Consider the following 57671-nt stretch of genomic DNA (forward strand, 5'->3'; position numbering starts at 1 on the left):
AAACGGCTTGGCTCCGTTAGAATACAGAGCGCAAGCCGTTTAAGTGATTTTTATTATTTATCCTGTCTACTTGACGGGGAGCAGTTCAGATTGCCGCGTCTCCTTCTTTTATTATTCAGGAAATATGAAGTCGGATGACCTCGTCATGCAGTTCCACCTGACCACCGATCGGGAATGTGAATAAAGGACTCGTATGTCCGAAGTCGACATTCGCAAGCACTGGTACATGCTCTAGGAATGGATAGAGCGAAATCAGATATCGCAGATGCTCTTCCGTCATCTTCGTTGCGAGTTGGAAGCGCCCGAAGACGATCCCGCGAACCGTCTCCGCACCTGGTTGCGCCATCAACGAGGCGAAATCACGGGCAAACGTCGCTGGATGGACTTCGTAATCGTCTTCAAGGAATAAGATCGCATCCCGTAAATCAGGGAAGTGCGGTGTGCCTTGCAGAAGGTTCAACGTACAAAGGTTTCCACCAAGCAGTCGACCGCTCGCTTGTCCCGGCGATAAGAGAAGTGGACCTTTATTCGGTAACGTGATGACGTGTCCACGATCAGAATCCCGCCAATGGACAGAGGGCTTAATCGTAACGGGTTCTGTTCCAAACAATACTTGCTTGAAGTAATCGATCGTATAGGCGTCGCGATCACGGAAAGCCCGTAACATTGGTCCCGAGTACGTCACTAAGCCGGTATTCGTTAGAATGGCGTGACTGAGTGCTGTGATATCGGAGAAGCCACAAAGGATTTTCGGATGTGTCCGAATCAATTCGTAGTCGAGTAAGTCGACAAGTTCATTCGTACTGAACCCACCACGAACGCACAGAATCGCATCAACGTTCGGATCAGCGAACGCGGCATGGAGGTCTGCGACGCGTAACTCCGGATCACTGGAACCGAACGGATTGACGGCACGCGCATGTTGACTGATCGAAACACGTAATCCAAGTGATTCGAGGGTCTGGATCGCACCATCGATGATCTTCATCTCGACCGTCGAGAGGCTTGAGGCTGGTGCGATTAAGCGGACATGAGAACCATCCGTCAACTTCTTCGGCGTTAACGTCGGCAGGTGGGCAGCGATGATCTCCAAACGATTACCGAAGGGATCAGCTGTGAAGAAACGACGACGTGGCGCAAGGCGTGTGTCATGCTCAACCGGATAACCGGCAGCTTGAAGAGCATCGCTCAACGCTTCGAACGCAGCGACGGTTAATCCAGGATGCGCTTTTTTAGCAGGGGAGAATGGCTCCTCGATGCCGAGATGAAGTGCTGCACCATGATCTTCGAACCAGACACCACCACTGGCTTGAACACCAGCCGGTTTTTCGACTTCCTTCATATGTAAAAGCCCGGCATAAAATGCACGGGCGCGATCTTCTTCGTTTTTCGGCATAGCGAGCTGGACATGATCTAACATGAAGACACTTCCTTTACGAATGAGATTCAAGCAACGAACTGGGTGATCCGTTTTAGTTCACGTTCGACGAGGTTCAAGTAGAAAACACCTTCGATTCGGCGATCGAGAGACTGTGCAGTCTCATAGAGATTCGTCCGAAGCGCTGCGAGATACGACGCTTCCTCACCAAGTGATTGACGATGGGCGAACGCATAGTGAGCGAGTAGGAACTGAAGATATCCACGATCAGTCAAGAACGGGATCAATTGTTTTTTCTCTTCCATCGACCAAGTATAATTCGTATCATAATACATCTTCGCATACAGGTGATACGGTTCGTCACCGCCTGTAAAGAGGGTTTCACCCCGTTTGACTTCTTCGATCAAGCGTTCGCTCCAATCGAAGCGTTCTTTTTTGCGACTGAGGAACAACGGTAGGATGTATGGATGAGCCTGATCCGGCATCCGCGAGCAACCGCGTTCATGCCGCAGTGCTGCATAAAGTAGCAAGGCACGATCTTCGAAGCCACGATCAATCGCATACGTCATCCGGCTGAATGCTTCACAGGACGGGCAATCACTGAGTTCGTCACTTGGCGCGTCAACCCATTCCGATAGATAATGATCGGCCTGTTCCTCGTCACCGAGTTTGCTGTAGACCATGAAGCTGATATAGTCACGTGTTCGAATAAAGCCATGCGCGTCACAGAAGTCGATGAAACGGTCGAGGTCTTCTTCGAGAAGCGAGACCGTCACATCTTCTTGTTCTGCCATATAGATCAAGTAGGACTTGTAGTTCCAGTACAAATCAAGTTCTTGTTTGGGAGTCAGTGTCATCTCATCTTTTCGGATCCATTCCATCAAGAGCGTGAAGGACACGAGAAACGACCGGAAATGTCCTAAATCAAATTGATTTTGTGAAAATGCCCATAAGGAGAGGAAGCGGAGTGAATCATCAGCTGTTTCCTCAAAGATGGCCCATAAGGCCTCACCGCGTGCAACGGAGGGTTCTTCTTCCTTTAAGCGAAGATATAAGAGATGGAGTTCTTCTTGAGGGTTCATCTGTACCCCTCCTTTCTTATATAAGTATACCACGAGCGTTTTGAGAAATCGCAATTGAGCGAGGATGGAATAAAAAAAGATTCCGAACCGGCTCAATCGCGGTTCGGAATCATTTCAAGTATTTGTGGATGAGTATCAGCTGTCGGATGTAGCAAATTATGTACCGTGTAACTATTGAGTACTTGATGGAACGCCGCAATGGCATCATCGAAGGCATCACGTGCCGGATTGAGCGAAGGGACCTCGTGAATGCCTTCTTGCGGATCGAGAAAATGAACGGTTGGTTCAAACAGTTGTACGACGTCACCGATATGAATTGCATCTGGAGGACCTGCTAAGCGGAAACCACCTCCACGACCACGGACAGAATCAATCAGACCACTCTGCCCTAAACGATAGACTACTTTCATTAAATGATTCTTAGAAATGTCGTAACAATCCGCTACTTCCTGGATTCGGACTAAACGATCGGGGTGAGCTGCTGCGAACAGCAGGGACCGAATCGCGTAATCCGTATAACGTGTCATGCGCATTTTCATCACCTACTTAACACACATACTAGGGGGCGACGCAAGCATTATCAACTCTCAATGTGCAAAAAATAAGATGCATTTTACAGATTGTTTTTATGAGGCGATTATCGCATAATGGACGGTGAAAGGTAGGTTAAATTATGCATTTCGATCAGGCATTACACCTTTTGCAACAGCTCGGTCCATCGATGGAGCAAAAGGGATTGCGGATCGCGACGCGCTTCTATGACTCGCTCGAGGCGACGTATGAAGAAGAATTGCGCGCGCTTCGAGAAGCGGGGGCTCAGGACGGAACTCGCGCATTACGGATTTTACGCCTGAGTCAATTATTGAATCAGATTACTAACCAACATGAATCGAGTGAACTGTTTAAATTGATTTTATTGAACGAAATCAATCAGACGAAATCGTTTCTGCTGACATACCCGGACATCATCAGTCATGAAATTCTAAAAGCCATCCAGATTGAATATGCGCTAGCGGAAGATGCGCCGTTGCTTCAAGCATGGGCAATTGTTCACCATCAACTCGTCGATACGTGTCGGCATTTTTGTAAATACCGCCATGCCGAGAACTGGCGCCAACAAGATATCTTGTTGATTGCGGAAGATCATCACCTCGGGTCCGTCATCGATGAAGCCCGGCATGCGCTCCTGAGTGGTCGAAAAACGACATTGTTACATGTCTCAGCTGAGGAACTGGCAGAACGCATGTTAGCGAATGTCGTATCCTTGACGATGAAAGGCATGGTCGTTCACCACATTCGTCGAGAAGGATGGGAACAACAGATGCACGAATTCTTGACGATGATCACGGCGAATGATCCGATCGTCTTCGTCAGTGGATCGACGAATTTTATTGAAGAAATCCAGCAACGACTCGATCCGTTACCGGTCCTGTTCGGTCCGTTCGTAGCGGCCAATCAATTACCCTCTTAACGAGAAAAGCGATGTGTAACGCTCTGACAAAAGTCGGAGCATGACACATCGCTTTTTTAGCTTTAAGCTGATTTCGTTAAACGCTTCGCGCGTTGGATCGATCGGTCGAGTGCGAGATAGATACCACCGGAGACACAGCAGAGCAGTCCGATGAATGCTAGGGCAAAGTCACCTTTTCCGGAATCAAGGAACAACGATCCGAGAAGCGGTGCGGTGACGCCGCCAATCAACCACTGGAGACTCGCAGCACCATTGTACGTTCCGCGGAGATGTTCCGGGGCGATCAAAGCGATGAACGTCATCTGCACAGGAGACATGATCATCTCACCGAGCGTATAGAATGCATAGATTGCAAGCAGGATCGTCACGAGCACGACATAGTCCGTTCCAAGAGAGAACAGGTAAGACGGCACGAATGCGAGGAAAATCATGCCGATTCCAAAGATCGATGCGCCGAGCAACATGACTTTTCCGAATGCTTTGCCGGACAAGCGAGCAGCGATCGGGAACTGGAACAAGACAACCATGATTCCGTTTAATGCCATCAAGTAAGGGAACGGATTTTGTTTCGTCGGTAAACCTGGTAGTGCTTCCTTCAAGAAGACCGGTAACATACTCTCAACGAGGGCAAATCCCATCGAGATGAAGACACCCGCACCGATGAAGATTAAAAAGACATGGTCCTTCCGTAACACGGTGAGTGGGGACACTTTGACTTCGTCTGTCTTTTCAATATACTCCGGTTTCGTTTCTTCGATGAAGAAGTAGAGAACGAGTCCGTACAGGAAAAAGACGAAAGCGGCAGAGTAGAAGATGAGTGAACGGTCAACGAACAGGACGGCACTTCCGAGCAGTGGACCGAATGCTGCCCCGACGTTATGTCCCATCCGCAGCAGACCGAACGATTCGTTCAGGCGTTCTGGTGGCGTGACGTCAGCGACCATCGCGCTTGCCGCCGGATGGAACAGTGAACTGGATAAACCGAGCAGCGCGTTCAAAGCGAGAAGCGGTCCGAATGAATCGGCGAACGAGAAGCCGATTAGCGCAATGACATCCCCGATGATCGAGAGGACCATCAGTGGTTTTCGACCGAATTTATCAGCGAAATGACCACCGAGGACGGCGCCGACGAGTGACATGATCGGTCCGGTCGCCATGATGACACCGACCAAAAAGTAGGAATCGAGACGATCCGCATAATACAGAACTAAAAATGGTGCAATCATGAACATCATGATTCCCGTGATCGTTTCCCCGACGAACCGGATCCAGATGTTGCGATCAAGCTGTTTGAGTGCGTTAAACATAGTGAAAACCCCTTATATTCCGTTTTTAGACAATAGAAAAGACGGATACGCACAAATATGGGCATACCCGTCCTAATATAAGAGGGCAGCATGTACGTATACGCATACGCACACCCTGCTTAATTAAAAATTAAACGATTGGGTGACGTACAGTTGTAGCCGATACAAAGACAGTGTGGACAGATGTCCGGGCTTGATGGAATACCATTGTACGTCTCCTCCTTCTGTAATAGTGAACTTCCTAGTCATCGTAAAGAAGAAGTAGAAGAACTGTCAACTTTAAATCTGAAAATTAAGTCAATGAAGTGAAATGGACGAGACCTTGAAAATTCGGTATGATAGACTAGTTGCGAAAAAGATTGATCGGACTTTTGAATATATCGGTGAAAGGAACTACCATACATGACAAACATTCTACAAACGGAAGTCGAAAAGCGTCGGATTTTCGGCATCATTTCCCACCCGGATGCGGGTAAGACGACATTAACTGAAAAATTCCTCCTACACGGAGGGGCAATCCGTGAGGCAGGTTCTGTCAAGGCACGGAAAAACTCGAAATTCGCGAAATCGGACTGGATGGAAATCGAAAAACAACGCGGAATCTCTGTTACGTCTTCGGTCATGCAATTCGAATACGATAAAAAAATCGTTTCGATCATGGATACACCAGGTCACTCCGACTTCGGTGAAGATACGTACCGGATCCTGACAGCTGTTGACTCAGCAATCATGGTCATCGATGCAGCGAAAGGGATCGAGTCGCAAACGAAGAAACTGTTCCAAGTTTGTCGGATGCGCGGGATTCCAATCTTTACGTTCATCAACAAGATGGACCGTCAAGCACGTGATCCACTCGAATTGATGGAAGAACTTGAAGAAGTACTCGGCATTCCGTCGGTTGCTGTGACGTGGCCAGCTGGGTCGGGTCAACAGTTCGAAGGGGTCTACGACCGCGTCAAAGGACAATTCCATTGTTTCAAGAACGATCGTAGGTCGATCGAACTCGGTGAGGAAGGTCTCGCGAACGAAGAACTCGCGACGACGATCAACTCGGAAATGTACGAGACGTTGATGGATGAAGTCGACTTACTCGACGGCGCAGGTAACGAATACAATGAAGAATTGATTGCAAAAGGCGAATTGACTCCGGTCTTCTTCGGATCAGCACTCGTTGATTTCGGTGTCACACCACTTCTTGAACATTACTTGAACCTGTCTCCTTCACCGACACCACGTGAGTCGAACAAAGGGAAGGTCGAACCGGCGCAAGACTTCTTCAGTGGTTTCGTCTTCAAGATTCAAGCAAACATGAACCCGAACCACCGTGACCGGATCGCGTTCGTCCGTATTTGTACGGGTAAGTTTGATCGTGGAATGGACGTCGTCCTGACACGGACAGGGAAAAAGATGAAGCTGTCGCAATCGACACAATTCATGGCAGATGAGCGTGAAACGGTTAACGAAGCGTTCGCGGGAGACGTCATCGGGCTATACGATTCAGGCAACTATCAAATCGGCGATACGATCACGAATGGTGATCCATCACTCCAATATGAAGCACTCCCAACGTTCGCACCGGAACTCTTCTTGAAGGTCTATACGAAAAACGCCTTGAAGTCGAAACAGTTCCAAAAAGGTGTCGAGCAGCTCGCGCAAGAAGGCGCGATCCAAGTCTACAAGACGGAATACAACGAAATCATTCTCGGAGCAATCGGACAACTCCAATTCGAAGTCTTCGAGCACCGGCTCAAAGGTGAGTATGGCGTTGATATCTTGAAGGATGCTGCGAACTTCCAAGTCGCGAAGTGGATCAAGCCGGCTGAAGTTGCTGCTGTCAAACAATTGACGGATTCACGGACGGTGCTCGTCTACGACCGCTGGGAAAATGCTGTATTGCTGTTTGCGAACGATTTCGTTTACGAGCGATTCGTTCAGAAAAACGAAGGAACGATCACATTGGTCGATTCACCGCAACAACTCTAAGTTTTTTAACGGACTACTTTCCGAAGTGGTCCGTTTTTTCGTTCCTGAAATCTCGTTTGAGGCCAAGCGAACAAGGGTAAAAATAGAGCGTGTTTGAATTCATATGAAAAAGGACGGTGTCATGTGATGGCGAAACGGTTTGTTGGGATCTATCAGGATCAATCGAGTCTGGAACGAAAAATCGAGGAATTGAAACACCAAGGACATCATGATTCAGATTTTTCTGTCGTGGGTCGTGATGACGCGGCAGACGAAGCATCAGGTGCGAGTTGGATTGATCAAGTCAAATCAACGTTTTCTAAAGAACCACCGCTCCGTGAGACATTAAAACGTGTCGGACATTCGGATGATGAGGCAGAACGGCACTACGCGGAAGTCGAGCGCGGCGGTCTTGCATTGTTCGTCAAGGATCGAGATCACGACCATGATCATGACCACGATCACCATCATGACCACGATCACCATCATGACCATGACCACGACCATCGGCACGATGATAACAAGGTCGAAAATCCGGGGAACAATGCCTACGAGAGCAATCACCGTGAAGATGGTGAGAAGAGCGACCGGGCGAAATGGAAAGCAGACGATCTCGACTAATACCTAGAAGTGAAGGCACCGATGACGGTGATCTTCACTTTTTTTCTCGCGTCCGGAGTCGCAAAGCGAGATGTCTGAGGAATCGAGGTGCTATACTGAGAGCATCGAAGAGGTGATAAGACATGAAAAAAATAGTGACAGCTTTAGCAGGAATTGGTCTTGCGAGCGCTTGGTTCATCAACCGATACCCGGTGTTCGGGAAACGACCAAGTCGTGCAGAACGGCGAAGTTTCGAACGATCAGACCGTTTTGTCGACGGGAAGTTCAAAAATGAGATGGATTTTCAGTTGAAGATGGAATGGGACTCGATGAAAAGCATTTTAAAGGATTACGGACGAAACATTCCAAATCTGCGTCCTGTCAAAGCGTTACCGACGCTTCCGTATCAGCGACGTCAAGACGATAGTGAAGCACCACGCGTCACATGGTTCGGACATTCGGCATTTTTAATCGAACTCGATGGACAAACGATTTTCTTTGATCCGATGCTCGGGCGCGCACCATCACCGTTCCCCAAACTGGGTGGAGGACGTTTTCAAACGACGCAGACGGTTGATCTCGAACGCTTGCCGTTGATTGATGTCGTCGTCTATTCACATGATCATTATGATCATCTCGATTATCCATCCGTCCTTGCCTTGAAAAATCGAGTCGGTCGTTTCATCGTGCCGCTCGGGGTCGGTAGTCGTCTCCGTGGATGGGGCGTCTCGGCTGAGCGAATCACGGAACTCGACTGGCATGAATCGACGCAGGTCGGCAGTATCAAACTGACAGCCGCTCCGTCTCGTCATTATTCAGGGCGAAATGGTCTCGATCAGTTTTCGACGCTATGGGCGTCATGGGTGATCGAAGGCTCGCAAAAGGTCTTCTTTAGTGGCGACAGTGGTTATGGTCCACACTTCAAAGCAATCGGTGAACAATATGGTCCGTTTGACCTGACGATGATGGAATGTGGGCAGTATGATGTTCGATGGTCCAATTCGCACATGTTACCGGAACAAACCGTTCAAGCACATCGTGATGTCAAAGGACGTGTCCTGATGCCGATACACTGGTCTGCCTTCATCCTTGCGTTTCATGCCTGGTTCGAACCGGTCGAACGGTTGCTCAAGGAAGCGAAACGTGACGAGATTTCGGTTCTGACACCGATGATCGGGGAAAGTGTGACACCCGAGAGCACGACACGAAAATGGTGGCGGGAAGTGCGTTGAGTAAAATAGCTTTTTGATTTTAATTGAATGAAATGATAAAAAAGTAGCCTTTTCGAATCACATCGAAAAGGCTACTTTTTTAGGTGAATAAACGGACGAGATGTTCATCCTCGACCCTTACAGGAAAGCGAGAATGATGACGTCGTCCGGTCGTACAATACCATTTAGCTCGCCAATCGATCTGCTTGTTTCGCATTGCGAGAACGTACTTTTTCGACGATCTCGAAACCGAGCACAAGCATCGTTCCGACGAGCAACCCGTTACTGAGGAATGGGCGAAGCGTCAAAGGTAGAACTTCAGCGATGACGGTCGATTGCAACAAGATACTGATGCCGATGACGGCACTGATCGCAAACGCATGGCGGCGACGGCTGTTCTCCATGTTACTTTCCGCTGACTGCCAGGCAATCAAGAACATGTGCGGCAATGTCGCAAGCAACGCGGCACTCGCGACGCTACGCGGTAATGTCGCGATGATTCCGATCAAGCTTGGGAAGAACCCGATCAGTGCGATGACGAGTGAGGCAATCAAGAACGGGCGACGTTTCCGGCTACCAGTTTGCGCGATGAAACCACTCGTGATGGGTAACGGCACCGGCACAAGCGTCGAGAAAGTAGCAGCGAGTAAATGAATGACGCCTTCGATGGATAATCCTTGGTGCAGACGACCTTGTTTTTGAAGCGTCGCTTCGACGGCACTTAAAGCGGCGATCAAATTGACGACGAGCAAGATCGCGAACGGAATCGCGACAAGGAATGCACTGCCGTCAAACTGCGGCCATCCAAACGGTAACGCTTGCGGTGGTGCAAACAAACTTGACGACGTAGGAAGTGACGGACGGCTGACGAGCCAACCAACGATGATCCCGATCATCAAGGCAAACGGGCGTAAGCGACTCGGTCCGAATTGGCTGAGTCCGAGCACGAGCAAGAACGTGATGATCCCGGCGAGACGTGTTGCTTCGACGGCGAGGACGGCACCAAGCATGACACCTGTCAATTGAATACATAATAAGAGCAAAAATGTTCCGCTGACGAGCGGTGTGAAAACAGGTAATAAGTATTTCGTCCATCCTGTCAAACCAAGGATGATGAGGACAACACCAGCAATGACGACAGCTGCCATCGCAATCGTAAAGGCTGTTTTTGAATCGACCGGTAAGGCGGCGATGACGACGAAAATACTGACCCATGATCCGGCAGGTCCCGATACGATCGGAAGCCGGTGGCCGACAGCGCCATGTAGGAAACAGGCAATCCCGCCTACAAAGAACGACCGTTGGACAAGGGCAGCTGTCTCGACTGAGGAGAGGTCGAACAGACTGGCGACGACGATTGGTAAGGCAATCGTGTTCGCGAGTAAAAAGACGATCCACTGGAAGGTAGAAGTCGTTTGTTTCATGAAAAAGCTCCTTTCTTTAACTTCAGATATTCCTGCATCATAGCATATGATTGATGTTATGATTCATATATCTTTATACATGAAAACATATGAAAGAGATGATGAATGTGGATTTACGTCAGTATCGTTATTTTTGTGCGGTCGTCGAGGAACAATCCGTTACGCGGGCGGCAGAGCGCTTACGGATGGCACAACCTGCCTTAACCCAGCAAATCCGGCGGATGGAAGAAGAACTCGGAGTTCGTCTGATCGAGCGGGCAGGACGTGGGATCAGGATTACCCCAAGCGGCAACCGCTTATATGAACGAGCGGTTTCGTTGTTGCAGTTCGAGCAGGAGACGCGAATGGAAGTGAGCGACATCGAAGCCGGTCGAACGGGGATCTTGCGGATTGGTGTCAACACGTTATCTGCCAGTCGGCTCGTCGAATGGATCGAACAGATGAAACGACGACATCCTGGCATTATCTTACAAGTCCACCAAGGAGAATCGAGTGCGCTCATCGAACGGTTGAAAGAGCGGTCGCTTGACGCAGCGTTCGTCCGTCTGCCGATTGATGCGCAAGGGATCTCGATTGAATGGATAGAGGAAGAACCGTTTCATCAAGTCTGGCACCCCGATCACCCGACTGCGGATCTCATCATTCCGAGTCAAGAAGGACTGGGTGTCTTTCAGACGTTAAGTCAACGACTCGGTGTCGTATCGCAAGAAACATGTTCTGATGTCTTGACGCTAATCGGACTCGTCCGTAGTGGACAGGCGGTGACTGTTTTGCCGGAAAGTACGTTGCGGGAACTGGATATGACAGGACTGCACCAGACATACCTACCAGGTGCCGCGAGTACGACAGCCTTCGTCTGGTTGACGGAGGCCGGACCGACGACACTGACAAAACAATTCATTGAAATCATACAAGAAACAGCAGAATAACCAAATGGATAGGATAGATAGGATGGAAAGGAACGATCGTATGAAAACGATTCAAGGCACGTATGGGGAAGCAAAGATTTTCACGGATAACGTCGACGACCTGACGATTAAGCAAGTCACAGCCATGCTAGAGGAACAATTTGCGACAGGTAGTCGCGTTCGAATCATGCCGGATTGCCATGCTGGAAAAGGATCTGTCATCGGAACGACGATGCATGTGACGGACGAGGTCGTACCGAATCTCGTCGGAGTCGATATTGGTTGTGGGATGTTGTGTACACGACTCGCTGAAAAGGGACCAATCGACTTTGCAGAGCTTGACGCAACGATCCAGCGTCTCGTTCCAAGTGGCATGTCGGTACGTCAAAAAGCCCATCCATTATCAGAACAGGTACCATTTGATCAAGTGCTTGCACCGTTCAACGAGACACGGGCACGATTATCGATCGGTACGCTCGGTGGAGGAAATCACTTCATCGAACTGAACCAGGACGCAGCAGGCGAGCTTTATCTTGTGATTCATTCCGGAAGCCGAAATCTTGGGAAAACGATCGCTGAACATTATCAGGCAGAAGCGGAAACGGCACGCTTCCAATTTGATGCGGATCAAGTCATCGGGGAATTAAAGCAAGCGGGGCGTGAGTCGGAGATTCAAGCGACTTTACAGCAATTGAAAGCAACACGCTCTATGTTTAACAAAGACTTAGCATCTGTTTCCGGAGAAACGATGGAGCGCTACCTGCATGATCTCAAGATTGCGCAACGCTACGCCGCACTGAACCGTCAGGCGATGACTCAAGTTATTTTTGAAGCGATGGGGTGGACGGTTGCGGATCAGTTCGATACGATCCACAACTACATCGATCTTGACGCGATGATTCTACGAAAAGGTGCCATCTCTGCGAAAGCGGGTGAGCAGGCAATCATTCCGATGAACATGCGTGACGGCTCTTTGATCGTCGTCGGAAAAGGAAATCCTGATTGGAACTATTCCGCACCACATGGAGCAGGACGTATCATGTCACGATCAAAAGCATTCAAAACAGTTGAACTGGATGCATTTGAAAAGACGATGACCGATGTCTGGTCAAGTTCTGTCGTCGCATCGACGCGTGACGAATCACCGTTCGTCTACAAACCGATGGACGAAATCATCCGTAACACGAAAGAAACAGTCGATGTCGTTGAGATCATTAAACCGCTGTACAACTTTAAGGCAAAATGATGTGTAAGATACTTTCAATATGGGAGGGTACAGTATGAACTATAAGGGGACTATGTTAATTCTGTTTTCAAGTGTGTTTTTAATTGCTGGATGCACGGATGAGGCGGTCACGACGGAACAGAAAAAAGTAGTCAAAACCACTACGCATACGGATCAGAAGACGAATCAGACGAAACATCCCATCTTAAATCCTGTTCAGTATGAAAAGCTGTTCAAGCATATGGATGAACACTTGAAGATGGATCAGTTTCAGTTGAAGAGAAGCACGATAGGTGCAGACTTTACAGCTGTGGATCAATCCTTGAGTTTTGGGAAGAGACGTTGGTTAACGGTTGACGGAACGATTGATACGTCCTCGACACAGGAGGCACTTTATTTTGAAAACCAAAAACAAGATACGCAATTAGCGATCCATTTTGCGTATACGGATCGATACATAGGCAATGATCTGATTCAATATCAATCAAACGGTGATTACGGTGAGCTCCTCATCATCAGCTACAAAAATATCCTCATATCCGTGCAACACAATGCTTTACAGAAAGTCGATTCAGACACGACGCAGGAAGCAGCAAAACAGGTGATCCACGAATTAAAAAACGTTCCCGTTTAAAACGAGAACGTAAAGGAGACAACTCTGATTTGATTAGACCGTACCATCCGGCAATGTCTCACCTGTCCGGCGAATTGTCGCTCCGAGTTCAGCGGCGATCGCATTGACAGCTTCTGAATCTTCGTTGACCTCACTGATCAAGATGACACCGTAATGGTCAGGATCGATTTGATTCAGCGTCCGGTTGAATAAATCAAACGACTCCCGTTCATTCTTCTCATCCCGGTTCGCTCCGATCAAGTAACCAGCAACGGAACCGACGAGCATACCGAACGGACCACCGACGAGACCAATCGCCATGCCAATCAATGAACCTTTGAAGGATTGGTCCTGTTGTGTGAAGTCGATCGCATCGATGAAAGAGAAGCCCTCTGCTTCGTCACGTTTTGCGAGAACCATCTGATCCATCTCGATTTCCTTGATTGCTTCGAGATCCTTAATCATCGCAAAGCCTGTTTTTGCTTTTTCTAAATCACTAAAAATGATTGTCGTAATGACGTGCGTTGCATCGCTTTTATATTTCGCCATAATAAACGCCTCCACAAGAATCGGATATCGTACTACACTTTTTAAGTACCCTGAACATTCTAAATGGAAACGCGAGACTGGAAATATGAAAAAAACAGGACAACAGAATAATTTTTTAATATCGGCAATAAGTAAAACTTATCGAAAGTCTTTTGTTCTTTCAAATTGTAACGGAATCCATATTATACTATGATAGAACTGTACAAGTAAGCGGTATCAGGGGCTTGATGTCGTGAACACTTAAAGGGGGAATCACCATGAAGCAAACAGATGTGTCGCAAGATGTCTTTGGCGCACGCCGTTCGTTTGAAGCAAACGGTAAGAATTATCAGTACTATAGTCTTGAAAAATTGGAAGAACTCGGATTGACAGAAGTCAAACGTCTTCCATACTCGATTCGTGTCCTACTCGAGTCAGTACTTCGTCAACAAGATGGTCGTTCGATCACACGTGAACACGTCGAGAACTTGGCGAAATGGGGAACAGCTCAAGTTTCGAACGATGTCGATGTTCCGTTCAAACCGTCACGCGTCATCCTTCAGGATTTCACAGGTGTTCCAACGGTCGTTGACCTCGCGTCACTTCGTAAAGCGATGCAAGATCTCGGTGGAGACCCATCGGTCATCAACCCAGAAGTACCAGTCGACCTCGTCGTTGACCACTCGGTTCAAGTCGATGCTTACGGTTTTGCTGGAGCACTTGCAGAAAACATGGATCTCGAATTCGAACGTAACGAAGAGCGTTACAAATTACTTCGCTGGGCGACATCGGCATTCGATAACTACCGTGCCGTACCACCAGCAACAGGAATCGTCCACCAAGTTAACCTCGAGTACTTGGCATCTGTCGTCCTTGAAAAGGAAACAGCTGACGGTACAGTTGATGTGTACCCGGATACACTCGTCGGAACAGACTCACACACGACGATGATCAACGGTCTCGGCGTCCTCGGTTGGGGAGTCGGTGGGATCGAAGCGGAAGCGGGCATGCTCGGACAGCCGTCGTTCTTCCCAGTACCTGAAGTCATCGGTGTACGCATCACAGGTGAGATGCACCCAGGAACGACAGCAACAGACGTTGCCCTTCGCGTAACGGAAATGCTCCGTCAAGAGAACGTCGTCGGTAAATTCGTCGAGTTCTTCGGTCCATCACTCCACTTGATGTCATTATCTGACCGGGCAACAATCGCGAACATGGCGCCAGAATACGGTGCGACATGTGGATTCTTCCCAGTCGACACAGAAACATTGACGTACCTTCGTCTGACAGGTCGCGATGAAGAATTGATCGAAAAAGTCGAGAACTACTCGAAAGCAAACGGTTTGTTCTACACGCCACAAAACGAAGATCCAACATTCACGAAAACAGTCGAACTCGATCTTTCAACGATCGTTCCTGCCCTTGCTGGACCAAAACGTCCACAAGACCGGATCGATTTGACGGATGTTCATACATCATTCAAAAAAGCGTTAACGGCTCCACAAGGAAACGCTGGATTCGGCTTAGCGGAAGAAGAAGCGAACAAAGTCGCTGTCGTTCAATTCGAAGACGAAGCAGTTGAAATGCGTACGGGTGACGTCGCAATCGCTGCGATCACGAGCTGTACGAACACATCCAACCCATACGTCATGATCGGTGCGGGACTCGTCGCGAAAAAAGCGATCGAACTCGGTCTATCGGTTCCGAAATACGTCAAGACATCACTTGCGCCAGGATCGAAGGTCGTTACGGATTACCTCGAGAAATCAGGACTCCAAACGTACCTTGACGAACTCGGCTTCAACACAGTCGGTTACGGCTGTACGACATGTATCGGTAACTCCGGTCCACTCGACCGCGCTGTCGAAGACGCGATCCTCGGTTCAGACTTACTCGTTTCGTCTGTCCTCTCCGGAAACCGTAACTTCGAAGGTCGTGTCCACCCGCTCGTCAAAGCGAACTACTTGGCTTCACCGCCACTCGTCGTCGCGTATGCACTTGCAGGAACAGTCGACGTCGATATCATGAACGCGTCACTCGGAACAGGCAAAGACGGACAAGAAGTCTTCTTTGCTGACATCTGGCCTTCACGTGATGAGATCCAAACGATCATCAACACGGTCGTCACACCAGAAAGCTTCCGTGCAGAATACGATTCAGTCTTCACAGGAAACGAACGTTGGAACAACCTTGACGTGCCAACAGGCGATCAGTACGACTTCGACGGTGAGTCGACGTACATCCAAAACCCACCGTTCTTCGAGAACTTGGCGAAGGAAGCTGGTCAAGTCGAAGCACTCAACGGACTCCGTGTCTTCGGTAAGTTCGCTGATTCAGTCACAACGGACCACATCTCACCAGCGGGTTCATTCTCGAAAACGACACCAGCCGGTCAATACCTCGTCAACAAAGGGGTTGCACCAAAAGACTTCAACTCATACGGTTCACGTCGTGGTAACCACGAAATCATGATGCGCGGAACGTTCGCGAACATCCGCATCCGTAACCAAGTCGCACCAGGTACAGAAGGTGGCTTCACGACGTACTGGCCAACAGGCGAAACGATGGCGATGTACGATGCTGCGATGAAGTACAAAGAAGATGGCACAGGTCTCGTCATCCTAGCTGGTAAAGATTACGGTATGGGTTCTTCGCGTGACTGGGCAGCAAAAGGAACGAACTTGCTCGGCGTCAAAGCTGTCATCGCGGAGAGCTTCGAGCGGATTCACCGTTCAAACCTCGTCATGATGGGTGTTCTTCCACTGCAATACGTGGCAGGCACGACAGCTGAAACACTTGGTTTAACAGGTGAAGAAGCGATCAGCATCGCAATCGATGAGTCTGTTCGTCCACGTGACATCGTTAAAGTCACAGCGACAGCGGCAGACGGAAAAGTCACTGAGTTTGAAGCGATCGCTCGTTTCGATTCAGAAGTCGACATCGATTACTACCGTCACGGCGGGATCCTTCCAATGGTCCTTCGTGAGCGTCTCCAACAAGCATAAGTTGTCTAATCAAAGGTGGGGGAAACCCCACCTTTTTTTGACGAGAGGAGGAAAAAGGTGAATCGATTCAAGAAGTGGTTTCAACCGAAGGACGACCAGCCATTGCCGATGCGTGACGTGACGCTTGATGAAGTCAAACAAGCGACGCATGCCTTTGAATCCGAACTACCGAAAGGGACGAATCGGACAGTGCTTCTAGATAATGAGCAACGCATCGACTTAAAGCAGTTGGAGCCGTATTTAAAGGTTCGTTCGACACAAGTGTTTTACATGTCGCGTGAGACATTCACCATCATGGAAGCAATAGACCGGGAACTCGTCTATGAGATGGATCATGTCCAAGTTGCCGTTGATCGCTATTTTGACCGGGTGAAGAAACTTCCGTTGAAACCGTATAGTAAGACGTTCCAAGTTGACTGTGCGATGTTGTTTCAGGATGGCTATTTGCGTGAAATGCCGCATCATAGCTATTACTTGGTCGATGAGTCGATGATCGTCTCGCTGACGCCAAAGGAAGCATAAACGTAATAAAGGGTGGACCGAATTCATTCGGTTCGCCTTTTTTTGTCGTCCTGACCGTTTTCTGATTTGTTCAAAAGTCTGACGAATTTAGTCAGAAATCGTGAAATCTCGGACAAACCCTTTGTATTCTCCTTATAAAACCGATACGATGATAAAGAATAGAGACTTGAGCTAGGAAGGTGTACATGGCATGACGAAACGAACGAGCACGTGGATTGCAGTAGCAATCGTGGCAATGGCGATCCTCCTTGCCTACAATTTTTATCTCTTGAACAAGACGCAGACCGCAAGCGATGAAAAAGCCGCGACGGTCAAACCGTTTTATACGATGACACGCATTCAATATGTTGAGAAGAAACTCGCGACGAAAAAAGATGAACTTGAATCACGCACGTATGAAGTCGTCTTTAATGACAAAGGTCATTTCCGGACAGAAGTCGTAGACGGTCCGTCAAAAGGATCGCTTGCGATCTGGAACGGGACGATGTTCCGTGAGTATGATGCGACAGGGAAGTTAGTCAATGAGACGAAAGCTGGCAAAAGTGTCAGTGCGCCGCGCCCATTCCTCTCACGTGGCTTCAACGAACAGATCCTCGCTTTCATTAACAAAGGTGACTTTGGACAAGTCGAGGGAGAAGCGGACATCGCCGGAATGGCAGCGGACGTGTATGTGAAAAAAGAACCGTCAAGCACGGTACCAGAAGAATGGATCAAACAATATCCATCGATCTTCGATAAAGAAAACAACCAAGAACAAGCAACGTATTATGTCGCTTCCGACCGTTCGAAAGTACTCGGTGCGGAGTCACGCAATAACGGTAAATTGTTCTACTCTGTCAAAATGAAGAGTTTTGAAACGATCGATACGTTCGATCCGGATTGGTTAAAAGCAAAATAAACAAGAAACGACCGGCGATGACGCTACGAAACGGTAGCGGACAAAGTCGGTTTTTTCGAGACGCAGGAGGTTCAACATGGAAGCATTCTCGAAAGAGGAGATGTTCAATCAAATCAAAGCGTGGGAAGAGGGCGCGAAGGTCGAGGAGGTGCTCGCCTTACGTTATGCCCAAAGTAGCCGGTTGCTTGGCGAAACGGAAGCACTCGTCCGCATCTTGGCATTACTTGTCGAGCATCGCTATATCATGACGGGACGACTGGATGCCTTAGCTGAGAGCTGGATGCAAGAAATCCGTCAGCATGGTCGTTTGCCAGCCCGTCTTGAGCAGCTGTTGACGGAACAACAATTACAAAGTACGTATCAGCGTCTTGTCGCGCATACGTTTCCGACGATTCGCGAGACGGACAATGCGAACGCCAAACGATCAGCGACGAAAGAACTGATCCTCCAAGCAAGCCAAATCGTCGAGGAGACGGAACAAATCGTCGAACTGACGGAGCGGTTGCGTCGATTGGATGCCGGCCGCTGGACGGAACTGTTCGAGGCTGGAACGGCATTACTGCGTTCGAGTGCAACGCTCGAACAGACAGCTCAGACATTCGTCGACAGTTTACAAGAGCGCTTCTATTCCCGGGAAGCGTTCCGCGAGATGACGGAACTGAAAGCGACGACGATCCAGGATCTCAAACGTGTCGTCGCTTTGCTCCCTGTTGAAAGCAAACAAGTCGAACGCTCAGCACTCGAGGAACTCGACGCGATGATTGGTCTCGAAGATATCAAACAACGGGTCCATCATATGTATCGCTTCTTGAAGTATCAACAGAAGCGATCGGAAGATGGCTACCGTTCAAGCGATCAACCATCGCTACACATGATCTTCATGGGGAACCCGGGAACCGGGAAAACGACGCTTGCCCGTCTGATGGCAAAGATCTATCACGAGCTCGGACTACTCGAACGACCGGAAGTCGTTGAGACGGATCGCTCATCGCTTGTCGGTGCGTTCGTCGGTCAGACGGAAGAACAGGTCATGAGTAAAGTCCGTGAAGCCGTCGGAGGGGTGCTCTTCATCGATGAAGCCTATGCCTTAAAACGTGCCGGACAAAGTGGGAACGATTATGGTCAGGCCGCGATTGATACGCTCGTCGCAGCGATGACGAGTGGAGAATATGCAGGGCGATTTGCGGTCGTGCTTGCTGGTTACCCAGAAGAGATGCGTGATTTCCTGAAGGCGAATCCTGGACTTCGGAGTCGTTTCCCGGAATCAAATCATTATCTGCTCGCTGACTATACGGATCAGGAGCTGCTCGCCATCGGACGGTCGATCGCGACCGCGAACGATTACGTCTTGACGGAACAAGCAGAGCGAGCGTTGCTCGGACGGCTTGAGCGAGAACGAGTTGACGCCAGTTTCGGAAATGGACGCGCTGTCCGTAATATCGTGCTTGATGCGATCTTCAAGAAGGGATCAAGCCTTGGAGAGAGTGCCAGTCACGAAGACTTTGCCTTACTCGAACAAGAAGACTTCGAGATGGTGCAAGAACCGGACGCAACCGTTGAGGAGCGGATCGCTTCGCTCGTCGGATTGTCTGATCTCAAAGATGAACTCAAACAGATTGAAGCTCTGTTGTCGATGCAAAAACGTCGCCGGGAAGCCGGCTATAAAGTGTTGCCGGTCGAACTGCATGCGGTCTTTAGCGGCAATAGCGGAACCGGAAAGACGACCGTCGCCCAACTTTATGCCGATGTGTTACGACAATGCGGTTATTTGAAACGGGGACACTTGAAAGTCGTCAGCCGGGCGGATCTCGTCTCCGGTTACGTCGGACAAACAGCGCAAAAGACGCGAGATGCGATTCGCGACGCGCTGGGTGGTGTCTTATTCATCGATGAAGCCTACGCGCTAAACGGTGGAGCGAACGACTTCGGGAAGGAAGCGATTGATACGCTCGTGGATGAGATGACGAAGCACCAAGATAATCTCGTCGTCGTCCTTGCTGGTTACGAGCAACAGATGAACGCTTTGCTCGCGAGTAACCCAGGATTGAAATCCCGCTTCAAGCGATCGTTCCACTTCCCGAATTATTCGCCAGACGAGTTGATTCAAATCATTGAAGGATACGCAGCGCGGTTCGGATACGAGCTGACGGAGGACGCACGGTTGACGCTTACCGAAAAGATTGATGTCGTTCCAAACGGAAACGCACGGGCGGCGATCACGATCGTTGAACAGGCGATTGCCAAACAATCGATGCGATTAATTGACAAAGTTAGCTTGTCCGGTTCAGAATGGTCCTATCTTGAAAAAGAGGATTTTTAAGGGGGAAGCTACATGCACACGATTGAAATACCTGTCCGCTACGCCGAGACAGACATGATGGGCATCGTCTATCATTCGAATTATCTCGTCTATTTGGAACTCGCACGGACAGAATTAATCCAGTCCTTGGGTCTTGACTATAAGGAAATGGAAGATGCGGGGTATGTCTCCCCGGTCACGAATGTCAATCTCGATTACAAACGCTCGTTGACGTACGGTGATACAGCGGTCGTCACAGTCTGGATTGATCATTACGATGGACTACGGACGATTTATGGCTATACGGTCAAACATCCGGACGGGAAGCTTGCGGTATCTGCGAAGACGACACATGTCGTCGTCAAGAAGGAAAACTTCCGGCCGATTCGCTTGCCGAAGGTGTTCCCGAACTGGCACGAAATTTATGAGAAGATGAGCGTGACGGACGCAGCACTCTTAACGGAAGCGTGAAGCGATACAACAAAAGCGGGATCGATTTTTGAATCGGTTCCGCTTTTTTCATTTTTCAGTCTGAACAGTAAAATTTAGCACTTGGTACTAACGACCGATGACAAAGTCAGGATCATTTGCGAAAATAAAGAAGCTGAAGTAAGGTAGGGACTTACTCCATCTGTCGGAAGTAGACTCGACGGATGGAGCGATTAGCGGTAACATAGAGAAGCATAAAAAGAAGAGGGGTCTTACTCATGAAAAAAATCGTAACCGTCAGTACGTTAGCGCTTCTCCTTGCAGGATGTAATCCTGGGGATCAACAAGCGGATGATACAACGAAAACGGAACAGAAATCAGATGAGACAAAACAATCAAACGACGAAACGAAAAAAGAAGACACAGCAAAAGACACGAACAAAGAAGAAACAAACAAAACAGACGAAACAACAAAAGACGATACGTCAGAAGAAGCAAAACAAGAAGACAATTCGTCTGATGCAACGCAAGAAAATCAAGAATCTTCAGATGAAACGAAAAAAGAAGAAGAACAAAAAGACGATACACCAGCTTCAGAGAACAAAACAGAGGACAAAAAAGATGAATCGACGGATAAACCGGACAGTTCGTCTCAGGATCCAGAACAAGAGAAACCGTCGAAACCAGAAGATGAGACACCGGACGTTGATAAATCAGCAGATGCTAAAGCAGATCTATCACTTGGTAATCTCGTCGTCGTCAATAAGAAATACAGCTTACCGATCGACTACAAACCATCGGATCTCGTCGTACCAAACGTCAGCTTCTCATACTCAGGTGTACTTGAGCAGAGCTACATGCGGGCGCCAGCTGCGAAACAGATGGAAAAGATGTTTGCCGCTGCTAAAAAAGAAGGCGTGACATTAAACGCTGTCAGTGGATTCCGTTCAGGCGAACGTCAAAAAGTATTGTATAATAATTATGTCGCACGTGATGGCAAGACAGCTGCTGATCAATATTCAGCACGTCCTGGTCATAGTGAGCACCAGACGGGTCTCACTTTCGATATTTCAGCACCAAGCGTTGGTAACGGATTAACGGCTGCTCTTGGTGATACGAAAGAAGGGAAATGGATTGCGAATAACGCAGCGAAATATGGTTTCATCGTTCGCTACGATCGTGGCTTCCAATCACGGACAGGCTATACGTATGAGCCATGGCACATTCGTTATGTCGGTGTCGATGTCGCGACACAAATTAAAAATAACGGACAGACTCTTGAGGAATATATGAAAGTCGGTCACTAAGAGGTTGGAGGTTGACTATGATTGAAATCATAGGGATTTTAGTTCTTGGCTATCTGCTTGGTTCGATACCGTTCGCACTTCTTGTCGGGAAGTGGGGACACGGGATGGACATTCGCCAACATGGTAGCGGGAATCTCGGAACGACGAATACGTTCCGTGTCTTGGGAAAAAAGGCGGGAATCATCGTATTGATCGGTGATTTCGGAAAAGGAGCCGTCGCAAGTCTCGTTCCCATCTTGATGGGAGCAGATATACATCCGTTGTTTGCTGGACTAGCAGCTGTCATCGGTCACATCTATCCGATCTTCGCGAAGTTCAAAGGTGGAAAAGCAGTTGCAACGTCAGGTGGAATGTTGCTCGTGACGAGCCCTGTTCTGTTCATCTTCCTGCTCGTTTCCTTTTTGACGACACTTCGTCTGAGCCGGATGGTGTCGCTCAGTTCAATCGTGGCAGCAAGTGTCGGAATCGTTGTTTCCATCACGATTGGTGTCTTGACGAACGACTGGATCGTTCCGACGTTCTTTACGGTTCTTGCCATGTTCGTCATCTTCAAGCACCGCGAGAACATCCAACGGATTCGCCAAGGTACAGAGTCTAAGATTCCACTCTTTGCAAAGAAACCGTCTGAATGAGTCATTAAGACGCATCTACATCTCGTTCATTGAGATGCGGATGCGTCTTTTGTTTGTGGAAAAAGTCGGATAACGGACGAATTCAACGACATTTCATAGGAACTACACGTTTATTTACATCGGATTTACAAGACCTTTACAGATGTTCGATACACTAGAACTAGAACTTGTCTGTGAAGGGGGAAGCGCACGTGTCGTTGTTAGGAGAAGAGCGGAAATCACGCATCATGGAATGGCTGGAAGAGGAAGGGAAAGTCATGACGAAGGATTTGATCGAACGTCTCGATGTCTCGGGAGAAACGGTACGACGCTACTTAGAGGAGCTCGAACGGGAACGGCAGTTGAAGCGCGTCTATGGCGGTGCCATCTATCAAGGAGGAAAACGAGAAACACCGATCTCGCGTCGGACGGATCAGTTGTCTCGCCGTTTAGCGCGTTATGCGAAAGGATGGCTCAGCGATTATTCCTGTATCTTTCTTGGTCGAGGCGAGCCGGTCGAGCATCTGTTGCCGTATTTAACGGGGAACGCGACGATCGTCACGAACTCACTAGTGGTCGCTAGTCACTTGGAGCAGTGCCGCAAGACGGGACCGTTCAAAGGTGAAATTCGGTTACTTGGTGGGACGGTCGATGCCTATGGGCAGACGGTCGGAGTCGAAGTCTTGCAGGCGCTCGATGCCTACGCTTTTGATGCCTGTTTTCTATCGTTTGACGGTGCCGAAATCGAGCGTGGCTTCGTCAGCGATGATATTGAATCCTCGCTGATTCAAAAAGCCGTCATCAGTTGTACGAAAGACGTTTATGCCTTCTTGGCGAATGATGAATTCCAGGGCAATCGTAAATATAAGGTGGCAGAGTTCCGACGTGCGAAGATCGTCCTCAGTCCAGCCTCCTATCCACCATCGTGGGAGATGAAACTGTTCAACGAACGCGTGAACTGGATGGTCGTCTCATGATACACTGATGCGGGAGGGATGTATCATGTTAGAAATCATCGCATCGACCGTAGAAGAAGCGGTCGCAGCAGAACAAGCCGGAGCGGACCGGATCGAGCTCGTTTCCGCATTATCCGAAGGTGGGTTGACGCCGAGCTATGGACTGATTCGTCAAGTCGTCTCGACGGTCGAGATTCCAGTTCACGTCCTCGTTCGACCACATAGTAAGTCGTTCGTCTATTCGAAATCAGACGAAGAAACGATCATCACGGATATCGACTTGATCCGAGAACTCGGTGCTGCCGGGATCGTCGTCGGCTCATTGACCGCAGACGGTCGCGTCGACGAAGGCTTCCTTGGTCGAATCATCAAACATAAAGGGGAACTGTCATTGACGTTCCACCGAGCAATCGACAGTAGTCGCGATATTCTCGAAGCGGCAGAAGTGCTCGCTGATTTTCCAGAAGTCGACCGGATCTTGACGTCGGGTGGTCAAGCGACGGCGTTAGAAGGAAAAGAGACAATCGCGCGCTTGATCGAGGACCATCCGGACTTGATTATCTTACCAGGTTCCGGGATTACGCTTGAGAATGCGGAAGCACTTCTTGAGGCGACGAAGGCATCGGAACTACATGTGGGATCCGCTGTCTTACAAGACGGTATCATTCAAAAAGAACGTGTTGAGGCATTGACGCGACTTCTGCGCTAATCCTATACCGCACGAATCCATTTTTCAAATCTTATGAGATGAGAGAAATGGATTTTTTTGTATGTGTTCGTGACGGATTTTCGACGATTCCGTGACGCGTTTGAAAAGCAGAGCGGGATAACTAGGTTTTTCAACGGGACTACGCTAGAATCAAAGATGGAAATAGTGGAAATGAAGGAGTACGACATGAACCCTAAACAATTAAAACAAGACGCCCTTGGTACACTAAAAGGACGTTGGCTGGTCGGGCTAAGCATCTCGATCATCTACTTCCTTATCTTTGCGCTTGCAGCAAGCCGGATGTCCTTTGACCAAGATGACATCGACAGCATGGTCCGTTTCATCGGACTGAACATGGTCGTAACGATCGTGCTTGCTCCGGTGACGGTTGGACGAACGATTGCTTACTTACGCTTCACACGCGGGGAGTCTGCCGGCATCGGAACGTTATTCGAAGGATTTTCTTCGTTTCGACGTGCTTTCCGGACGATTGCCGCTTACGCGATCGTGACGGTATTGGTGTATGTCGGATCATTTTTGATTTTACCGGCATTGTACTTTTATCTAGCGTATCGCCTCGTCCCGTACATTTTGGTCGACCGACCGGAATTGTCGTTTTGGCAAGTGCTCGGTGAGAGTCGTCGGATGATGAAAGGGCATAAGCGTGAACTGATCATGCTTTACTTGAGTTTCATCGGCTGGGGCATCCTCGCACTACTTAGTACTGTCGGTGTCATCTTCTTGACGCCATACTTCGATACGACGATGGCACACTTCTATGAACGCTTGAAACCAACACGTCAATCCTCCATCGAGGGATGAACGAAAAAAGCCTGTACATTACGTCAGTAGACGTAGCGTACAGGCTTTTGCTTATTCCACCGAAGCGCGTGAACGTTCGGCGAGCAACAGATAAAGCGCTTGTGTACCGGAATCGGCGTGACCGAGCTCTGCAAGCTCTTCATATAGATCTTTGACGAGTGCGAGACCAGGTGTCGCGATGCCCATCTCAGCTCCTCGTTCGAGCGCAAGGCGCATATCCTTGATGAAGTGCTTGACGAAGAAACCAGGTGAGTAGTTTTCAGCGATGACGCGCGGAATCAAGTTCTCAAGACTCCAGCTACCGGCAGAACCAGATTTGATCGTCTCGATGAACTGCGTCGGATCAATCCCGGACCGCGTGACGAACAACAGCATCTCCGCTGTTCCGATCATTGAGCCGGCGATTGCGATTTGGTTCGCGAGTTTTGCTGATTGTCCTTTACCAGGACCACCGAAGAGTGAAATCGATTTTCCCATCGCTTCGAATAATGGCTTCGCTTGCGCGAACGCTGCTTCTTCACCACCGACGAGAATAGCGAGTGTCCCGTTCTTCGCACCGAGGTCACCACCTGTGACAGGTGCGTCCAGTGCCTGAAGACCGCGTGTTGCCGCTTCCTGCGCGATGCGTTCTGCAAGAGCTGGACTAGATGTCGTCATATCGACCAGGATCGTTCCGGGTGACGCATAGTCGAGGACTCCGTCTTCGAAGTAGATTTGCTCGACGTCTTGCGGATAACCGACGATCGAGATGACGACGTCGACATCCGTGACAACGTCTTGAATCGTATCGACGATTTCGACACCATCTGCTTCAAGGACAAGTCCTTTTTCTTTCGTACGATTGTATCCTTTGACTGTAAAACCTGCCTTGCGCAGATTGCGGACCATGCCTTGTCCCATGACACCTAATCCGATGAAACCGACTGTCTTCATACATGATTCCCCCTTGCACGTTCCGTGCCGATGAATTGTTGCGTTACGAGCTTATTATACAATGGATTGTCGACGACAAGACGATCATGTGTCCCGATGCCGGAAATCCGACCATCTTCAAGAACGATAATTTGATCGGCATGACGAACTGTCGCGAGACGATGAGCGATGACGAACGTCGTCCGTCCGACCATCAATCGCTCGAGTGCTTCCTGAACGACCCGCTCGGACTCGGAGTCGAGGCTTGACGTGGCTTCATCCAGCAATAGAATTTCCGGATCTCGGAGGAGTGCACGTGCGATCGCAATCCGTTGGCGTTGACCACCAGACAACTTGACACCTCGTTCCCCGATTTCAGTTGCGTACCCCTCTGGAAAACGTTCAATGAACGTATCGGCATTCGCCATCCGTGCAGCCTCACGAATTTTGTCTTCACTGACGTCTTCCGCAAGACCATAGACGAGATTGTCACGGATCGTTCCCGATAAAACAGGGGAGTCTTGGGCGACATAACCGATCGCTTGGCGCCAAGACGATAGCGTTAAATTAGCGATGGATTGATCTCCGAGTCGAATCTGTCCGGATGTCGGTTGATAGAATCGCTCCAGTATCGCGAATAATGTCGTCTTCCCGGATCCACTCGGACCGACGATCGCTGTCGTCTTGCCGCGTGGTAACGTAAAGCTGACATCCTGTAGGATGGGCGTCTCATTGTATCCGAATGATAGGTGATCGACCGTGACGTCCGTAAACGGACGCGGCGCAACAAGCGTTCCAGGTGCTTCCGGTGTCTCATCGAGAAGCTCGATGATTCGCTCTGTCGCCCCGCGAGCCTTCTGTAACTTCGTGATGAATTCAGTCATCGTCACGAGTGGCGTCATGATTTGGAACAAATAGAGTGAGAAGGCGACGAGTTCACCTGCTGTGATCTGGTTCGTCGCGACGCGGTAGGCACCAAAGCCGATGATCAAGATCAACATCGTCGTCAAGGTGACGTTAAAGATTGGCAACAAAAGGGCTTGGATTCGTCCTTCCTTGACGCCATAGCCATAAAGATTCTCAATGCGAGTTTTCCCACGGTCGAGCTCATAGAATTCAGTCGCTTGCGATTTGACGAGTCGGACTTCACCGAGCATCTCGGCAAAAAAACCGGATAATCCCGCGAGTTCCTTCTGAGTCTCACGAGATATCTTATGCAACTTCCGCACGAGCGGGATGATGATTAGTAGCGTCACGGGTACAGCGATGACCATGACGAGTGTCATCTGCCAGTCGAGGAAGAACAGAATCGTGATCGCTCCGATGATCGAAACGAGTGATGTCAGCAGGCGGACGAGTTGCTCCGACAGCAATTGCTGGAGTGTCGTAGCGTCACTGTTGAGTCGGGAGACAAGCTCACCAGATTTCGTCTCATCATAGAACGGAATCGATAAGGTCAACAGGTGTTTCCATAGGAGTGTCCGTAAATTAGCGACGATTCGTTGACCGACGATCTGTAACCAATAGATCGATAAAGCATTCGCGACGACTTGGACGACAAAGACGATCACGAACAAACTGATCAGATGCGGAGTCAGTCGATCGACTGTAAAACCGTCAATCAACGTCTTTAAGAACCAAGGAATGGCGAGGGCAGCCAGTGCTTGGATGACGGAGACGGAAACAGCGGCGGATAATAATCCGACCGGGGGTTTCGTTTTTTTCAATAACAGGTAAAAAGATTGGAACGTCGCAGCGTTCATTTCAACACATCCTCTCTTTTCCATTGTCCGAAAGAACGAAGAAACGGTCAAATGGGAAACGCGACTTGACAAGAAATCTTTTGGTTTGTGACACTGATAGTGGAACCAACAAGGGAGGATGCAGATGTCTATTTTCGTAGATGCGGACGGATGTCCCGTTGTCGATCTCGTCGTTCGACACCGACAGGGACGTGACGTCTTTTTAGTTTGTGATACAGCACACCAGATGATGCGGGAGGGGGCGACGACGATTACGGTCGGACAAGGTCCAGATGCTGTCGATTACGCAATCGTCAATCGGATGAAACGTGGCGATCTCGTCGTGACCCAAGACTACGGTTTAGCAGCACTCGTCTTAGCGCGAGGAGGACTCGCAATGGACCAAAACGGTCGTGAGTTCACGAACGATAATATTGATTTATTACTTCATACACGGCATGTCGGACAACAAATCCGACGAGCCGGTGGACGGACGAAAGGACCGAAAAAACGGACACGTGATGCGGATCGGGCATTTGAAGAAGCATTTCGTGCATTAGTGCACACCATCATATAAGTAAGAATGTACTTGAACTGTTGATACAGCAAGGACCATGCTATAATTTGAAACAGGAATGAATTCAGAAAGGAGGATGCACGTTGAAACGAATTTTACGCGACCACTCGAAGGACCGTCCTTACCGATTGCGCCAAGGAACGGTTCCGGCATCAGCTGAGGCACGACTCACTTCACTCGATCAACGTGAAATCAATCGGTTACAACAGAATTTACGGGAAGTCGAACTGAAATTGAAGCAACGTAATGAAATCATGGAAGCGCTAGCGACACAAAATGTCGAAGCGGCCTGTGAGACCGTCCTGACGATTCTGTTGCAACTGCTCGATGTAAAAGAAGGTGCCATCCTCTTGTACCGTCGTGAACAATTGAATCATTTCGTCGCGCAAGGCATCGACGAGATGGAGCTGATCGAAAAAGATCTCGATCAATATTCGGTCTTACGTCGGGCGTTCGTCATGCGTAAATCGGTTCAGTTGCCAATCAGTGAGCAGTTCGAGTCGGCAATCCCGGTCCAGTCCCCAAGCAACGGACAAGTCGTCGGATTGCTTTATGTTCGTCATGCCTTCGCTCAGTTCAATCTAGAGCAAGTCGGGGACTTACTTGATCTATCACGAAAACTCGGGATGACGCTTGAGCGCCATCTGTTGTTCCATCAGATGGAGCATGAAAAAATCAAGACGTATCAGCTACTGGACTCGATTCGGGAAGCTGTCCTATATATCGAGAGTAGCGGAGAACAGATTTATGCAAACCAAGCATTGTTGAACATGTTTCCCCCGAAGCTCGTCAATCAAGCGCAAGGATTCCGTCATGCGTATGAACGGGCGACGTCGCTGTTTGAGCATGTCGATCAGCCGGACGCACTTCATGACTATATCGGTCAACTAATGAACGGGGATATTCCGGGAGAAACAATCGAACTCTCGGCGTTTCGTGGGAACTTATTACTCAGTGCCTACGCTGAACGGATTGCGATCGCGAACGTCGAATGGGGAATGATGCTCGTCTTACGCGACGTGACGAAAGACAAGGAACTCGATCTTAAACAGGCAGAGTTCGTCTCGATCGTATCGCACGAGTTGCGGACACCGCTCTCTTCCATCATGGGCTTTACGGAGTTACTGATGAAACGAGAAGTCGATCCGAAGCGCCAAAAGCGGTATTTGCAGACGATTCATTCGGAAACCGTTCGATTAGCGGAATTGATCAATGATATCCTGGAAATTCAGAAAGGGGAAGATTCGACGCAGGGCACGCAAAAAGAACCCCTTGATTTGAAACAGTTGATATTCGAGATGAAGCCGATGTTTGATCTTGCGAGTCAGGCACACCGAATCAGTGTTCAGTTCGAATCAGGAGACTATACGGTATCAGCCAGCAGTGAGAAGATGAAGCAACTGTTTACGAACCTAATCATGAATGCGATAAAATATTCGCCTGAGGGCGGCGCAATCCGGATCAAAGGGTCAAACCAATCGGATCAATTACGGATTGAGATTTCGGACGAAGGGCTCGGTATACCAGAGAAAGCCCTACCTTACATTTTTGATAAGTTTTATAGAGCCGATAATTCGGATACACGTAAAATCGGCGGAACCGGCTTAGGGCTCGCGATTTGCCGAATGATCGTGCTCGATCATGGAGGAGCGATTTCCGTTCAATCGACGGAAGGAAAAGGTAGTACCTTCATCATTCAACTTCCAGTTGACGTATGACCACGACAGAACCAGAAAGGAGGAAGACACGGTGAATAATAACTCACACATTCGTTATGAAGCTTTGCATCCACTCGTCGAAGAAATTCTTGAAAAACTGAGTGAACGAATCGGCGTCAATACATTATTTTTTGCATTAAACGATTCTTACAGCAATTTTGTCGTTAAAGCAATCAACCAAGACCGTCAGTTGATCGAAGAAGGCTCGACCCATGTCTTCCAACATGTCCTCTGTAAGCTGGTCGTCGATGAGACGGATGGGAAGGTCTCGATCAATGAATTGCTCAATGATCCATTGACGGTTAATCATCCGGTCACGAAAGCACTTGGAAACGGTAGCTTTTTAGGGGTGGCGATCAAAAACGCGGAGAACGAGAAAATCGGAACGTTATGTGCCTTTGACGATCAGCCATTTGACTTCAAGGAGCAGGATGTTGCGCTCGTTGAACGATACGCGGATATTATCAGTAAATCAATCAACGTCGAAACCTATGTCATCAAAGATGCACTGACAGACGTCTACAACGAACGGTATATGAAGCGATTGATTTCGAGTATGACGATTCATCCCGCTTTCATGATGGTGTTGAACCTGGACCGCTTTCATGCAATCAATGCAGCGCACGGATACCGGGCAGGGAATGAAGTACTGCGTGAAATCGCGAGCCGGTTAAAGTATGTTCCTTTACCGAACCATGTCGTCGGGCGGATGGACGGGAATGAATTCGTTGTCCTAGCAGCACTCGAACAGGATCTGGAGTTCGAGCAACATGCAGAAGAATATGCCCGTATCGTCACGGAAGCGATTGAGCAACCGATCGTTGGTGTCGCAGATGAACCGATTCACGTGACGGCTTCGTCTGGCGTCAGTCTCCTGACCGGTGACATGGCAAGCCGTCAAACACAAATTTACGCAGCAGAAGCGCTGATGCAACAGGTCAAACACGATGGGAAACGACGGACCTCGTTCGTTAATCCGTACCGAAATGCGGAGCAACATCCATTTGCATCGGTCCTTGAATCAGAGTTGTCGCATGCACTGGAACGAGGGCAGTTCGAACTTTATTACCAATGGATCGTCGATGCGAAACAAAAACATTATGTCGCGGTTGAAGCGCTTTTACGTTGGAACCACCCAGTGCTTGGCTTCGTCAGTCCGACGGATTTCATTCCGATTGCCGAGAAGATGGAAATTTTCCCGGACATCGGTCGCTTTACGATCTGTCAGGCAATCTTGGATCAACGTCGTTTAGAAGAAACGTTTGGTCGTAAGATTTCCGTCGCCGTCAATCTGTCGGCGAATCAGTTCGAGTCAGATCAACTATTTTCCGAGTTGCTCCGACTGACAGAGGAGTCATACTTCCCGAATGAACGACTCATTCTTGAAATTCGGGAAGAAGTACTGCAGACACGTCGCCGTTTTGCGATCAACCGGTTGGAACAATTGCGTCAAGCAGGCTATCGTTTGACCGTCGATCATTTTGGAAGTCATTACGCATCACTCAATTCGTTATTGCGTTTACCTGTTCAAGCGGTCAAGCTTGATCCAATCTTTACGCGTCGCCTCGTCCAAAATCAGTTGGAGCGCTCGATGATTCGGTCTGTTCATTCGTTGACGTCTGTGCTGAACATCGTGCTCGTGATTCAAGAGGTTGAGACCGCGTCTCAACTCCAACAGATTCAACTGCTGGATGAGGACCTTTATGTGCAAGGCTATGAGGTACATCACCCTCAGCCAATTGACCAATTACTCATCGAGGACATTGTTCGCGGGCACGCCGAGGTTTAATCGTTCTTCAGTCGGGAATACTTTAAAATGTGGAACAAGTACATTTTAAGGGGGATGCCAAATGGCGAATCAACACGATAAAGAGACGGATCCGATTACTTCAGGGAACCGTATGACGAAGGATGAGATTGCCGGACGTGATCCGCAAGACCATACGAATGTACCGGAATCTTCAAAAGAGGAAAAAGAATCGAAGCACCAAGAGCAAGAACAAGATGCTGAGAAAACAGAACGACCAGATGACGATGCTTCGAGTGAAGAAGCACCCGATTTGTCCCATGCTTCAGATGAAGATGGCGATGTCCAGCCGTCTGATGAAGACCAGCAAGATAAAGAATAACTATAAATAAGGGCAATCGACGTTCGGCAGTAATGCCACGCGTCGATTGCCCTTTTTGCTGTATTGTTCTTGAATGATTACTCGCCCCCGCCGTCACCACCACCATCAAATCCTCCGTCGATCCCGCCGTCCGTCGCATGGGACGTGTCGGTCAAATCAATAGGGAAGAGTAAGAACGGAATCGCGTCAGCGCCGTCCGGTGGGAGAATCGAAGATGGGAAGAGTTGTTGCAGGATCGTTTGTTGACTTAAATACAATCGGATTGCTGTCAGATAGACTAAGTCCTTCCGGTATTTAAAATGTAAATCGGAGCGTAACGCCTCTGCCATCCGTTCGAGTGACGAAGCGTGAACGTTTGGATCACCGAGTAACGCAAGCATGCCGTGGAACGACAGCGGAACATGGTGTTTACGATGTATCTTACGGGATGCCTCCACTTGTGCGATATAGCGATCCCAATCGTCTTCAGGCAATAAAGCGAATATCAAGGCGACGACATACGTCTGTTGAGCGCGTCCGAACCGTCGTTTGAGTCGTTGATAGACCGTTTCGATACGCGAGGCGAGTTCGTCTAACTCACCGCGTGTCGTAGCGTGAAAATAGACGAAAGAGATCAATAGCGGTGACACGATGAACCGATGTTGTTTTTTGAGGCGTGTGTATAATTGTACCGTTCGTTCAAGTACCGCGTCCTGTGGAGTAAGACGGCTGATGAACAGGGCAGTAGAGTAGGCATTCAAGGGATGCGACAAGCGATGCGATTTAAAATAGCCATGAATCGACATCATCTCAGCAATCCGACTCGGTGTGTGGGCGTCAAAGGCATGAATCTTCGAAGCAAGTAATAATGCCTGGGTGGTTTGTGTATGCAAGCGTATTTTCAAGTCATCTGCTGTCTCAAGCAACACACTTGCGGAAACCTGCTCCGTTCCGATTGTTCGGTCGAATGCCAGTTCGATCAGAATACCATCCTGATAGGTTCTGAATTCTGGTCCGATGTGATCAAGCTGTCGCAAGAAAGTCGTCGCGATCTCCATGACTGTTCCTCCTCTGCCTTTTCTTCTAGTGTATCACGCAGTGAAAGCGTTATCTTATTTTTTCAGTTGGGTGTCAATCAATTGTTCTGCTGCGCGCCGGTACAAGTTACTCATATGAGCCATCGCTAAGATCTGTTCCAGTGGGTCAGTCGTCGAGGCGGTTAGAGCGTCTTGTTCCGTTACGAAGCGGGCTGTATTTCGTTCCGTCAGTTCGAGGTAATTGCGATAAAACCCTTCAAGATCGAGTTGATCCTGTTCGATTCCTTCGTTCAAGGGCGCGAGAATCGTCTTGATATCATTGATCGAAAACGAACTTTTCAATTGATAAATCAAGCTGATCAGAATCAAATGCTCCTTCGTATACTTTTTATTCGTGACCGGAAAGAATAATTTCTTTTTGGCATAATTGTTGATCATCGTCTTCGTCAAAATCGTCTCGTCTGCACTTCGCGTCGTTTCCTCGAATGTCCGCTCGAACAGTTGAATGACTTGATCCATATAGAGATCGATATTCGGGATATCTTCGAGCCGTAATTGACGATCGTGTCTCGTGTCATCAGAATGTGTCATAAAAAAACCTCCAAAATCGCTAAAATAGGACTTTCAACTTCTCCATCATATGATAGAATACGTATATAACGCCATGTAGTATTCGAAACTACATATCAAGGGAGGAACGAAAGTGAAAGCTTATATGAGAGAACCGATTAATGGATTAACGCATCTTGGAGGGGCTGTCTTTGCTTTTGTCGGGTTACTGGCACTTGTCATTAAGGCATCGTTGGAACGGGGGGCATCACTTGCGATCGTTGCAGCGATTATTTTTGGTGTCAGTATGATGGCGCTCTATGCCGTCTCAGCGACTTACCATATGGTGCTTGCGAGCGACCGGGCGATCGCGATCTGGCGTCGGTTGGATCATTCGATGATTTATCTGTTGATTGCCGGGTCTTACGCACCGTTTTGTCTCGTCAGTTTGAACGGTCCGACTGGTTGGGTCTTGTTCAGCATCGTCATGTTGATTGCAGTCTCTGGAATCACCTTCAAATTGGTTTGGTTCAACAGTCCACGTTGGTTATCAACGACGCTCTACATCGGAATGGGCTGGATCATGGTATTTGCGATCACACCACTTGCGCAAGTTTTATCACCGCTCGGCATCGGATTATTGTTCCTTGGTGGTATCTTCTACACGATTGGTGGCATCATCTATGGGCTGAAGCCACGGATCTTATCGTTCAAACATCTTGGATTCCATGAAATCTTCCATATCTTCGTACTACTGGGTAGCCTAGCGCACTTCCTATGTGTCTACTTCTTCGTCTTATGAGGATGTCCTCCTTCAGTCAATGGCTGAAGGAGTTTTTTTGTGTCTGATGGAAAATACAGGAGAAGTCGAGTGTCCTCACGAATGAAAGAACGAATAGATCACGCATAGGAGGAAAAGCATGAAACACACACGATGGCAATTAGAGACACTCTACACGATTGATGATGTCAAAGCAGGAATTGCTACGATACAAGCCGCGTTGACGAAACATCCGGCTAATGTGGCAGAACAGGTCGAGCGTTATCAGCAAGTCGCGCGCGACGTCGAAGAATGGAGCGACTTCATTTATTGTCTGTACGCTGAAGATGTCACGCGCTTAGAAGTCCATTCATTGCTCGAAGAAATCGAAATCGTACAAGCGATGGTGCGCAGTGAGGCAGCAGCACTCGATACGAAGATCGCCGCACTGTCACAAGAAGACTGGTCGGCGCTCGTCACGGATTCACCGTACGCCTTTTTCTTGAACGAACGCCGTGACATCCAGTCCCGTCGTGCATCACTAGTGCAGGAACAATTGTTACAGGATCTCGGTGTGGATGGGTTCCAAGGCTGGGGGCAGCTCTACAAACAGCGTTTCATGGCATTACGCGTTGACTTGGATAAAAAGCAGGTCACGATCGGTCAAGGGCTACACGAAGCGATGTTCGCACCTGACCGTTCGGCTCGTCTAGCGGCAGCGACAGCGGTTGATACCGCGTGTGCACAGGAAGCTGACCTGTTTGCGACAATCTTGAACCGGATTGCCGGCTTCAGATTGCACTCCTACAAGATGCGGAACTGGGAGCAACCATTGACCGAGTTGCTGGAGCAGAACCGAATCTCGGAAGCGAGCCTACAAGCGATGATGGAAGCACTCGATCAACACCGCGACCTCTTTCGCGCCTATTATGCTCGCAAGATTGCCCAGGCAAATCGGGTGACGGGAGAATGGCATGATTTTGAGACGAACACCTATCGTTCCGCGCGTCACATTCCGTTTGAGATGGCAGAGACCATCGTCACGACACAATTCAAACGATTGAATCCGCGACTCGGTACTTTTGCTGAAAACGTGTTTAGTAAGGGATGGGTTGATGCAGAGAATCGTCCTAGAAAAGCGGAAGGCGGATTCTGTGCCGCATTCCCGATTGCCAAGGAGAGCCGGATTTTCATGACGTATCGCGACAGTTATCCGGACGTCGCGACGCTCGCGCATGAATTCGGTCACGCCTATCATAATTATTTACTGCAAGACGAACCGTATTTAAATCAAATCAAAGGAACGAGCATCGCGGAAACAGCTTCGACGTTCATGGAGAATCTAGTGCTCGATGCTGCTATCAAAGAGACAACGGAACGCGAGGAAGTGCTTGCTTTGCTTGAAGTCAAGATTCGGGAAGGACTGAAATATGCCAGCATCGTTCCCGGGATGTTCCGGTTCGAGCAACGGTTTTATGCGGAACGTCAGCAAGGGACGGTCAGTGCCGAACGGTTAAGTGAACTCCTACAAGAGGAAGAACGGTTAGCCTACGGTCCGGTATTGCCTGAACCGGCACGATATAAATGGATGTACATAAGTCACTTGTTTAATCCGAATCTTGCGTTCTACAACATTCCCTACACGATCGGTTATCTGCTCAGCAATAGTCTGTATCAGACGGTTCAAGCGGATCCGAGTCAATTTTCGGCAGTCTTTGAAGCGGTCATGCATGATTCCGGTCAAGCGACGATCGATGAGATCGTTAAACGTCATCTCGATGCTGATCCGACATCTGTCGCGTTTTGGATGGAAGCCCAGCAACCGCTCGTCCAGGCAATTGAGCAGTACCTGACGTTAACGGAATCCTCTCTCTCCGTCGATTGAAGACGAATCGAAACGGGAACAGAAATGTAGGGAGGGATGCGGATGTATGAACAGGAGAAACAATTAGTCGCTGAGGCAGCACTAACTTACGTGAAGGATGGAATGATAGTGGGTCTTGGAACGGGTTCGACGACGGAACGGTTTATCAAGGCGCTTGGTCCACTCGTCCAGGCTGGACTACAGATTCGTGGCGTGGCGACGTCGCTTGCGACGGTAAAGCTTGCTGATCAGTTACAAATCCCATTGATTGATCTGGAAGAGGGAATGGAAATCGATGTGACAGTTGACGGAATTGATCAAATCGACGGTCAGTTTCAAACAATTAAAGGCGGTGGCGGTGCATTGTTTCGTGAAAAAATTGTCGCCCTGATGAGTCGCGAATTGCTCTATCTGACCGATTCCTCGAAGTTCGTCCATCATTTAAGCGGACCGTTACCGGTTGAACTGGATCCGTTTGCCTTACCGTATGTACGACAACGGTTGCGTGATAAGCATGTCTCCGCAACGTTGCGGCTGAAAGACGATCGTCCCTTCATTACAGATGGAGGTCACGTGATTCTTGACGTTGATGTATCAGCCATTTCGGACGTTCGATTATTCGCAAAAGAAGTGAAGAGCTGGTCTGGAGTGCTTGAGACCGGTTACTTCGAGCGACAACCTGATCATGTCCTGACGGTCGAAGAGGGAAAGGTCAAACGCATCGCGCATCCTCGCCTGCGTGACGGTGGTGGGTTGGTTTAAGAAAAGAAAGAAGGAAACCGTATGGGCTTGAAAAAACGGTATTTATTCGGAGCAGGTGTCATTGCCGGTGCGAGTCTATTGTTGTTCAGGAAGCGGGAACAGGGAACACAGACAGATGTGTTACGCGACTATTTAGCGCATCTCGATCAGGACCCGAGTCCAGATGCTGCGAAGGACCCAGATGAGGTCGGATTGACGAAACTGGATTCGATCTATCGAGCCGAGTGGCAAGCGAATGGTTTCCCACGTTCGCGGACGGAGCTAGAGGAGCTTGAAAAATAAAAGAACATGAAAACAGCCTTGTCTACAATCTGAAACGATGACTTAAGGTCATCGTTTTTTGTTTTCTCTGCATGTTTGGTATGATTAGGAAAAACTAGAGGTGTTCTTTATTGAAAAAAATTAAAAATTTCGATACAGCTTCAAACGCTACTATCATTCTTATTGGTTTAGCCATTATCATTTTGACGGCTGTATTTCTGTATATGTCCCCTGGGAATTTCGAAATCATCTTCGGTATCGGAACTGTGGCATTCGTCTCGCTTGGTATTTTTGTGAACCTGCAATCCCTTGCGATAGCTCAATCAGCACAAGAAAACGCCCAAAGTTCTGCCGATTCAGCACAAAATTCTGTTGATGTGGCAAAAGATGCATTGAAAGTCGCTAGCGACGAAGCTGAAGCGAACGCCATTCGATACCGTTTCGAGAAAGGACCTTTCTTGACTCTCAAAAAGAAACAGTTCCTCGTGCCTTTAATCGCTCCATATTCGCATAAGGCGCAGTTTGATGATACAGAAAGGTTGGATGCGATCCACAATCCGAGTGCTCTGCTCTTGACGAACAACGGGATGGGAACAGCATCAAATATTAGTTACAGCTTTAGTCTTTTAAATTCGATAGGCAACTTACATGACTATGACGACTTGAAGTTCGAATCAGATGATGTTGCCGACGAGAACGCAATCAACAAGAGCTTTTACCTCTCCAATCACAGAGGGTTTCCTCAATACACGCTAACTACCAAGTTATTCAGGAACACTAATAGTGGCCGACCAGGACTACTCTTGACCTGTACAACTGATCAAGGCAATCTTTCGGAAGCGATTCATCCAAGAAGAAAACGATCTATCCAAAAACCTGTCACGTCAGACGAGGCGATCCAGATTGGATATTTGGACAACAAGGAGGGGGAATGGATTCACCTTCCGTTGCTTTTCCGCATCCTAAGCAATCAATACTTTTTAGAACGAAAGATTTTGAAAGAAGAACATTGGAAAACCAAAGAGCCACTCCTAGAACTAAGAGTCGATTACACCGATGAGTTTTCAGAACATATGAATCAATTTGAAGAAGCGAGACGCTCCAAGAGATTTCTGATCAAATGTTCGAATGACATTAAAGTAGTTTCAGAACCTGACGATAGTCAGCACGAACGAACCGGAAAAATGCTTTTGTGCCGATATGTCATCGAATCATTAGATAACATTCCGCTTGCGAGTCGTGCAACCGAACAAACTGAGGAGGAAACGGTAGATGAAAGCACTGGATCGACTGAAGGATGACTTAGCGAACAGCGCCGATTGGAACGTGACAATCACGGTCAGCAAGAAAGACCTGGAAAGTCCGTCACTGCCTATGAAGCCTTGAAACAAGAGATCGACTAGAAAAAGAAATAAGAGAAACGCTCTTCAAACTGCCCCATAAAAGTTGGACATAAAAATTCAACTTTTATGGGGTGTTTTTTATGGAACGAATTGTAACATTAAGTGCAACACCTAGCTGAAGACACGAAAAGACCCATAACGGCCTCGTGTAGAATAGAGTTACCACACCAAATTCAACGGAGGATTCATTATGAGCGATTTGGGCGTTTTGCGACAAAAAGGCAAGCGTCAAAAGCCACGTGAGACAAGAGGTCGCTTCAACAGCGGGCTTTCGATCAGCAAACGTCCGTCGGACGTCCGGGGTCGAGAGACTTTCGGACACTGGTAGTTGGATACTGTCGTATCAGGACGAGGACAGACAAAGGCACGTGTTGCGACATTCATTGAGCGCAAAAGCCGGTTCTATATCGTACTACCGATGGTCGATTGTTCTTCTCACTCGATGGAACACGCCATCCGTACACTTCATGATTATTTCCCATCGGGAACGTTTCAAACCATGACAACGGATTGTGGTAAGGAGTTTAGCTGTCACGAACGGATACAGCACTCCCTCGGTATCCCGATGTACTTCGCAGATCCTTATTCTTCATGGCAACGTGGCAGCAATGAGAATGCCAATGGTCTTCTCCGTGAGTTCTTTCCAAAGGGAACGAACTTCGGAATGATCAACCCGACAGAACTGAGTCTGGAACACTCGGAAATCATACTCCGTCCCGACCTCGCGGAGAAACTTCACCATCTTCGTGATGGCATTGATGTTCTTACTCGTCAATCGAGCGAATCCATACGTGAACAACGTCTTCATCCCGTCTTCCGCTGTACTTTGATCTCTATCCACTCCAGTCCATCGATTGATCACCGCGTTCCTTGGTGTCTCTTCTATTATACGAGGCAAGCGGCAGCGGATTTCATCGGCTTAAAAAAAAGTACGACCGAAGTCGCGAACATCAAATAACGTACGACGAGAAATCAGGTATCGAACAAAAGACGGCGCTTCCAATACATTATTTCGTCAACGAATGTCCTTTTTATCGCATTTTTCGCAAGTACGGTTGTAGAGAGAGTACGGTTTCGCATACTTTGTTCCAGTTCAGGTATAGCTTTTTTCTAGCAATACCAACGTTTCCACTCTCATTTTCGTTTTCGATATACCACCGAAAACAACGAATGACATCGCGCCTATTCGAATATCATGACACAATAACGTACACGAGGAGAGCATGCATCAATGAAAAGTCGACGCTCCCGATGCATCCGCTCATTTTCCCAAAAAAGATATTGTATAAGTGGCATATTTTCAGAATGGCGCTGTATAGAATACATGGAGAAAAGGGAGTACTCGTCTGGGAAACCCTCAGACACCTTTTCTCGACTGCTCGGACGTCTGAGCGTGATATTCAGAAAGTTTGCGAAGTATATTGACTTTGAAACTTCTAATGGTTTCGATGAGGTGGTACTGGTGGTGACAAGCCATTTGGGTCACGCGGCGGCCTTTCATTTCGAGTTCCCAGTCCGGCATCTGCATTCGTTTCGAAATGCGAATCGCACCTGACCGGCTGACGAACAAGCAGCGAATTCCGATCAACGGGTTCGTTAAAGCCGCGGAGCCACTTTGCTACGAATCGGGATTCTTCGATTTCGTCACAATCATACAACTCTTTCACTGTGAATCGTATTTCGAGCCGTTCGCGGTCACAGTTCTCATATATGCTCTAAATATCTCTTGTGGAGGCGCCGCCGGTTCAGCTGGCCGGTGGCAAATTCCTTCATCATGACACCTTTCGTGCAGATTCCTTTTCTATATACACTGTTCGAGGAATCATATGCAAGCGATATTTCGTGTTGAGGATGTTCGGTTTAACCGGTTACTTCGTTTTTTTCGATGATGCCAGCAATACCAACGAAACTCGACGCGGATCACACTCCACGTTTACTCGACGTTGTTCATCAGTGAGTCGAATACAGTTCGCGAACCTGTCATAATTCAATCTATGATGTACTCGTGGATGGATTGCATTAACTCGGTTTGATTGGAGTATTTATTTTATTTCGAGACGGATCAATTCGTCCAAACGATGACCGTCGAAAAAGGCTTGTTTTTTTGAGCGTACAAGGACGTAATTCCGCTATTTGGTGCGTTCCGTTATCTGTTCGCAAGACATTGTCCGACATCCACAAAATTATTGTATGTAGTACAATGAAACACATGTATTATCAACGGCTTCAGGTAGGCCACCTGTCGCTAAAATTTCACGTATTTTTCGATTATGCTTGTCAGCTAGAAAATCGCCTTCATAATAACATTAATGAATGCGCATGAGAGTGCGCTTCCGCTTCATCAACGTTGGCGTATGCTTATGAAAATCAAAAAATTAAAATTGATGTTTAAAAAATCTCCTATTTTCCCTATATATTAAGTGCTCCTATCGTTACACGCGAAGGAGACCCGCTCAGTTCGTCCTGATCACACGACTGAAGCAAAGCTATTCAACGCAAAAACAATCGTCATTTTTTTCTGAACGTGCAGAAATCGAGCGAAAACGAGCGAATTCCTGCAAAAATCTATCAAAACGGGTGCATATCGTACTCTAATCGGCTGTAAACGGGCGAGACGTCGTCTGAGTGCCGCTGAGCCAACATGCATAAAACAACCAGACCCATCATACTAAAGGTACAAGTTAACGCGGTGCCGACGCCATTCTCGACGAGGTACCCGTTGTGAAGAGCGGGATTGCGGATCATAAATCCGGGGTATACAACAGGAACAAACGTTCCTTGTTTTTTCGAAGCCTAGAGGAGTGATTCATAATGATGCGATACGTCGACCTCGGAAACTTGAAATGGATTCCGTTCTTGATGCCGGAACACAAAGCAATGCTCAAACAGTATTATCGGGAAGTACATCAACTGAATGTCCCGAATTACGATGAGCGACTAAATCCACAAATTGAAAATGTACTGAATGATGCAATCTTTAATGGAGGACTCCTCCGGATCGTCGCGCATCGCAACGGAATCGAATTCAAATTCGATGCATACGTTGAGAAGCTCGACTACGAGGCGGATACCATCACGCTACGCAAGAGTAACTATCAAGAAGAAAAGTAAGGTTTGATCAGATGATCGGAGTATCTAAAGTATTCTAGTCACCCCGCTGCATACAAGGTTATTTCCCATAGACGCGGAATTCCTGTTTGCAATCGACAATGATTTTATCCGAATCGGAGAAGAAATTGTCGTAATCGGAGAAAAAACAAACAAAATTGTTGTTTTTCCACCGTGATATCGGGTAATATGACTATAGAAGGATACAGGTACTGTCCGGACCCGCCCAGGGGCAGCACGTCTAACGCGCTGAAAAACAATACTGAGGATCATCCCGGCTGGTGATTGTCCAGTCGTACCTTACGTTTAATTCTCGAGAGTGACTCTGCTGATGTGGGGTCACTCTTTTTGCGTAGAAATTAAACGAATTGAGGTCAATGATCATGACTAATGATAAATATTCGACGTTCAACCCGGACGTCACACTACAAGAACTCGCGCAAATGTACGAAGAATTGTTCGCGCGGAAAATCTATCAAATCGATATCGGTCACAAAAGCTCCCCGCTTCGCATCAAGTTTGACGAAGGTAACTTGAAGCATATGCTTGGCTTGCAACACATCATCCAGTCAAACGACAAGCCATATCGCGCGGAGAACCTGTACCGCAGCATGCTCGATGGCAGCTTCACGATGGAGATGCTCGAAGAGCTGGATGCACAGAAATCGAAGAAATGGATGATGCGAATTCAATGCTTCCAACTCTTGCCGGAACTTCTGAAGGAAGGAAAGTGTGGCTTGGGTACTTCGAAGGGAAGCATGCGTGACATCGAGTTCTTCTTCTTTGATCAGACGCTCGGGCATTACATCTACTTCGGGGTACGCAAGGAGAAAAATTCAGATTTTTACGCACCGGTAACGTTCTTCGAAAACAAGAGCACCTATCCGAAGCATGCAAGCGGAAAGCTTGTGAGCGTCAACGGACATACGATCATCGAACAGAACACAGAAATGGAAAAATGATATGTTATGGAGACGTCGATTCGGCGTCTCTTTACTTTTTATAGTGTGCTGATTATTAAGGATATATCGTCCCCCCCCCCCCGTTGCAGTTAAGTTGGAACTTTACACCTAAAGAGGTGAACGACAAATCTTATGTCTGGACATTATACGAATGTCTCTAAATAGGATGACCGTCGTCACTCTATCAACCTCGGCGAATCCTCTCTTTCATATTTGGATGAAGGGCGATCTGACACACAATCGACGATCATACATAGAGGATAATTGAAAAGCAAAAGCCCTAGATCCTAATGATCCAGGGCTGTTTTCGTGTGTCTTAATATGTAAGCGACCCAGCAATGATCAAACCGATCGAAATCGATAAGAAGAGGAGCAGCAAGCCGACTGCTTCGTTGTTCGCATCAATCTCTTTTGTCATGCTTAAACGTGGGATTAGTAAATCCGCGAGATAGAACAAGACGATTTGTAAGACGATTGCGAGTGCACCCCATAAGACCATATCGAGAATGCTGACGGAGTTCGAGATACTCGAATAGAGGACGATGGCAAGACCGAGAATACGTCCACCGAATGCATAAACGGCTGCTTTCTTACCATTACGGATTAATTCCAGTTCCTTTGATTTCGTCGTTACCTCGAACAGGACGACACCAATTGCAAGGAGTACGGTCGCGACACCGATATACGTAAGGGTCGAGAGGAATAAGTCACTGAATGTCATGTTGGTACCTCCATCATGATTTTTTATTTTTTTTGCGTTGTTCGTATGCGACATACAATTCAAGCAGTGCTCCGACGAGAATGCCTGCTGATACATACAAATAGAAGTTGTCACCAATGAATCCGAACACGAGTCCTAAGAGAAGACCGATCAGGATATAGGGACCTTTTGCTAACTTCATGCCAATCACCTACCTCTTCTTTAAAGGTAGCGGATTTCAGAGGTGGCGTCCATCGTTATTCTTGAAAGCTGACGGCAGATTCTGCATTAGGAGAAAACAGGACGACTTGATTCCGTCCTTGTTGCTTTGCCTGATAGAGGGCAGCATCCGCATCCAGTAGAAGATCGTCGATTTGTAGTGTCGTCTCATCGTACGCGGCTAAACCAAACGATGCTGTGAGCGGTAGCTCTGTCGTCGCTAGTCGGAACGGACTAGAAGCGATCCGTTCGCGTAATTGCTCTGCTAAAGGCAGAACTTCAGCAAGCGGAACACCCTCGAACAGGACTGAAAACTCCTCACCGCCGTTACGGGATAAATACCCGCTTTCTGCCACTCCGTCGCGCAGTCGATTGGCAAACTGTCGTAGCACTTCGTCGCCCGCTTCATGACCATACGTATCGTTGACGTGTTTAAAATGATCGATATCGATCGTCAATAATACGATGGACTGTTTGTTCAGGATCAATCGCTGTTTGACATCCGTGAAGTATTCATTGAAGGCGCGTGAATTATTTAATCCCGTCAAAAAGTCAAGTTGCGCTTTCTGACGAAGCATCCGTAGTGATTGTTTGGTCAACCGAATATCGCGGATGATCAGCAGGGCGAGCCAACTACTGACGAATGATGCAGGAATGACGACTGTCATCACTTCAAGTAGAAGAATCTGTTCCGGTAAGACGATCCACAAGACAAGAGCGTGTAAAGCCGTCGCGTAGAGCGTCACGAGTGTGAATGTTCGTTTTGCATAGGGTGGCATCTCGCGAACGATTAAGCTCGTTCCTAAAGCAACGGCGACGATAAAACCGAATGCGGTGAAGGCTGCTAAATTCGTTCCCAAACTGAAGCGATAGATGATGATTGCGATCGTCACGATCGTTGTCGGGATGACACCACCAAAGTAGGCAGCGACGACGACCGGAATATGGCGCAAATCGACCATGACGCCAGGCGCTGCTTCGATCGTCATCTGCATGAGTAGTAATGAGATGACACTTAAGGCAAGGCCATACAACACGCGGGTCAGCCGTGGGGAGTCACGGGTGATCGGGATTGGCGATAGTTTTCCGAGCAGATAGAAACCAGCCATTAATAGCGTCACGTTATGCAAGACGTCAAAAAGGATGCTTTTCATGAACTGTCCATCCTTTCAAATAAAAGTACGTTACTTAAAAGACATACGCCATAAAAGGACTAACTCCTGTTACTTGAAAAAATAATCTATCTGATACAATTGTGTCTATAATGTGAACTTATGATTTCTATAAGCTGTACTTATGGTTTTACGAAATGTAATTGACCTCCTCGACACTGCGTTGTTAAATGATGAAGAAGCGATATGAAAGCGTTTACTAAATTTGAAGGAGATCTACTTATGGAACTCGTCATCATTCTTCTTGCCTTATCCTTATTGATGTTCGTTGCCTATCGTGGTTTTTCGGTCATCCTATTTGCACCAATCTGTGCCTTGTTCGCTGTCTTACTGACGAACCCGGACTGGGTGTTACCTTTCTTCTCGAATATCTTCATGGAAAAGATGGTCGGCTTCATCAAAGCATACTTCCCGGTCTTCCTCCTCGGAGCGATTTTCGGAAAAGTCGTTGAGATGTCCGGTATCGCGGAGTCGATCGCGAAGACGATCATCCGCATGATTGGTGCGAAGCGTGCTATTCTTGCCATCGTCTTACTCGGCGCCATTCTTACATATAGCGGCGTCAGCCTGTTCGTTGTCGTGTTCGCAGTTTATCCGTTTGCAGCGAACTTGTTCCGCGAAGCGAATATCCCGAAACGCCTCATCCCAGGAACAATCGCCCTTGGTGCATTCACGTTCACGATGGATGCCTTACCAGGAACACCGCAGATTCAAAACGTCATCCCAACGACGTTCTTCAAAACGGATATCTACGCTGCCCCGATCATGGGAACAGTTGGTGGATTGTTCATCTTAGTCGTCGGGATGTGGTACCTCGAGTCACGCAAGAAAAAAGCGCATCAAGCGGGTGAAGGTTATGCTGGATTCGAAGCGACGGCGGCAAGTGCCGCACCGCAGATGGAGTTGAAGAACGAACCAGAAATGACGCTCGAAACGGATCGTCAACCAGTCTATCGGCAAGTCCTGGCTTTCGTGCCACTCGTCCTCGTTGCTGTCATGAACAAAGTCTTCACGCTTTCGATTCCGAAATGGTATCCGGAAGGATTTGATTTTTCAGCAATCGGTTTAGAGGCATTCGGAAAAATTGAGACACCCGCCGTTCTTGCGATTTGGTCCGTGCAAATGGCGTTGTTGATCGGAATTCTTGCAGCGATGCTGTATGACTTCCCGAAGATCAAGACGAATTTCCAAGCTGGTCTCAATGTCAGTATCGGTGGCGCGCTCTTAGCGGTCATGAATACAGGTGCTGAGTATGGTTTCGGAGGCGTCATCGCAGCATTACCAGGATTCAAGTCCGTCTCAAGCGGGATTTCAGAGACGTTCACGAACCCACTCGTCAACGGAGCTGTCACGACGACGACGCTTGCCGGTGTCACTGGTTCCGCATCGGGCGGGATGGGGATCGCGTTAAGTGCGATGTCGGATAAATACACGCAAGCGATCACATCAGGCGGCGTGCCACCGGAAGTCATGCACCGCGTCATCTCGATGGCGTCCGGCGGAATGGATACATTACCGCATAACGGTGCCGTCATCACGTTACTTGCCGTCACGGGACTGACACATCGTCAGTCGTATAAGGACATCTTCATGATTACGATCCTCAAGACAGTGACGGTCTTCTTGATGATCGGATTGTATAGCTTGACTGGATTGTATTAAGGATTTTAAAAGGGGGCATCATCAGATGAAACAGGGGAAAGTATACGCATCATTCGCGGAAGCAACAGCAGACATCTTTGACGGGGCGACGCTAGTCGTAGGGGGCTTCGGACTCTGCGGAATCCCGGAAAAATCCATTACGGCGTTACAAGAGAAGGGCGTCAAGGATTTGACGGTCGTCAGTAACAACTGTGGCGTCGATGATTTTGGACTCGGTTTGCTCTTGCAAACGCGACAAATTAAGAAGATGATTTCGTCGTATGTCGGGGAAAACAAAACGTTCGAACAACAGTACCTCAGTGGCGAGATTGAAGTCGATCTCGTCCCCCAAGGTACGCTAGCGGAACGAATCCGTGCTGGTGGTGCTGGTATTCCTGGTTTCTATACACCGACTGGCGTCGGGACACCGATTGCTGAAGGAAAGGAACAAAAGGAGTTTGACGGAAAAACGTATCTGCTCGAAGAAGGAATCGTCGGCGATTTTGCGATCGTCAAGGCATGGAAAGCGGATCGTCTCGGAAATCTCGTCTTCCGGAAGACGTCACGCAACTTTAACCCGATTGTCGCAACAGCCGGAAAAGTAACGATCGTCGAAGTCGAAGAACTCGTTGAAGTCGGCGAACTCGATCCGAACGAGATCCATACACCAGCCGTCTATGTCCAGCGCATCGTCGTCGGAACGGATTATGAAAAACGCATCGAACGCCGGACTGTCCGGGAAGCTTGAGGAGGAAATCGATATGAAAACGACACGAGAGATCATCATTGAACGCGCACTTCAGGAAATTGAAGACGGGATGTACGTCAATCTCGGGATCGGGATTCCGACATTGATCGCCAATGCGATTCCGGACGACATGCATGTCATGCTGCAATCCGAAAACGGATTGCTTGGTATCGGACCGTATCCACTCGATCATGAGGTCGATGCCGACGAGATCAATGCCGGCAAAGAGACAGTCACGGCACAATCCGGAGCTTCTTACTTCGACAGTGCCGAATCATTCGCGATGATTCGCGGTGGGCATATCGATCTCGCGATCCTCGGCGGGATGGAAGTCGATCAGAACGGTGACCTTGCGAACTGGATGATTCCGGGCAAGATGGTCAAAGGCATGGGCGGAGCGATGGATCTCGTCAACGGAGCGAAACGCGTCGTCATCATCATGGAACATGTCAACAAACACGGCGAATCGAAAGTCAAACAGGCGTGTACTTTGCCGTTGACAGGACGCGCTGTCGTCAACCGTCTGATCACGGACCGGGCAGTCTTTGATTTCACACCGGACGGGATGGTCTTGATCGAGACGCTGAATGGTCATACGGTCGAAGACGTCAAACAAGTCACGGAAGCACGATTTACGGTCAGTCCGGAACTCGAGCGCGTGACGGTAGGGGAGTGAAGCAGATGGTCCAAGGAGATATCGTACTCGTCACAGGTGCAGGGAGCGGAATTGGTCTAGAAATCTCAAAGGCGTTTGCTGCGGCAGGAGCGAAGGTCGTCGTCACGGACGTCCGCGCAGAAGCAGCAGAAGAGGCTGCGGCAACGATTCGCGGAGCCGGTCATGAAGCAGTCGGGATGACGCTCAACGTCACCGATGAAGCACAGGTCGAAGCGGTCTTGAAGCAAACGGTCGAACAGTTCGGACGACTCGACGTCTTGATCAACAACGCTGGTCTTCAGCACGTCTCACCAATTGAAGAGTTTCCGACGGAGAAATTCGAGTTGATGATCAAGATCATGTTGACGGCACCGTTCATCGCCATCAAACATGCCTTTCCGATCATGAAGGAACAAGGTTACGGACGGATTCTCAACATGGCATCGATCAATGGTTTGATTGGCTTTGCTGGGAAGGCGGCGTATAACTCGGCGAAACATGGATTGCTCGGTCTAACGAAGGTCGCAGCCCTTGAAGGAGCGGAACACGGAATCACCGTCAACGCGATTTGCCCGGGGTATGTCGATACACCGCTCGTCCGAAATCAGATGGAAGACTTGGCAAAGACGCGTCACGTTGAACTCGAAAAAGTACTGGAAGAAGTCATCTATCCGCTCGTTCCGCAAAAACGGTTGCTCGCCGTCGAAGAAATCGCGGATTATGCGTTGTTCCTCGCGAGCCGCAAAGCAAAAGGGATCACCGGACAAGCAAACGTACTCGATGGAGGATATACAATTCAATAAGGAGATGGAGCAGATGAGTGAAGCAGTCGTCATCGTCAGTGCGACGCGCACGGCGATCGGGAATTTCAATGGAAGTTTGAAGGACATCAAAGCAACGGAACTCGGAGCGACAGTCATCCGCGCGGCACTTGAAAAAGCAGGTGTCGCAGGAAATCACGTCGATGAAGTCTTTTTTGGTAACGTCCTCTCAGCAGGACTTGGTCAAAATCCAGCACGACAGGCGGCACTCGCTGCCGGCTTACCGGAGACATGTCCAGCGATGACCGTTAACAAGGTCTGCGGATCCGGTCTCTCAGCCGTCCATCTCGCGTATCAGGCGATCAAGTCAGGTGAAGCCGATGTCATCGTTGCCGGTGGGATGGAAAACATGAGTCAGGCGCCGTATGTCCTCGCGGGCGCACGGTCTGGACTGAAGATGGGTGACCAACCGCTCGTCGATACGATCATTCAGGATGGGCTCGAGTGTGCGTTTAATGACTATCACATGGGAATCACGGCAGAAAATTTAGCCGACGCCTATGAACTCTCCCGCGAAGCCCAGGATCAGTTCGCGGCGACAAGTCAGCAAAAAGCGCAGACGGCATTAGCGGAAGAACGGTTCGTCTCGGAGATTACGCCAGTGTTGATTCCACAACGAAAAGGCGATCCAATTCGTTTTGAACAAGATGAGTTTCCGCGAGCGGGCACGTCTATCGAAACACTCAGTCGTTTGCGCCCGGCGTTCAAGAAGGACGGAACGGTCACGGCAGGCAATGCATCTGGCATCAATGACGGAGCTGCTGCGCTCGTCATCATGTCCGCGACAAAGGCAAAAGAACTCGGTGTGACTCCACTCGTTGAGATCGTTGCGAACGGAACGTCCGGCGTCGACCCGAGCATCATGGGGATTGGTCCCGTTCAAGCGGTCCAGAAGGCACTCGATAAAGCGGGACTGACGCTTGAGGAGATCGATGTCATCGAAGCGAACGAAGCGTTCGCGGCACAATCTCTCGCGGTCGATGCGGAGCTACAGTTCCCGCATGAGAAGCTCAACCGAAACGGCGGTGCAATCGCGCTCGGTCATCCGATCGGTGCGAGCGGGGCGCGGATTCTCGTTACGCTGATCCATGAACTCGAGCGGACGGGTGAGACGCATGGTCTTGCGACGTTATGCGTCGGGGGCGGTCAAGGGGTAGCGACGATCGTCAAAAAATACGAAGGTTAACTAATAAAGCACGAGACGAAGGAGATGCAAGCTCCCGTTGTCTCGTGCTTTCATGTTTTTAGCGAATCGTTAACATGTCTTTGTAACTGCTTTTTTCAAGAATTTGCACAGAGGACATCCGTGACCATTCCTTCAAGGAAATCTCGGGATGTTGTTTCACGAAGTCGGAGACAATCATGTAGCCGAGTCTGTATTTCGTGAACGATGGAATTTGTTTTTCGTAATTTCCAAAGAATAGATCATCCGTCGTCAATTGTTCCGCATTCAGCTCTGAAATCACATGCTCTAAGGTGTGGTCAAGTAAAGGGGCAATCGCTTCCGATGATTCCACTGGATATAGCTTGTGGGCAAAGAATTCCGCTTTTCCTTCGAGGACGATGTAATCAAGCATTGTTGCACGATTCGGTTCATCGAGGGCAACGGTATGATGGTACTCATGCGCCGTCGTATTGCGTAATGATTTTTCCGAAAAATCCTTCAAGAAGAATAGACTCATTGAATTGTTTCCTTGAGCGACACCGCTGACACCACCATAACGTTTGGCATCATCATGCTCGAGTGGTGTCGTCGGGGAGACGAAGACGACGAGCTTCTCATCTCGTGGAAGTTGTTTCATCGAAGTCAGGAGACTGGACTTGATTTGCTTCATGATGCGCTGATGGTGTTTTTTCAAATATGTATTCATCTGTTTTAAGTCCTTGATGTTTTCCGATGGCTGTTCATAGAGGCTAGGAACGGGCATGGCTTGGAGCTGTTCTTTTTTGATGACGCTATTTTTAGCAACCAATACATATTTTTTAAATAGTGCCTCATTGTCCTCTGGACGTTTCGAAACCGCTTGAATTTGACACTCCCACGATTTAAACCGTGGGATTCTGAAGTGCTTGTGCGAGCGCAGTCCATTTCTGTTTTGCTCAAGCCTTCAGATGAGGGTGTGCCACCACCCCTCCCGAGACAGACCGTATAGGTTCTCAGGCTGATTGACTGTTACCGTCAACCACAGGTCGTTGCAGGTGTGTCCACCTGATGTGTTAGCGTCTTTTGCGTGACGACAGGCATCGTTTTACCAGTCACATGTTTTCGTGACCGAACCGTATACGATTTTCAAGGTGCGATGGACACAGGCGTTTTAGAGACTTGTACTTATCTATGCGGTAGATATACCCGAACGTCGGATATGAAAACATCCGAACTCACTTTCATCCCATGCCTAAAGGCGGGCTATGCCCGATATGGGCTTTCCCGTTCGTAAATTCTGTAATCGTCATACGCCTTATACAAAGGAACGATTTGAATCTCTTGTTTCTCATGCGTAAACGAGATGTCATACGTCTTCGGTTTTTCGGCAGCGGGGGAACAACTGGCAAGTAAAAGGGTGGCGCTAAGAAAATAGATTGATTTCATGAAAATACCTCCTGTTTAATTATCCATATATTTACTTTCTCTAAAGGATACAATTCTCCTACTCCGTCAGATGAACTTATGAATCCGGTTTCATGCTTCGACGCGCAGACGTAACAAATTCTATAGATTGTAGCTCCACCAAACTTTCTGCATAATTTTCAGAATATTCTCCAGATAAACTCCTAGCACGAGCTCTTAAACGTATGGTATCCTTTCGAACGAAGTACTTCATCTGCTTAGGGAGCGAGATGAAGTCGATCATCATCAGTGGGGGTTTATTATGTCTAAAACTGTTCCAACATCATTTATCATTGTCATCGGCATGATGCTCTTCGCCTTATTCTTCGGGGCAGGAAATCTCATCTTTCCGCCGATGCTCGGACAGCTCGCAGGGGAGCATGTCTGGGTCGCCAATGCCGGCTTCCTCGTCACCGGTGTCGGTCTACCATTGCTTGCGATTCTCGCATTCGCGTTTTCAGGGGAACGCGATCTACAAGCGATGGCGTCACGCGTTCATCCTATGTTCGGAATCGGCTTCTCGGTCATCTTGTATCTTGCGATCGGACCATTCTTCGCGATTCCTCGTGCCGGAACGGTTTCGTATGAGATCGGAATCAAGCCATTCTTCAGCGAATCGACGAGCCACTGGCCGTTGCTCATCTTCACAGTCTTGTTTTACACGGTTGCGTGTCTCTTATCATTGAATCCGACGAAAATTGTCGATGTCGTCGGGAAAGTCCTGACACCGATTAAGATCACGTTCATCGGTCTGTTGATCGTCGTCGCTGTTCTGCATCCGATTGGAAGTTTTCAGAATCCTTTGAAGACATATCAATCGAATGCCTTCTTTAACGGTTTCCAAGAAGGATATATGACGCTCGATGCGCTCGGTGCCTTCGTCTTCGGGATCATCATCATCGCAGCGATCAAGGAAAAAGGTGTCACATCGAAGCGGCAGTTGCTGTTGATTTGTACGAAAGCATCATTGATTGCAGCAGCCTTGCTAGCAATCACGTACACGGCGCTTGCCTTCATGGGCGCTTCGAGTGTCTCGGAAATCGGACAACTGGCGAATGGCGCAGAAATCTTGTCGGCTGTGTCGGATCATTACTTCGGTGAATACGGTGCGCTCTTACTCGGTCTGATGATCACAGTCGCTTGTATGACGACAAGTGTCGGCTTGATCACGGCCTGTGCATCGTTCTTCTCGGCACTCGTGCCAAAAATCTCGTACGTCAAATGGACGATTGGTTTATCGGTCTTCAGCGCACTCGTCGCGAACATCGGTCTGAACCAATTGCTCGCCGTCTCAAAACCAGTCTTGATGACGCTTTATCCACTGGCGATCTGTCTCATCTTCTTGACGTTCTTGCATCCACTCTTTAAAGGCAAACCAGCCGTTTATCAAGGGGCGCTGTGGATGACATTCCTCATCAGCTTGTTTGATGGATTAAAGACAGCAGGGATCAACGTCTCAGCTGTCAAGGACGTGTTCGACGTAGTATTACCGTTTGCTTCCGTCAGTCTCGGGTGGGTCGTTCCAGCGATCATTGGTGGAGTGATCGGAGCAGTCGTTGGTAAGAAAACAGCGGAGACACACTCGTCGTCGCGTGTGGCTTAAGTTGTCATGTATAAAAGGAAGCGGATTTTTGATCGCATGATCAAAGTCCGCTTTTTTTGTTCACGCGATTGTGGGTTTAAGCAGAAGCGGAAAAGGCAATTCCTCTATTGTATGTCATTGACCATCGTGTCCCTTACAGAAAGGATGTTGAAACATGTCAGAACGTGTCTTCATTAGTCCCTCGAAGTATGTCCAAGGAAAGGATGTCATTGACCGGCTCGGTACATATGTGAGCCCGTTCGGTGAAAAAGCGCTCGTCATCGCGGATGATGTCGTCTGGAAAATCGTCAAGGAACGTGTTGAGCATTCGTTGTCCGGCGAAAACGTCGGCATCGAGAAAGCGGATTTCAGTGGCGAAGCCTCGCGGCATGAAGTGAAACGAATCGCTGAGCAAGCACAAGCAGCAGATGTCCGATTCGTCATGGGTGTGGGAGGCGGAAAGACGCTCGATACGGCAAAAGCCGTCTCGGATGAGCTGAACGTCTCCGTCGTCATTGTCCCGACGCTTGCTTCGACCGACGCACCGACGAGTGCCTTGTCCGTCATCTATTCCGACGAAGGGATTTTCGAAAGTTATCGTTTCTATAAGAAGAATCCCGATCTCGTTCTCGTCGATACAAAATTGATCGCCCAAGCGCCGGCGCGCTTCTTCGCGTCCGGAATCGCTGATGCCCTCGCGACGTGGGTTGAGGTCCGGAGTGTCGTCGCTTTTGGTGGACAAACGATGGCAGGGGGACGACCGACGATTGCGGCACAAGCAATCGCCAAACGCTGTGAGGAAGTCTTGTTCGAGCATGGTCGCTTGGCGTATGAATCCGTTCAAGCGCAAGTCGTCACACCGGCACTTGAAGCCGTTGTCGAGGCGAATACGCTCTTAAGTGGACTCGGTTTCGAGAGTGGTGGGCTAGCTGCAGCGCATGCGATCCATAACGGTTTTACGGCGCTTGACGGTGAGATTCACCACTTGACGCACGGGGAGAAGGTTGCCTTTGGTACACTCGTTCAACTGGCGCTCGAAGAACATCCACAAGAAGAAATCGAGCGGTACATCGCGCTCTACACGGATCTTGGCTTACCGGTGACGCTCGAAGACGTCAAGCTGAAAGATGCGTCGCGTGAAGATATCGTCAAGGTCGGCGAGGCAGCGACTGCTGAAGGCGAGACAATCCACAGCGGTTTCAACGTCACAGCGGACGAAGTCGCGGATGCGATCATCGCAGCTGACCGCTATTCGAAAGCGTATCTAGCGAAACATGCTTCTTCCTGATTGATGCGTTTAAATCCGCTTCCTCTACCGAGAGGAAGCGGATTTTTTATGGGCTTTCGTCGAATGACGCTTGAATTCTTCTTAAAAACACGCTATCGTTATAAAACGTAATGATTACGATTTAATTCAGATAAAGGAGTTTTTGTGATGACGGATCGATATGAATGGGTGATTGTTGGCGGAGGAATTCATGGAATGACGGTATTCAATGCCTTACGTAAAAAAGGAATCGATCGGGAGATGATACGGATCATCGACCGTCATCGGCAACCATTGATGAACTGGCGTAAACAAACCGAACGGATCGGCATGCCTTACCTACGTTCAACTCGGGTGCACCACACTTCGATGAATCCGACGAGTCTCAGGCATCATGCTGAAGAACAGGATTATACACATCAAGCCTTCAAGGATACATACGGGCGACCATCCTTGGAATTATTCAACGACCATGCCCTTCAATTGGCGCAACGAAATGAAGTGGAGGCGAGTTGGGTCCAAGGGGAAGTCACAGGACTAAGACGAGAAAGCGGAAAGTGGATCGTCTCGACAGACGAAAGCGAGTTACGAGCAAACCGTGTCGTTCTCGCCCTCGGACAATCGGAGCATCACGTCATGCCAGAGTGGGCGAAATCGGCGCGTCACGTTTTCTTATCGAAGCACGATACACCACCGGTCGTCATCATTGGAGGTGGAATCAGTGCCTTGCATCATACGATTCAATGTGCCGAGCGCTATCCTGGACAGGTGACCCTCCTTTCACGACGTCCGCTCGAAAAAAGTGCATTCGATGCGGATCGGAAGTTCATGGGACCAAAAGGATTGACGCCATTCAAGTCCTTGTCGGCTAGCGAAAAACGAGCGTTGATCGTACAGGAGCGTCGCCCCGGAACGGCAACACAAGACTTGATTCAACGTGTCCGTCATCTGATTCGAGAAGGAATCATCAGTCATGTGATTGGTGAAGTCGAGCAGGAAATCGGAAGCGGAGTGAAGCTGACAGATGGTCGCATCATCACCGCTGAATCGATTATTTGCGCAACGGGTATCCGTCCGATGGTCGTCGAAGGATCTTGGCTTGAAGCGGTACAGCAAGAGTTGAATCTGCCATTGTCTCCTTGCCGGACACCGTTATTAGATGAAGAAACCTTTGAATGGGGAGAGAACTTATTCGCGACAGGCAGCCTTGCTGACTTGACGGTCGGACCGTTCGCTCGGTCGATTTACGGGGGACAAGCCGCAGCACGTGCGATCGCCTCGACGATTGAAGAGGAGCAGACTTCACTTGCTTCCGTCTAAAAGGATAAAAAAAGGCCCGACCATATGACGTCATTGATGAGTCATGTGGTCGGACCTTTTTTTTAGAGGTAATCGAGTGGATTGACGCTGCTGCCAGCTGATGTTGCGCTGTAGACGTACGATCCCTTATGAAGTTCAAAATGTAAATGTGTTCCGAAGGCGTTACCTGTCTCACCGACTGTACCAACTTTTTGACCTTGCGCGACGGTTTGACCGACCGAGACGGAGCGACTATTCATATGTGCATACAGACTGATGAACGGCGATCCGTTGACAGTGTGTGAGACCATGACATAGTTACCATATGCCCCTTTGTACTGGGAAGTGATAACCTTACCGCTTGCTGTCGCATAAACTGGAGTGCCTTTTGCTGCACCATAATCGATGCCGTTATGGAACGTATAGCCGTAAGCACCGCTTGCCTTACCGTAACCTTGCGTGATTGGACCACTCGTTGGTGTCGTGAAGTTTTTTGACGTAGAGGCTTTTGATGCGCCACTGCTGTTTGTTAGTGTCAGGACGGCGTATTTCGAGACGTAGTCAGCATGAACGAATCGTTTGTCGCCACCGTACAAGAACTTGACCCAGTCACCCGTACGACCGAGGTAACGGAACGTTTCGCCTTTGTCGATACTTCCGACGACTGTGCTGCTCGTCGAACTACTGCTACGAACGCGGAGATTATCAACGTTTGCTTTAATCTTATAGATCCGTGTTACAGAATATTTTTTTACATATGTAGAAGAGACATAGACTTTTTTTGAACCGTAGAGGATTTTCGTCCAGTTTCCTGTCCGACCGAGATACTTGTATGTATCACCTTTTTCAAAGCTCGTGACCGTACCGTAAGACGTTGAAGGACCAGTTCGAGCACGTAAGCCGTCTTCCATGACCTTTACCTTATAGAACGTCGTTGCTGCATCCGCACGTGGGATGGCAAACGAAGCAACACTCGCCACAGCGATCGCTGTCGCTGAGACACCTTTCCAAAAACCATGCATGATTCATTCCTCCTGAGTATGTAATCTGTGTGACCAAACCGTTATGTAAATTTCATAGATGAGTATAACATTTACGAAAATGTTTAATTGTTACATTCACATTTCGATATTATTTCAATAAATTATATTAAACAGACTTAATTTTATCTATTTACCAATTGTCGATGAATTCCTTTGACAAGATTGGATGGAATTGGATAAGATGAAATGCCATATGAATAACAAAAAAGGTACCCCGTATGAGGTACCTTGAAATGCTTATAAGAAAGCGAGTGGGTTGACACTGCTTGCTGCTGAAGAACCGCTGTAGACATAGTTTCCACGGTGGATTTCGAAGTGTAAGTGTGATCCAGAAGAGTTACCAGTGCTCCCGACAGCTCCAATGTTTGCGCCTTTCGGGATCGATTGACCGACGAAGACAGAACGTTTGCTTAAGTGAGCATACACCGTTGTGTACGAAATACCGTTCACTTTATGTTCGACCATGACATGGTTACCATAAGCTCCCTGATATGACGACTTGATGACTTTTCCGGCAGCGGCTGCTTTAACTGGTGTTCCAGTAGGTGCTCCGAAATCGATTCCGTTATGGAACGTGTAGCCGTATTTCCCGCTAGCATTTCCGTAGCCTTGTGTGATTGATCCGCTTGTTGGACGCATGAATCCAGTAGACGAAGAGAATGATGCTTTTTTCGCTGATTTACTAGAAGCGCTATACTTCTTGACGTAACCAGAATAGACGAAGCGTTTTTCGCCTTTATGCATGATCTTCGTCCAGTTCCCTGTCCGACCGAGGTATTTGAATGTTTGACCCGCATTGACGCCGTCGACGATGCGGTGTTTTAACGATGGACCAGTCCGGACGCGGAGTCCGTCTGCTTTGATTTTAACTTTATACGATGAGCCA

Annotated in this window: 53 protein-coding genes and 1 pseudogene (1 of these 54 running past the window's edge); 37 read left to right on the plus strand and 17 right to left on the minus strand. The window is 48.5% G+C overall.

Annotated features, from left to right (window positions below):
* Positions 1 to 115: 115 nt before the first annotated feature.
* The 3 genes from KNQ15_RS11290 to KNQ15_RS11300 all read right to left on the minus strand — a co-directional run bounded on the left by KNQ15_RS11290 (position 116) and on the right by KNQ15_RS11300 (position 2993).
* Positions 116 to 1420, minus strand: coding sequence for a VOC family protein (locus tag KNQ15_RS11290; protein WP_214729505.1), 1305 nt, complete (start codon positions 1418 to 1420; stop codon positions 116 to 118).
* A gap of 26 nt (positions 1421 to 1446) precedes the next feature.
* Positions 1447 to 2460, minus strand: a complete 1014-nt coding sequence (locus tag KNQ15_RS11295; RefSeq protein WP_214729507.1) for a hypothetical protein — start codon at positions 2458 to 2460, stop codon at positions 1447 to 1449.
* A gap of 92 nt (positions 2461 to 2552) precedes the next feature.
* Entirely contained in the window at positions 2553 to 2993 is a 441-nt protein-coding gene (locus tag KNQ15_RS11300) for an RrF2 family transcriptional regulator (protein WP_214729509.1), read from the minus strand.
* A gap of 140 nt (positions 2994 to 3133) precedes the next feature.
* Here KNQ15_RS11300 and KNQ15_RS11305 point away from each other — a divergent pair, with 140 nt between their 5' ends.
* Positions 3134 to 3931 carry a hypothetical protein gene (locus KNQ15_RS11305; RefSeq protein WP_214729511.1) on the plus strand — a complete coding sequence of 266 codons (798 nt, stop codon included), beginning with the start codon at positions 3134 to 3136 and terminating at the stop codon, positions 3929 to 3931.
* Positions 3932 to 3993: 62 nt separating this feature from the next.
* Here KNQ15_RS11305 and KNQ15_RS11310 read toward each other — a convergent pair whose 3' ends face one another.
* On the minus strand, positions 3994 to 5238 hold the full coding sequence (locus KNQ15_RS11310) for an MDR family MFS transporter (RefSeq protein ID WP_214729513.1): 1245 nt from the start codon (positions 5236 to 5238) through the stop codon (positions 3994 to 3996).
* A gap of 402 nt (positions 5239 to 5640) precedes the next feature.
* On the opposite strand from KNQ15_RS11310, the gene KNQ15_RS11315 reads away from it, so the two are divergent.
* The 3 genes from KNQ15_RS11315 to KNQ15_RS11325 all read left to right on the plus strand — a co-directional run bounded on the left by KNQ15_RS11315 (position 5641) and on the right by KNQ15_RS11325 (position 9032).
* A complete protein-coding gene (locus tag KNQ15_RS11315; protein ID WP_214729515.1) occupies positions 5641 to 7221 on the plus strand; it encodes a peptide chain release factor 3 in 1581 nt (526 codons plus the stop codon).
* 126 nt (positions 7222 to 7347) lie between these two features.
* Positions 7348 to 7821 carry a general stress protein gene (locus tag KNQ15_RS11320; RefSeq protein ID WP_214729517.1) on the plus strand — a complete coding sequence of 158 codons (474 nt, stop codon included), beginning with the start codon at positions 7348 to 7350 and terminating at the stop codon, positions 7819 to 7821.
* A 122-nt stretch (positions 7822 to 7943) separates the two neighbouring features.
* Complete coding sequence (locus KNQ15_RS11325) at positions 7944 to 9032, plus strand: MBL fold metallo-hydrolase (RefSeq protein WP_214729519.1); 1089 nt, start codon at positions 7944 to 7946, stop codon at positions 9030 to 9032.
* 164 nt (positions 9033 to 9196) lie between these two features.
* Here the strand turns inward: KNQ15_RS11325 and KNQ15_RS11330 are convergent, their stop codons facing one another.
* Positions 9197 to 10435, minus strand: coding sequence for a purine/pyrimidine permease (locus KNQ15_RS11330; RefSeq protein WP_214729521.1), 1239 nt, complete (start codon positions 10433 to 10435; stop codon positions 9197 to 9199).
* A gap of 107 nt (positions 10436 to 10542) precedes the next feature.
* Between KNQ15_RS11330 and KNQ15_RS11335 the strand changes: the two genes are divergently transcribed.
* From KNQ15_RS11335 to KNQ15_RS11345, 3 genes are read left to right on the plus strand one after another with little or no spacing between them, the layout of a single operon-like run.
* Entirely contained in the window at positions 10543 to 11364 is an 822-nt protein-coding gene (locus KNQ15_RS11335; protein ID WP_214729523.1) for a LysR family transcriptional regulator, read from the plus strand.
* 40 nt (positions 11365 to 11404) lie between these two features.
* Positions 11405 to 12589 (plus strand): RtcB family protein, encoded by a 1185-nt coding sequence (locus tag KNQ15_RS11340; RefSeq protein WP_214729525.1) that lies wholly within the window; start codon positions 11405 to 11407, stop codon positions 12587 to 12589.
* A gap of 34 nt (positions 12590 to 12623) precedes the next feature.
* Positions 12624 to 13202: a hypothetical protein gene (locus tag KNQ15_RS11345; RefSeq protein ID WP_214729527.1), complete on the plus strand. Its 579-nt coding sequence runs from the start codon at positions 12624 to 12626 to the stop codon at positions 13200 to 13202.
* A gap of 33 nt (positions 13203 to 13235) precedes the next feature.
* On the opposite strand, the gene KNQ15_RS11350 is transcribed toward KNQ15_RS11345, so the two are convergent.
* On the minus strand, positions 13236 to 13730 hold the full coding sequence (locus KNQ15_RS11350) for a hypothetical protein (RefSeq protein WP_214729529.1): 495 nt from the start codon (positions 13728 to 13730) through the stop codon (positions 13236 to 13238).
* A 257-nt stretch (positions 13731 to 13987) separates the two neighbouring features.
* Between KNQ15_RS11350 and acnA the strand changes: the two genes are divergently transcribed.
* The 10 genes from acnA to KNQ15_RS11400 all read left to right on the plus strand — a co-directional run bounded on the left by acnA (position 13988) and on the right by KNQ15_RS11400 (position 25267).
* On the plus strand, positions 13988 to 16714 hold the full coding sequence (gene acnA, locus KNQ15_RS11355) for an aconitate hydratase AcnA (protein ID WP_023467797.1): 2727 nt from the start codon (positions 13988 to 13990) through the stop codon (positions 16712 to 16714).
* A gap of 57 nt (positions 16715 to 16771) precedes the next feature.
* The gene (locus tag KNQ15_RS11360) at positions 16772 to 17236 is read left to right on the plus strand and encodes a DUF3939 domain-containing protein (protein WP_214729531.1); all 465 of its coding nucleotides are present in this window, start codon (positions 16772 to 16774) and stop codon (positions 17234 to 17236) included.
* Between the two features lie 190 nt (positions 17237 to 17426).
* A complete protein-coding gene (locus KNQ15_RS11365; RefSeq protein WP_029341277.1) occupies positions 17427 to 18134 on the plus strand; it encodes a hypothetical protein in 708 nt (235 codons plus the stop codon).
* Between the two features lie 76 nt (positions 18135 to 18210).
* On the plus strand, positions 18211 to 20454 hold the full coding sequence (locus KNQ15_RS11370; RefSeq protein WP_023467800.1) for an AAA family ATPase: 2244 nt from the start codon (positions 18211 to 18213) through the stop codon (positions 20452 to 20454).
* 12 nt (positions 20455 to 20466) lie between these two features.
* Entirely contained in the window at positions 20467 to 20904 is a 438-nt protein-coding gene (locus KNQ15_RS11375; RefSeq protein WP_214729533.1) for an acyl-CoA thioesterase, read from the plus strand.
* A 236-nt stretch (positions 20905 to 21140) separates the two neighbouring features.
* On the plus strand, positions 21141 to 22169 hold the full coding sequence (locus tag KNQ15_RS11380; RefSeq protein ID WP_214729535.1) for a M15 family metallopeptidase: 1029 nt from the start codon (positions 21141 to 21143) through the stop codon (positions 22167 to 22169).
* A 17-nt stretch (positions 22170 to 22186) separates the two neighbouring features.
* Complete coding sequence (gene plsY / locus KNQ15_RS11385; RefSeq protein ID WP_214729537.1) at positions 22187 to 22801, plus strand: glycerol-3-phosphate 1-O-acyltransferase PlsY; 615 nt, start codon at positions 22187 to 22189, stop codon at positions 22799 to 22801.
* A gap of 191 nt (positions 22802 to 22992) precedes the next feature.
* Complete coding sequence (locus KNQ15_RS11390) at positions 22993 to 23757, plus strand: DeoR/GlpR family DNA-binding transcription regulator (protein WP_047391234.1); 765 nt, start codon at positions 22993 to 22995, stop codon at positions 23755 to 23757.
* Positions 23758 to 23782: 25 nt separating this feature from the next.
* Positions 23783 to 24445, plus strand: coding sequence for a copper homeostasis protein CutC (locus KNQ15_RS11395; RefSeq protein WP_050678318.1), 663 nt, complete (start codon positions 23783 to 23785; stop codon positions 24443 to 24445).
* Between the two features lie 186 nt (positions 24446 to 24631).
* Entirely contained in the window at positions 24632 to 25267 is a 636-nt protein-coding gene (locus tag KNQ15_RS11400; RefSeq protein WP_214729539.1) for a DUF975 family protein, read from the plus strand.
* 51 nt (positions 25268 to 25318) lie between these two features.
* Here KNQ15_RS11400 and KNQ15_RS11405 read toward each other — a convergent pair whose 3' ends face one another.
* Both KNQ15_RS11405 and KNQ15_RS11410 read right to left on the minus strand, forming a co-directional pair.
* Positions 25319 to 26200, minus strand: a complete 882-nt coding sequence (locus KNQ15_RS11405; protein ID WP_214729541.1) for an NAD(P)-dependent oxidoreductase — start codon at positions 26198 to 26200, stop codon at positions 25319 to 25321.
* Complete coding sequence (locus KNQ15_RS11410) at positions 26197 to 27942, minus strand: ABC transporter ATP-binding protein (protein WP_214729543.1); 1746 nt, start codon at positions 27940 to 27942, stop codon at positions 26197 to 26199. Before KNQ15_RS11410 ends, KNQ15_RS11405 begins: the two co-directional genes overlap by 4 nt.
* Positions 27943 to 28066: 124 nt before the next feature.
* Here KNQ15_RS11410 and KNQ15_RS11415 point away from each other — a divergent pair, with 124 nt between their 5' ends.
* The 4 genes from KNQ15_RS11415 (at position 28067) to KNQ15_RS11430 (ending at position 32345) form a co-directional block, all read left to right on the plus strand.
* Positions 28067 to 28498: a YaiI/YqxD family protein gene (locus KNQ15_RS11415; RefSeq protein ID WP_029341287.1), complete on the plus strand. Its 432-nt coding sequence runs from the start codon at positions 28067 to 28069 to the stop codon at positions 28496 to 28498.
* Between the two features lie 83 nt (positions 28499 to 28581).
* Positions 28582 to 30216: an ATP-binding protein gene (locus tag KNQ15_RS11420; protein WP_251137677.1), complete on the plus strand. Its 1635-nt coding sequence runs from the start codon at positions 28582 to 28584 to the stop codon at positions 30214 to 30216.
* A gap of 31 nt (positions 30217 to 30247) precedes the next feature.
* A complete protein-coding gene (locus tag KNQ15_RS11425) occupies positions 30248 to 32005 on the plus strand; it encodes an EAL domain-containing protein (RefSeq protein WP_353048915.1) in 1758 nt (585 codons plus the stop codon).
* Between the two features lie 61 nt (positions 32006 to 32066).
* Entirely contained in the window at positions 32067 to 32345 is a 279-nt protein-coding gene (locus KNQ15_RS11430; RefSeq protein ID WP_214729544.1) for a hypothetical protein, read from the plus strand.
* Between the two features lie 77 nt (positions 32346 to 32422).
* On the opposite strand, the gene KNQ15_RS11435 is transcribed toward KNQ15_RS11430, so the two are convergent.
* Entirely contained in the window at positions 32423 to 33382 is a 960-nt protein-coding gene (locus KNQ15_RS11435; RefSeq protein ID WP_214729546.1) for a DUF4003 family protein, read from the minus strand.
* Between the two features lie 54 nt (positions 33383 to 33436).
* Positions 33437 to 33952: a DUF1836 domain-containing protein gene (locus tag KNQ15_RS11440; protein ID WP_214729548.1), complete on the minus strand. Its 516-nt coding sequence runs from the start codon at positions 33950 to 33952 to the stop codon at positions 33437 to 33439.
* Between the two features lie 112 nt (positions 33953 to 34064).
* Here KNQ15_RS11440 and trhA point away from each other — a divergent pair, with 112 nt between their 5' ends.
* The 8 genes and pseudogenes from trhA to KNQ15_RS11480 all read left to right on the plus strand — a co-directional run bounded on the left by trhA (position 34065) and on the right by KNQ15_RS11480 (position 43030).
* On the plus strand, positions 34065 to 34712 hold the full coding sequence (trhA, locus tag KNQ15_RS11445; RefSeq protein ID WP_023467814.1) for a PAQR family membrane homeostasis protein TrhA: 648 nt from the start codon (positions 34065 to 34067) through the stop codon (positions 34710 to 34712).
* Between the two features lie 118 nt (positions 34713 to 34830).
* Complete coding sequence (locus KNQ15_RS11450) at positions 34831 to 36555, plus strand: M3 family oligoendopeptidase (protein ID WP_214729550.1); 1725 nt, start codon at positions 34831 to 34833, stop codon at positions 36553 to 36555.
* Positions 36556 to 36597: 42 nt separating this feature from the next.
* Positions 36598 to 37296: a ribose-5-phosphate isomerase RpiA gene (gene rpiA / locus KNQ15_RS11455; protein WP_214729552.1), complete on the plus strand. Its 699-nt coding sequence runs from the start codon at positions 36598 to 36600 to the stop codon at positions 37294 to 37296.
* 21 nt (positions 37297 to 37317) lie between these two features.
* Complete coding sequence (locus KNQ15_RS11460; RefSeq protein ID WP_214729554.1) at positions 37318 to 37578, plus strand: hypothetical protein; 261 nt, start codon at positions 37318 to 37320, stop codon at positions 37576 to 37578.
* 110 nt (positions 37579 to 37688) lie between these two features.
* Positions 37689 to 38858 (plus strand): hypothetical protein, encoded by a 1170-nt coding sequence (locus KNQ15_RS11465; RefSeq protein ID WP_214729556.1) that lies wholly within the window; start codon positions 37689 to 37691, stop codon positions 38856 to 38858.
* A gap of 283 nt (positions 38859 to 39141) precedes the next feature.
* Positions 39142 to 39678, plus strand: a pseudogene (locus KNQ15_RS16935) (IS30 family transposase); the annotation flags it as partial.
* Positions 39679 to 41771: 2093 nt separating this feature from the next.
* Positions 41772 to 42071, plus strand: a complete 300-nt coding sequence (locus tag KNQ15_RS11475) for a YolD-like family protein (protein ID WP_214729558.1) — start codon at positions 41772 to 41774, stop codon at positions 42069 to 42071.
* Between the two features lie 380 nt (positions 42072 to 42451).
* Positions 42452 to 43030: a PBECR4 domain-containing protein gene (locus KNQ15_RS11480; RefSeq protein WP_214729560.1), complete on the plus strand. Its 579-nt coding sequence runs from the start codon at positions 42452 to 42454 to the stop codon at positions 43028 to 43030.
* Between the two features lie 316 nt (positions 43031 to 43346).
* On the opposite strand, the gene KNQ15_RS11485 is transcribed toward KNQ15_RS11480, so the two are convergent.
* From KNQ15_RS11485 to KNQ15_RS11495, 3 genes are read right to left on the minus strand one after another with little or no spacing between them, the layout of a single operon-like run.
* Positions 43347 to 43751: a DUF350 domain-containing protein gene (locus tag KNQ15_RS11485; protein ID WP_214729562.1), complete on the minus strand. Its 405-nt coding sequence runs from the start codon at positions 43749 to 43751 to the stop codon at positions 43347 to 43349.
* A 13-nt stretch (positions 43752 to 43764) separates the two neighbouring features.
* Positions 43765 to 43932, minus strand: a complete 168-nt coding sequence (locus KNQ15_RS11490; RefSeq protein WP_214729564.1) for a hypothetical protein — start codon at positions 43930 to 43932, stop codon at positions 43765 to 43767.
* A 55-nt stretch (positions 43933 to 43987) separates the two neighbouring features.
* Complete coding sequence (locus KNQ15_RS11495) at positions 43988 to 45103, minus strand: GGDEF domain-containing protein (protein WP_214729566.1); 1116 nt, start codon at positions 45101 to 45103, stop codon at positions 43988 to 43990.
* A 240-nt stretch (positions 45104 to 45343) separates the two neighbouring features.
* Between KNQ15_RS11495 and KNQ15_RS11500 the strand changes: the two genes are divergently transcribed.
* Genes KNQ15_RS11500 through KNQ15_RS11520 form a run of 5 tightly spaced genes read left to right on the plus strand, consistent with a single transcriptional unit; the run spans position 45344 to position 50172 of the window.
* Positions 45344 to 46783: a GntP family permease gene (locus KNQ15_RS11500; protein WP_035398062.1), complete on the plus strand. Its 1440-nt coding sequence runs from the start codon at positions 45344 to 45346 to the stop codon at positions 46781 to 46783.
* Between the two features lie 25 nt (positions 46784 to 46808).
* Positions 46809 to 47510 (plus strand): CoA transferase subunit A, encoded by a 702-nt coding sequence (locus tag KNQ15_RS11505; RefSeq protein ID WP_029341303.1) that lies wholly within the window; start codon positions 46809 to 46811, stop codon positions 47508 to 47510.
* Positions 47511 to 47523: 13 nt separating this feature from the next.
* The gene (locus KNQ15_RS11510) at positions 47524 to 48186 is read left to right on the plus strand and encodes a 3-oxoacid CoA-transferase subunit B (protein ID WP_064300169.1); all 663 of its coding nucleotides are present in this window, start codon (positions 47524 to 47526) and stop codon (positions 48184 to 48186) included.
* A 5-nt stretch (positions 48187 to 48191) separates the two neighbouring features.
* Complete coding sequence (locus KNQ15_RS11515) at positions 48192 to 48968, plus strand: 3-hydroxybutyrate dehydrogenase (RefSeq protein WP_214729568.1); 777 nt, start codon at positions 48192 to 48194, stop codon at positions 48966 to 48968.
* Positions 48969 to 48981: 13 nt separating this feature from the next.
* Positions 48982 to 50172, plus strand: a complete 1191-nt coding sequence (locus tag KNQ15_RS11520) for an acetyl-CoA C-acetyltransferase (RefSeq protein ID WP_214729570.1) — start codon at positions 48982 to 48984, stop codon at positions 50170 to 50172.
* A gap of 58 nt (positions 50173 to 50230) precedes the next feature.
* On the opposite strand, the gene KNQ15_RS11525 is transcribed toward KNQ15_RS11520, so the two are convergent.
* Both KNQ15_RS11525 and KNQ15_RS11530 read right to left on the minus strand, forming a co-directional pair.
* The gene (locus KNQ15_RS11525) at positions 50231 to 50857 is read right to left on the minus strand and encodes a DUF2268 domain-containing putative Zn-dependent protease (protein WP_214729572.1); all 627 of its coding nucleotides are present in this window, start codon (positions 50855 to 50857) and stop codon (positions 50231 to 50233) included.
* Positions 50858 to 51393: 536 nt separating this feature from the next.
* Positions 51394 to 51576 carry a hypothetical protein gene (locus tag KNQ15_RS11530; RefSeq protein WP_214729574.1) on the minus strand — a complete coding sequence of 61 codons (183 nt, stop codon included), beginning with the start codon at positions 51574 to 51576 and terminating at the stop codon, positions 51394 to 51396.
* Between the two features lie 280 nt (positions 51577 to 51856).
* Between KNQ15_RS11530 and brnQ the strand changes: the two genes are divergently transcribed.
* The 3 genes from brnQ (at position 51857) to KNQ15_RS11545 (ending at position 55763) form a co-directional block, all read left to right on the plus strand.
* Positions 51857 to 53197 (plus strand): branched-chain amino acid transport system II carrier protein, encoded by a 1341-nt coding sequence (gene brnQ / locus KNQ15_RS11535; protein ID WP_214729576.1) that lies wholly within the window; start codon positions 51857 to 51859, stop codon positions 53195 to 53197.
* Positions 53198 to 53351: 154 nt separating this feature from the next.
* Positions 53352 to 54464 carry a glycerol dehydrogenase gene (locus KNQ15_RS11540; RefSeq protein ID WP_023467840.1) on the plus strand — a complete coding sequence of 371 codons (1113 nt, stop codon included), beginning with the start codon at positions 53352 to 53354 and terminating at the stop codon, positions 54462 to 54464.
* Positions 54465 to 54611: 147 nt separating this feature from the next.
* Complete coding sequence (locus KNQ15_RS11545; RefSeq protein ID WP_214729578.1) at positions 54612 to 55763, plus strand: FAD/NAD(P)-binding protein; 1152 nt, start codon at positions 54612 to 54614, stop codon at positions 55761 to 55763.
* 62 nt (positions 55764 to 55825) lie between these two features.
* On the opposite strand, the gene KNQ15_RS11550 is transcribed toward KNQ15_RS11545, so the two are convergent.
* Both KNQ15_RS11550 and KNQ15_RS11555 read right to left on the minus strand, forming a co-directional pair.
* Positions 55826 to 56764: a peptidoglycan DD-metalloendopeptidase family protein gene (locus KNQ15_RS11550; RefSeq protein WP_214729580.1), complete on the minus strand. Its 939-nt coding sequence runs from the start codon at positions 56762 to 56764 to the stop codon at positions 55826 to 55828.
* Between the two features lie 258 nt (positions 56765 to 57022).
* Positions 57023 to 57671, minus strand: partial view of a peptidoglycan DD-metalloendopeptidase family protein gene (locus KNQ15_RS11555; RefSeq protein WP_214729582.1) — the 3' portion only. Its footprint extends 89 nt past the window's final position; only the last 649 of its 738 coding nucleotides appear in the window; the start codon falls outside the window, past its right edge; the stop codon is at positions 57023 to 57025.

Origin of the sequence: Exiguobacterium sp. s168 (genome assembly GCF_018619035.1) — a bacterium.
Lineage (GTDB): Bacteria > Bacillota > Bacilli > Exiguobacteriales > Exiguobacteriaceae > Exiguobacterium_A > Exiguobacterium_A acetylicum.

Bases quoted from the DNA above. Each gene is read 5' to 3' on its own strand.
- KNQ15_RS11305 (WP_214729511.1), top strand. From the start codon at position 3,134: ATGCATTTCGATCAGGCATTACACCTTTTGCAACAGCTCGGTCCATCG.
- KNQ15_RS11480 (WP_214729560.1), top strand. From the start codon at position 42,452: ATGACTAATGATAAATATTCGACGTTCAACCCGGACGTCACACTACAA.
- KNQ15_RS11505 (WP_029341303.1), top strand. From the start codon at position 46,809: ATGAAACAGGGGAAAGTATACGCATCATTCGCGGAAGCAACAGCAGAC.
- KNQ15_RS11370 (WP_023467800.1), top strand. From the start codon at position 18,211: ATGGAAGCATTCTCGAAAGAGGAGATGTTCAATCAAATCAAAGCGTGG.
- KNQ15_RS11515 (WP_214729568.1), top strand. From the start codon at position 48,192: ATGGTCCAAGGAGATATCGTACTCGTCACAGGTGCAGGGAGCGGAATT.
- KNQ15_RS11380 (WP_214729535.1), top strand. From the start codon at position 21,141: ATGAAAAAAATCGTAACCGTCAGTACGTTAGCGCTTCTCCTTGCAGGA.
- rpiA (WP_214729552.1), top strand. From the start codon at position 36,598: ATGTATGAACAGGAGAAACAATTAGTCGCTGAGGCAGCACTAACTTAC.
- KNQ15_RS11325 (WP_214729519.1), top strand. From the start codon at position 7,944: ATGAAAAAAATAGTGACAGCTTTAGCAGGAATTGGTCTTGCGAGCGCT.
- KNQ15_RS11300 (WP_214729509.1), bottom strand. From the start codon at position 2,993: ATGCGCATGACACGTTATACGGATTACGCGATTCGGTCCCTGCTGTTC.
- KNQ15_RS11365 (WP_029341277.1), top strand. From the start codon at position 17,427: ATGACGAAACGAACGAGCACGTGGATTGCAGTAGCAATCGTGGCAATG.
- KNQ15_RS11450 (WP_214729550.1), top strand. From the start codon at position 34,831: ATGAAACACACACGATGGCAATTAGAGACACTCTACACGATTGATGAT.
- KNQ15_RS11400 (WP_214729539.1), top strand. From the start codon at position 24,632: ATGAACCCTAAACAATTAAAACAAGACGCCCTTGGTACACTAAAAGGA.
- KNQ15_RS11340 (WP_214729525.1), top strand. From the start codon at position 11,405: ATGAAAACGATTCAAGGCACGTATGGGGAAGCAAAGATTTTCACGGAT.
- KNQ15_RS11315 (WP_214729515.1), top strand. From the start codon at position 5,641: ATGACAAACATTCTACAAACGGAAGTCGAAAAGCGTCGGATTTTCGGC.
- KNQ15_RS11550 (WP_214729580.1), bottom strand. From the start codon at position 56,764: ATGCATGGTTTTTGGAAAGGTGTCTCAGCGACAGCGATCGCTGTGGCG.
- KNQ15_RS11410 (WP_214729543.1), bottom strand. From the start codon at position 27,942: ATGAACGCTGCGACGTTCCAATCTTTTTACCTGTTATTGAAAAAAACG.
- KNQ15_RS11545 (WP_214729578.1), top strand. From the start codon at position 54,612: ATGACGGATCGATATGAATGGGTGATTGTTGGCGGAGGAATTCATGGA.
- KNQ15_RS11330 (WP_214729521.1), bottom strand. From the start codon at position 10,435: ATGAAACAAACGACTTCTACCTTCCAGTGGATCGTCTTTTTACTCGCG.
- KNQ15_RS11510 (WP_064300169.1), top strand. From the start codon at position 47,524: ATGAAAACGACACGAGAGATCATCATTGAACGCGCACTTCAGGAAATT.
- brnQ (WP_214729576.1), top strand. From the start codon at position 51,857: ATGTCTAAAACTGTTCCAACATCATTTATCATTGTCATCGGCATGATG.
- KNQ15_RS11525 (WP_214729572.1), bottom strand. From the start codon at position 50,857: ATGAATACATATTTGAAAAAACACCATCAGCGCATCATGAAGCAAATC.
- KNQ15_RS11530 (WP_214729574.1), bottom strand. From the start codon at position 51,576: ATGAAATCAATCTATTTTCTTAGCGCCACCCTTTTACTTGCCAGTTGT.
- KNQ15_RS11350 (WP_214729529.1), bottom strand. From the start codon at position 13,730: ATGGCGAAATATAAAAGCGATGCAACGCACGTCATTACGACAATCATT.
- KNQ15_RS11310 (WP_214729513.1), bottom strand. From the start codon at position 5,238: ATGTTTAACGCACTCAAACAGCTTGATCGCAACATCTGGATCCGGTTC.
- KNQ15_RS11495 (WP_214729566.1), bottom strand. From the start codon at position 45,103: ATGAAAAGCATCCTTTTTGACGTCTTGCATAACGTGACGCTATTAATG.
- KNQ15_RS11460 (WP_214729554.1), top strand. From the start codon at position 37,318: ATGGGCTTGAAAAAACGGTATTTATTCGGAGCAGGTGTCATTGCCGGT.
- plsY (WP_214729537.1), top strand. From the start codon at position 22,187: ATGATTGAAATCATAGGGATTTTAGTTCTTGGCTATCTGCTTGGTTCG.
- acnA (WP_023467797.1), top strand. From the start codon at position 13,988: ATGAAGCAAACAGATGTGTCGCAAGATGTCTTTGGCGCACGCCGTTCG.
- KNQ15_RS11485 (WP_214729562.1), bottom strand. From the start codon at position 43,751: ATGACATTCAGTGACTTATTCCTCTCGACCCTTACGTATATCGGTGTC.
- KNQ15_RS11475 (WP_214729558.1), top strand. From the start codon at position 41,772: ATGATGCGATACGTCGACCTCGGAAACTTGAAATGGATTCCGTTCTTG.
- KNQ15_RS11430 (WP_214729544.1), top strand. From the start codon at position 32,067: ATGGCGAATCAACACGATAAAGAGACGGATCCGATTACTTCAGGGAAC.
- KNQ15_RS11405 (WP_214729541.1), bottom strand. From the start codon at position 26,200: ATGAAGACAGTCGGTTTCATCGGATTAGGTGTCATGGGACAAGGCATG.
- KNQ15_RS11435 (WP_214729546.1), bottom strand. From the start codon at position 33,382: ATGGAGATCGCGACGACTTTCTTGCGACAGCTTGATCACATCGGACCA.
- KNQ15_RS11395 (WP_050678318.1), top strand. From the start codon at position 23,783: ATGTTAGAAATCATCGCATCGACCGTAGAAGAAGCGGTCGCAGCAGAA.
- KNQ15_RS11290 (WP_214729505.1), bottom strand. From the start codon at position 1,420: ATGTTAGATCATGTCCAGCTCGCTATGCCGAAAAACGAAGAAGATCGC.
- KNQ15_RS11345 (WP_214729527.1), top strand. From the start codon at position 12,624: ATGAACTATAAGGGGACTATGTTAATTCTGTTTTCAAGTGTGTTTTTA.
- KNQ15_RS11440 (WP_214729548.1), bottom strand. From the start codon at position 33,952: ATGACACATTCTGATGACACGAGACACGATCGTCAATTACGGCTCGAA.
- KNQ15_RS11520 (WP_214729570.1), top strand. From the start codon at position 48,982: ATGAGTGAAGCAGTCGTCATCGTCAGTGCGACGCGCACGGCGATCGGG.
- KNQ15_RS11375 (WP_214729533.1), top strand. From the start codon at position 20,467: ATGCACACGATTGAAATACCTGTCCGCTACGCCGAGACAGACATGATG.
- KNQ15_RS11295 (WP_214729507.1), bottom strand. From the start codon at position 2,460: ATGAACCCTCAAGAAGAACTCCATCTCTTATATCTTCGCTTAAAGGAA.
- KNQ15_RS11320 (WP_214729517.1), top strand. From the start codon at position 7,348: ATGGCGAAACGGTTTGTTGGGATCTATCAGGATCAATCGAGTCTGGAA.
- KNQ15_RS11490 (WP_214729564.1), bottom strand. From the start codon at position 43,932: ATGAAGTTAGCAAAAGGTCCCTATATCCTGATCGGTCTTCTCTTAGGA.
- KNQ15_RS11540 (WP_023467840.1), top strand. From the start codon at position 53,352: ATGTCAGAACGTGTCTTCATTAGTCCCTCGAAGTATGTCCAAGGAAAG.
- KNQ15_RS11415 (WP_029341287.1), top strand. From the start codon at position 28,067: ATGTCTATTTTCGTAGATGCGGACGGATGTCCCGTTGTCGATCTCGTC.
- KNQ15_RS11500 (WP_035398062.1), top strand. From the start codon at position 45,344: ATGGAACTCGTCATCATTCTTCTTGCCTTATCCTTATTGATGTTCGTT.